Origin of the sequence: Streptomyces sp. NPDC127106, from assembly GCF_042677605.1 — a bacterium.
GTDB lineage: Bacteria > Actinomycetota > Actinomycetes > Streptomycetales > Streptomycetaceae > Streptomyces.
Window position 1 is genome coordinate 91,740 of the sequence record NZ_JBHXTC010000001.1, and the last position, 49,112, is coordinate 140,851.

At 74.2% G+C, this 49,112-nt stretch carries 37 protein-coding genes (1 of these 37 only partly in view); 24 read left to right on the top strand and 13 right to left on the bottom strand.

The window, feature by feature from the left end; genetic code table 11:
* The 7 genes from ACFVGY_RS00405 to ACFVGY_RS00435 form a co-directional block, all read left to right on the top strand.
* Positions 1-520: the 3' portion of a WecB/TagA/CpsF family glycosyltransferase gene (locus tag ACFVGY_RS00405; RefSeq protein WP_385668579.1), read on the top strand. The gene continues 254 nt to the left of window position 1, outside the view; only the last 520 of its 774 coding nucleotides appear in the window; the start codon falls outside the window, past its left edge; its stop codon occupies positions 518-520.
* Entirely contained in the window at positions 520-1,776 is a 1,257-nt protein-coding gene (locus ACFVGY_RS00410) for a nucleotide sugar dehydrogenase (protein ID WP_385668582.1), read from the top strand. The genes ACFVGY_RS00405 and ACFVGY_RS00410 overlap by 1 nt, the downstream gene beginning before the upstream one ends.
* Before the next feature lie 4 nt (positions 1,777-1,780).
* A complete protein-coding gene (gene wecB, locus ACFVGY_RS00415; protein WP_385668585.1) occupies positions 1,781-2,917 on the top strand; it encodes a non-hydrolyzing UDP-N-acetylglucosamine 2-epimerase in 1,137 nt (378 codons plus the stop codon).
* Between the two features lie 99 nt (positions 2,918-3,016).
* On the top strand, positions 3,017-3,769 hold the full coding sequence (locus ACFVGY_RS00420; protein ID WP_385668588.1) for a chain length determinant protein: 753 nt from the start codon (positions 3,017-3,019) through the stop codon (positions 3,767-3,769).
* On the top strand, positions 3,766-5,247 hold the full coding sequence (locus tag ACFVGY_RS00425) for an oligosaccharide flippase family protein (protein WP_385668591.1): 1,482 nt from the start codon (positions 3,766-3,768) through the stop codon (positions 5,245-5,247). Before ACFVGY_RS00420 ends, ACFVGY_RS00425 begins: the two co-directional genes overlap by 4 nt.
* Positions 5,248-5,252: 5 nt before the next feature.
* On the top strand, positions 5,253-6,359 hold the full coding sequence (locus ACFVGY_RS00430) for a hypothetical protein (protein ID WP_385668594.1): 1,107 nt from the start codon (positions 5,253-5,255) through the stop codon (positions 6,357-6,359).
* A gap of 13 nt (positions 6,360-6,372) precedes the next feature.
* Positions 6,373-7,182: a glycosyltransferase family 2 protein gene (locus tag ACFVGY_RS00435; protein WP_385668597.1), complete on the top strand. Its 810-nt coding sequence runs from the start codon at positions 6,373-6,375 to the stop codon at positions 7,180-7,182.
* 10 nt (positions 7,183-7,192) lie between these two features.
* On the opposite strand, the gene ACFVGY_RS00440 is transcribed toward ACFVGY_RS00435, so the two are convergent.
* Together ACFVGY_RS00440 and ACFVGY_RS00445 are read right to left on the bottom strand one after the other, a co-directional pair.
* Positions 7,193-8,146, bottom strand: coding sequence for a glycosyltransferase family 2 protein (locus ACFVGY_RS00440; protein WP_385668600.1), 954 nt, complete (start codon positions 8,144-8,146; stop codon positions 7,193-7,195).
* Complete coding sequence (locus tag ACFVGY_RS00445) at positions 8,107-10,176, bottom strand: O-antigen ligase family protein (RefSeq protein ID WP_385668603.1); 2,070 nt, start codon at positions 10,174-10,176, stop codon at positions 8,107-8,109. Before ACFVGY_RS00445 ends, ACFVGY_RS00440 begins: the two co-directional genes overlap by 40 nt.
* 80 nt (positions 10,177-10,256) lie before the next feature.
* On the opposite strand from ACFVGY_RS00445, the gene ACFVGY_RS00450 reads away from it, so the two are divergent.
* Complete coding sequence (locus tag ACFVGY_RS00450; RefSeq protein WP_385668606.1) at positions 10,257-11,012, top strand: hypothetical protein; 756 nt, start codon at positions 10,257-10,259, stop codon at positions 11,010-11,012.
* A 110-nt stretch (positions 11,013-11,122) separates the two neighbouring features.
* Here the strand turns inward: ACFVGY_RS00450 and ACFVGY_RS00455 are convergent, their stop codons facing one another.
* The 7 genes from ACFVGY_RS00455 to ACFVGY_RS00485 form a co-directional block, all read right to left on the bottom strand.
* A complete protein-coding gene (locus ACFVGY_RS00455; RefSeq protein ID WP_385668609.1) occupies positions 11,123-12,169 on the bottom strand; it encodes a glycosyltransferase family 2 protein in 1,047 nt (348 codons plus the stop codon).
* Positions 12,166-15,462: a DUF4082 domain-containing protein gene (locus tag ACFVGY_RS00460; protein ID WP_385668612.1), complete on the bottom strand. Its 3,297-nt coding sequence runs from the start codon at positions 15,460-15,462 to the stop codon at positions 12,166-12,168. The genes ACFVGY_RS00455 and ACFVGY_RS00460 overlap by 4 nt, the downstream gene beginning before the upstream one ends.
* Positions 15,463-15,481: 19 nt before the next feature.
* Positions 15,482-16,597 (bottom strand): DegT/DnrJ/EryC1/StrS family aminotransferase, encoded by a 1,116-nt coding sequence (locus tag ACFVGY_RS00465; protein WP_385668615.1) that lies wholly within the window; start codon positions 16,595-16,597, stop codon positions 15,482-15,484.
* Positions 16,594-17,391, bottom strand: coding sequence for an acetyltransferase (locus ACFVGY_RS00470; protein WP_385668618.1), 798 nt, complete (start codon positions 17,389-17,391; stop codon positions 16,594-16,596). The genes ACFVGY_RS00465 and ACFVGY_RS00470 overlap by 4 nt, the downstream gene beginning before the upstream one ends.
* Positions 17,388-18,539, bottom strand: a complete 1,152-nt coding sequence (locus ACFVGY_RS00475; RefSeq protein ID WP_385668621.1) for a DegT/DnrJ/EryC1/StrS family aminotransferase — start codon at positions 18,537-18,539, stop codon at positions 17,388-17,390. Before ACFVGY_RS00475 ends, ACFVGY_RS00470 begins: the two co-directional genes overlap by 4 nt.
* Complete coding sequence (locus ACFVGY_RS00480) at positions 18,536-19,534, bottom strand: NAD-dependent epimerase/dehydratase family protein (protein ID WP_385668623.1); 999 nt, start codon at positions 19,532-19,534, stop codon at positions 18,536-18,538. The genes ACFVGY_RS00475 and ACFVGY_RS00480 overlap by 4 nt, the downstream gene beginning before the upstream one ends.
* A 94-nt stretch (positions 19,535-19,628) precedes the next feature.
* The gene (locus tag ACFVGY_RS00485) at positions 19,629-20,729 is read right to left on the bottom strand and encodes a Gfo/Idh/MocA family protein (RefSeq protein WP_385668626.1); all 1,101 of its coding nucleotides are present in this window, start codon (positions 20,727-20,729) and stop codon (positions 19,629-19,631) included.
* Between the two features lie 413 nt (positions 20,730-21,142).
* Between ACFVGY_RS00485 and ACFVGY_RS00490 the strand changes: the two genes are divergently transcribed.
* From ACFVGY_RS00490 to ACFVGY_RS00500, 3 genes are all read left to right on the top strand, one after another.
* Entirely contained in the window at positions 21,143-22,081 is a 939-nt protein-coding gene (locus tag ACFVGY_RS00490) for a glycosyltransferase (RefSeq protein WP_385668629.1), read from the top strand.
* A gap of 155 nt (positions 22,082-22,236) precedes the next feature.
* A complete protein-coding gene (locus ACFVGY_RS00495) occupies positions 22,237-23,619 on the top strand; it encodes an MFS transporter (protein WP_385668632.1) in 1,383 nt (460 codons plus the stop codon).
* 8 nt (positions 23,620-23,627) lie between these two features.
* Positions 23,628-24,641 (top strand): TolB family protein, encoded by a 1,014-nt coding sequence (locus tag ACFVGY_RS00500; protein WP_385668635.1) that lies wholly within the window; start codon positions 23,628-23,630, stop codon positions 24,639-24,641.
* A 64-nt stretch (positions 24,642-24,705) separates the two neighbouring features.
* On the opposite strand, the gene ACFVGY_RS00505 is transcribed toward ACFVGY_RS00500, so the two are convergent.
* From ACFVGY_RS00505 to ACFVGY_RS00515, 3 genes are all read right to left on the bottom strand, one after another.
* Positions 24,706-29,649 (bottom strand): DNA-binding protein, encoded by a 4,944-nt coding sequence (locus ACFVGY_RS00505; protein ID WP_385668637.1) that lies wholly within the window; start codon positions 29,647-29,649, stop codon positions 24,706-24,708.
* A 350-nt stretch (positions 29,650-29,999) separates the two neighbouring features.
* Positions 30,000-31,454 carry a hypothetical protein gene (locus ACFVGY_RS00510; protein WP_385668640.1) on the bottom strand — a complete coding sequence of 485 codons (1,455 nt, stop codon included), beginning with the start codon at positions 31,452-31,454 and terminating at the stop codon, positions 30,000-30,002.
* Between the two features lie 566 nt (positions 31,455-32,020).
* Positions 32,021-32,173, bottom strand: coding sequence for a hypothetical protein (locus ACFVGY_RS00515; RefSeq protein WP_385668643.1), 153 nt, complete (start codon positions 32,171-32,173; stop codon positions 32,021-32,023).
* A 67-nt stretch (positions 32,174-32,240) separates the two neighbouring features.
* Between ACFVGY_RS00515 and ACFVGY_RS00520 the strand changes: the two genes are divergently transcribed.
* The 12 genes from ACFVGY_RS00520 to ACFVGY_RS00575 all read left to right on the top strand — a co-directional run bounded on the left by ACFVGY_RS00520 (position 32,241) and on the right by ACFVGY_RS00575 (position 46,623).
* Positions 32,241-32,834: a GNAT family N-acetyltransferase gene (locus ACFVGY_RS00520; RefSeq protein WP_385668646.1), complete on the top strand. Its 594-nt coding sequence runs from the start codon at positions 32,241-32,243 to the stop codon at positions 32,832-32,834.
* 189 nt (positions 32,835-33,023) lie between these two features.
* Positions 33,024-33,383, top strand: coding sequence for an antibiotic biosynthesis monooxygenase family protein (locus ACFVGY_RS00525; protein WP_385668649.1), 360 nt, complete (start codon positions 33,024-33,026; stop codon positions 33,381-33,383).
* An 82-nt stretch (positions 33,384-33,465) separates the two neighbouring features.
* The gene (locus tag ACFVGY_RS00530) at positions 33,466-34,173 is read left to right on the top strand and encodes a spermidine synthase (protein ID WP_385668652.1); all 708 of its coding nucleotides are present in this window, start codon (positions 33,466-33,468) and stop codon (positions 34,171-34,173) included.
* Positions 34,170-34,349, top strand: coding sequence for a hypothetical protein (locus tag ACFVGY_RS00535; RefSeq protein ID WP_385668655.1), 180 nt, complete (start codon positions 34,170-34,172; stop codon positions 34,347-34,349). Before ACFVGY_RS00530 ends, ACFVGY_RS00535 begins: the two co-directional genes overlap by 4 nt.
* Positions 34,350-34,470: 121 nt before the next feature.
* Complete coding sequence (locus ACFVGY_RS00540) at positions 34,471-35,052, top strand: putative glycolipid-binding domain-containing protein (protein WP_385668658.1); 582 nt, start codon at positions 34,471-34,473, stop codon at positions 35,050-35,052.
* A 190-nt stretch (positions 35,053-35,242) separates the two neighbouring features.
* The gene (locus ACFVGY_RS00545) at positions 35,243-37,816 is read left to right on the top strand and encodes a PEP/pyruvate-binding domain-containing protein (protein ID WP_385668661.1); all 2,574 of its coding nucleotides are present in this window, start codon (positions 35,243-35,245) and stop codon (positions 37,814-37,816) included.
* 186 nt (positions 37,817-38,002) lie between these two features.
* Complete coding sequence (locus tag ACFVGY_RS00550) at positions 38,003-38,533, top strand: DoxX family membrane protein (RefSeq protein ID WP_385668664.1); 531 nt, start codon at positions 38,003-38,005, stop codon at positions 38,531-38,533.
* A gap of 426 nt (positions 38,534-38,959) precedes the next feature.
* Positions 38,960-40,264: a phenylacetate--CoA ligase family protein gene (locus tag ACFVGY_RS00555; protein ID WP_385668667.1), complete on the top strand. Its 1,305-nt coding sequence runs from the start codon at positions 38,960-38,962 to the stop codon at positions 40,262-40,264.
* The gene (locus ACFVGY_RS00560; RefSeq protein ID WP_385668670.1) at positions 40,261-41,688 is read left to right on the top strand and encodes an MFS transporter; all 1,428 of its coding nucleotides are present in this window, start codon (positions 40,261-40,263) and stop codon (positions 41,686-41,688) included. Before ACFVGY_RS00555 ends, ACFVGY_RS00560 begins: the two co-directional genes overlap by 4 nt.
* Entirely contained in the window at positions 41,685-42,842 is a 1,158-nt protein-coding gene (locus ACFVGY_RS00565; protein WP_385668673.1) for a GNAT family N-acetyltransferase, read from the top strand. The genes ACFVGY_RS00560 and ACFVGY_RS00565 overlap by 4 nt, the downstream gene beginning before the upstream one ends.
* The gene (locus tag ACFVGY_RS00570) at positions 42,839-44,005 is read left to right on the top strand and encodes an acyl-protein synthase (RefSeq protein WP_385668675.1); all 1,167 of its coding nucleotides are present in this window, start codon (positions 42,839-42,841) and stop codon (positions 44,003-44,005) included. The genes ACFVGY_RS00565 and ACFVGY_RS00570 overlap by 4 nt, the downstream gene beginning before the upstream one ends.
* Positions 44,002-46,623: an acyl-CoA reductase gene (locus tag ACFVGY_RS00575; protein WP_385668678.1), complete on the top strand. Its 2,622-nt coding sequence runs from the start codon at positions 44,002-44,004 to the stop codon at positions 46,621-46,623. Before ACFVGY_RS00570 ends, ACFVGY_RS00575 begins: the two co-directional genes overlap by 4 nt.
* 69 nt (positions 46,624-46,692) lie before the next feature.
* On the opposite strand, the gene ACFVGY_RS00580 is transcribed toward ACFVGY_RS00575, so the two are convergent.
* Entirely contained in the window at positions 46,693-47,370 is a 678-nt protein-coding gene (locus ACFVGY_RS00580) for a MerR family transcriptional regulator (RefSeq protein WP_385668681.1), read from the bottom strand.
* Positions 47,371-47,499: 129 nt separating this feature from the next.
* Between ACFVGY_RS00580 and ACFVGY_RS00585 the strand changes: the two genes are divergently transcribed.
* On the top strand, positions 47,500-48,957 hold the full coding sequence (locus tag ACFVGY_RS00585) for a DUF3533 domain-containing protein (protein WP_385668684.1): 1,458 nt from the start codon (positions 47,500-47,502) through the stop codon (positions 48,955-48,957).
* The last annotated feature ends 155 nt before the right edge of the window (positions 48,958-49,112 follow it).

Genomic DNA, 49,112 nt, shown 5'->3' on the forward strand with positions numbered 1-49,112 from the left:
CGCGGGAATCGACCTGTTCATGCGGCTGCTGGCCGCCGCCGAAACCGCGGGGATCCCGGTCTACCTGCTCGGCGCCCGGCAGGACGTGCTGGAGATGATGCGCGACCGGGTCGCCGAGCGGTTCCCGAAGCTCCGCGTGGCCGGCAGCCGCAACGGCTACTTCGACGACTCGGAGCAGCCCGACGTCGCCGACGCCGTCGCGGACAGCGGTGCGCAGCTGCTGTTCCTCGGCATGACCTCGCCCAAGAAGGAGATGTTCACCGCCGGCTACGGCAAGCGCACCGGCGCCCACGTGGTGCACGGCGTCGGCGGCTCCTTCGACATCCTGGCCGGCATCACCAAGCGGGCGCCGCTGGTCTGGCAGCGCATGGGCCTCGAATGGTTCTACCGCACCCTCCAGGAACCGCGGCGCCTGGGCAAGCGCTACCTCACCACCAATGCCGCCTTCCTGGCCATGACGGCCAGGGAGCTCATCCGCCGCACACCGTCTGCTGCCGGTTCCGCGAACAGGAGTTGCTGATGCGCGTAGTCGTCGTGGGACAGGGATACGTGGGCCTTCCGCTGGCCATCAGGGCCGCCGAGGTCGGGCACCAGGTGATCGGGTACGACGTGGACACGCGGCGGGTCAAGAGCCTCGCCGCCGGCGAGTCCTTCGTGGAGGACGTCGCCTCCGAGCGGATCGTCCGGGCGTTGGAGCGGGGCACCTACCGGCCGAGCGACCTGGCGCGCGACTGCGGCGGCTTCGACGTCGCCGTCGTCACCGTCCCGACCCCGTTGCACGAAGGCGCCCCCGACCTGAGCTACATCGAGGAGTCGGCGCACACCCTGGCCCGCTTCCTGCGGCCCGGCGCGACCGTCGTCCTGGAGTCCACCACCTACCCGGGCACCACCGAGGAGCTGTTCGGCCCCATCCTGGAGAACGGCTCGGGCCTCACCGCCAGCGCCGACTTCCACCTGGGCTACAGCCCGGAGCGCATCGACCCCGGCAACGCCGTCTGGGGCTTCCAGCAGACCCCCAAGGTCGTCTCCGGCGTGGACGCCGCCTCCCTCAAGGCGGTGGAGGCGTTCTACGCAAGCCTGGTCGACAAGACGGTGCCGGTGCGCTCCCCCAAGGAGGCCGAGCTGGCGAAGCTGCTGGAGAACACCTTCCGGCACGTGAACATCGCCCTCGTCAACGAGATAGCCATGTTCGCCCGCCACCTCGACATCGACGTGTGGCAGGCCATCGAGGCGGCGTCCAGCAAGCCGTTCGGCTTCATGAAGTTCACCCCCGGCCCCGGGGTCGGCGGTCACTGCCTGCCCATCGACCCGTCGTACCTGTCCTGGCGGGTGCAGCGCGAGCTGGGCCAGAGCTTCCGCTTCGTGGAACTGGCCAACGACATCAACAACCACATGCCCGAGTACGTCACGCGCCGCGTGATCGACGCCCTCAACGCCCGGCGCCGCTCGGTCAACGGCTCCCGGATCCTGCTCCTGGGACTCGCGTACAAGAAGAACACCGGCGACGCCCGGGAGTCGCCGGCCGTGCGCATCTCCCAGCTGCTCCTGGACATGGGGGCCAGGGTCCGCGCGGCCGACCCGCACGTGGTGGAGAGCATCAAGGTCGACGCCCGGCTCGTCCGGGTGGAGCCGACCCGCCGGGAGCTGGCCGCCGCCGACGTGGTCGTCCTGCTCACCGACCACGACTCCTTCGACTACGCGATGGTCACCGAGCACGCCTCCTTCGTCCTCGACTGCCGCAACCGGCTGTCCGGACCCACGGTGGAGGTGCTCTGACGCCATGGCCGTGACCAGGATCGTCTGCGTGGCCGGAGCCCGGCCCAACTACATGAAGATCAAACCGGTGATGGACGCGCTGGAACACCGCGGCGCGGAGGTGGTCCTCGTCCACACCGGCCAGCACTACGACGAGTCCATGAACGACGTCTTCTTCCGCGACCTCGGCATCCGTCCCCCCGACCGGTACCTCGGCGCCGGATCCGGGACGCACGCCCAGCAGACCGGCCGGGTGATGGCGGCCTTCGAGCCGCTGATCGAGGAGCTGTCCCCGGACGCCGTCGTGGTCGTCGGCGACATCAACTCCACCCTGGCCTGCGCCCTGGTCACCGCGAAGGCGGGCCCGCTGCTCGCCCACGTGGAGGCGGGCCTGCGCAGCCGGGACTGGAGCATGCCGGAGGAGGTCAACCGGGTCGCCACCGACCGGGTCAGCGACTACCTGCTGGCCCCCTCGCCCGACGCGGCCGCGAACCTGCGGTCGGAGGGGTACCGCGAGGACCAGATCCACGTCGTCGGCAACGTCATGATCGACACCCTCCTCGCCAACCTGGAACGGGCCCGGGCCTCGGACGTGCTCGACCGGTACGGGCTCACCCGCGGCGGCTACGGCCTGGTCACCCTGCACCGGCCCGCCAACGTGGACGACCCCGATGCCCTGCGCGGCCTGCTGAAGGCCCTCGGCGAGGTCGCCGGCCGCTGCCCGCTGCTGCTGCCCGTGCACCCGCGGGCGGCGGAACGGCTGGCCGCGATCGGCGTCCCGGGCGGCATCCGGCTGGTTCCGGCCGCCGGATACCTGGACTTCATCGCGCTCCAGGACGGCGCCCGGGTCGTGCTCACGGACTCCGGGGGCGTCCAGGAGGAGACCACCGCCCTGGGCGTGCCCTGTGTGACCCTCCGGGAGAACACCGAGCGGCCCGTCACGGTCGCGGAGGGCACGAACGTCCTGGCGGGCACCGACCCGGAGCGGATCACGGCCACCGTGCACCGGGTGCTCGACGACCCGCCCGCTCCCCGCTGCCCCGCGCTGTGGGACGGGCGGGCGAGCGAGCGCATCGCCCGGGTCCTGCTGGAGGGCGGGCCCGCGCGGACCCGGCTGCGGCCCACCGACCTCGCCCGGGGCGGGGCGGCCGGGGCGGTGTGACACCAGGCACCACGGCACGACTACAAGAAGCAAGAACCGTACACATCGCAATGACAGGCGGCGGCGCGTCGGACACGGCGCCGCCGCGAGGGGGAAGGCATGGATCTCGCGGAGATCTGGCGGGTCATGCGCAGGCGCTGGTACGTCCTGCTGCCCGGACTGCTGATCACGGCCGCGCTCACGACGGGCGTCTACCTGCTGGTCCCGGTGGAGTACCGGTCCCAGAGCACGGTGACCCTGCTGAACTCCAAGAAGGCCACGGTGGCCTTCGACGGCAACCCCTTCCTGAGCACCCAGGCCTCGCTCACCGGGATGGCCGACGGCCTGGCCCGCAACCTCAACTCCGACGACTCCAAGGCCGACCTCACGGCACAGGGACTCACCGGCGAGTACGAGGCGAAGATCGCCGACAACGCGCAGGGGCCGTTCATGTGGCTGATCGTCACCGGGACGAACCCGGCGGCGGTCCTGAAGTCGGACCAGATCCTGACCGCCTACGCCGAGAAGCGGCTCCAGGAGTTCCAGGCCCAGCAGCAGGTGACCCCGGAAGCCATGATCCGCATGGCGACGATCGTCCCGCCGCAGAAGCCGGAGCCGCAGACCAAGACCCGGCTCCAGTACCTCGTGATGGCGGGGGCGCTGGGCTTCGTGCTCAGCCTGGTGGCGACCTTCTTCGTGGAGGCCCGCCGCCGCAAGCCCGCCCGGCCGGGCCGGCACCGGCCGGCCGCACCCGAGCCCGGGGCCGAAGCCGGAACCGGGGCCGAAGCCGGGGCCGAAGCCGGGGTCGGAACCGAAGCCGAAGCCGGAGCCGGCACCCCCGAGGCCGTGTCCAGCAGTGCGGGGCCGACGTGACCGGGCCCGCGACCGGGACCCAGGCCCCGCCCGAAGCGCCCTCGCTGGGCCGCAAGGTGGGCTCCGCCGCCCGGTGGAGCCTGGTCAACACGGTCGTCATGCGGCTCGGCAACTTCGCCACCGGCATCATCCTGGCCCGGTTCTTCCTCGGACCCGAGGCCTGGGGCGTCTACGGGATCGCCCAGACGGTCCTGCTCGTGCTGCTCTCCGCGAACGAGCTCGGCGTCTCGCTGGCCATCGTGCGCTGGGAGGGCGACCCGCGCCGGTTCGCCCCGACCGTGCTCACCCTGAGCGCCGTGTCCAGCTGCCTGCTGTACGCCGCCCTGTTCGCGGCGGCTCCGGTGGTGGCCCGGGTACTCGGCTCGCCCGAGGCGTCCGGGGTGCTGCGGGTGATGTGCGTGTGCGTCGTCCTCGACGGGCTGTCGCAGGTGCCCGCCGGCTTCCTCACCCGGGAGTTCGCGCAGGGCCGGCGGATGGCCGTCGACTCCGTCAACTTCGTCCTCAGCACCGCCGTGACGCTGCTGCTGGCCGTCGAGGGCTGGGGCGCGATGAGCTTCGCCTGGGGCTCCGTCGCCGGAAACGCGGCCGCCCTCGTCGGCTGCTGCCTCGCCGCCCCCGGCACCCTGCGGTTCGGCTGGGACGCCGCCCAGGCCCGTGCCCTGCTGGGCTTCGGACTCCCGCTCGCCGGGGCCAGCATGCTCGCCCTCGGCGTCGTCAACGTCGACACCATGGTGGTCGGCTCCTCCCTCGACCAGCTGGCCCTGGGCTTCTACGTGCTCGCCTTCAACATCTCCGGCTGGCCCGTGCGGATCATCTCCGAGGCGGCCCGCCGGGTGTCCTTCGCCGGCTTCTCCCGGCTGGCCGACACCCCGGACGCACTGGCCGGCGGATTCGGCCGGGCCCTCGGCGTCGTGATGACCGGCACCGTCCCGCTGTGCGTGCTGCTCGCCGCACTGGCCGCGCCGATCGTCGAACTCGTCTACGGCGCGCGGTGGCTGCCCGCGGCCGCCGCGCTGCCCTGGCTGATGGCGCTGGGCCTGGTCCGGATCGCCTGCGAACTGGCCTACGACTGCCTCGTCGCCGTCGGACGGCGCCGCTCCCTCATCGGGGTCCAGGCCCTGTGGCTGGTCGTCCTCGTCCCGGTCCTGGTGGTCGGCGCCCGCTCCGGCGGGATCGTGGGCGTGGCCCAGGGCCACGTCCTGGTCGCCGGCGCCGTCGTCGTGCCGGTCTTCCTCGTCACCCTGCACCGCGCCGGGATCCGCCTGGGCACCGTGGCACGGGCCTGCGCCTGGCCCTTCCTCGGGGGCGCCGTCATGGCGGCCGTGGTCGTGGGCCTGGAGCGGCTCCTCGGCGACGGCGTCCCGGCCCTGCTCGCGACGGGGGCCGCCGGCACCCTGGGCTACGTGCTGTGCGTGCTGCCCAGCCTGGGCTTCCTGCGCGGCACCACACCCGCCGCCACGGCGGCGGCGAAGGGATAGCGACCGTGGCACACGACAGGAAGCGCTTCACGGCCTGGCTGCTGGCCGGGCTCGTACTCGTCACCGTCATCACCCTGTACCAGGCGCAGCGGACCGGGATGGGCGAGCCCGCGGCCGGCCCGTGCCCGGAGAGCGCCCTCGACTGCCCGGGCCCCGGCACCGGCACCAGTCCCCCGCCGACGACCGCGCCGTCCCCGGGGCCGAGCACCGGCGAGACCGCGAGCTCGACCCCGGCCCCGCCCTCCGCCACTCCCCCGCCCGGCAGCAGCGGACCGCCGACCCCGGCCCCGGGCTGCTCCTCCCCCGGTGCCTGCGGTTTCCCCGACGCGTCCACCACCGGGCCGCGGATCGAGCTGGAGCGGCACGACACGGGCAACATGTCGGTGAAGACCGACGGGACGGTCATCCGGGGCTGGGACATCCGCGGCTCCCTCGACGTCTACGCCAACGACGTCACCATCATCGACAGCAAGATCACCTCGACCAACTGGTGGGGGATCAACCTGCGTCCCGGCTTCAGCGGCCTGAAGGTCCTGTACACCACCATCACCGCGATCCCGGGCAAGGGACCCGACAACGGGGGCGTCAACTACGCGGTGTCGAACATGGGCGGCAGCTCGATCGAGGTCGGCTGGTGCGACATCTCGGTGTTCGGCAACGCCCTGTCCATGGGCCAGGGCGACCTGCACGACAACTACGTGCACGACATCGTCGCCTTCCGCAACAAGACCGGCGAGTGGCAGCACACCGACGCCGTCATCAGCGGCGGCGGCAACAAGGGCCGCCTCACCGTCCGCCACAACACCCTGCTGAACCCGGTCCGGGTGGACCAGGGGGCCACCGCCGCCGTGGGCCTGTTCGCCGACACCGGTGTCGTCTCCTCCGTGGTCGTCGAGCGCAACTGGCTGGCGGGCGGGGCCTACACCCTCTACGGCGGCGGACCCGGAGCCACCGGCATCAAGGTCACCGACAACGTGTTCTCCACCGAGTACCACCCCGCGGCCGGGGCCTACGGCACGGCCACCGCATGGAACGCGGGCGGCGCCGGGAACGTGTGGAGCGGCAACCGCATGGCCGACGGGAAACCCGTCCCGCCCCCGGCCTCCCCCTGACGACCGAGAGGACATGATGCGGCGCATCGCCCGGGCCCCCTGGGAACTGCTGAAGCGGGCCTTCGGCTGGCTGGTGCTGTTCGAGGCCAGGAACAAGGTCCTGCTGGCCCCGTCCGCCGTGCGGCTGCGCCGCTTCGAGGACGCCGAGACCCGCCGGCTCGCCGCCCTGCTGGGCCGGCCCCCGACCGCCCGGGTCGCCACCGTGATCGCCACCCACCGGCGTCCGGAGGCACTGCGCGCGGCGGTCCGCTCGGCCCTCGGGCAGACGGTGGCCGACCAGGTGGTGATCGTCGTCGACGACGGCGCCGGCCTGCCCGAACTCCCTCCCGATCCAAGGCTGTTCGCGGTGTCCCTGACCCGCAACACGGGCACGGCGGGGGTGGTGCGCAACGTGGGGATCCGGCTGACCCGCTCGCGGTACGTGGCCTTCCTGGACGACGACAACCTGTGGGAGCCCGACCACCTGGAGCAGGCGCTGGCGGTGCTGGAGCCGCCCGGCGGGCCGGACGCCGTGTACACCGCCCTGCGCCGGGTGCTCCCCGACGGCTCCGAACGGGACGTCCTGTCGGTGCCCTTCGACCGGCACCGGGCCGCCCGCGAGGCCTTCCTCGACACCAACGCGTTCGTGGCCCGCCGCACCCGGTCGCTGTACTTCAGCCGGCTGCGGCGCACGCCCGAGGTCCTGCCGCGGGAGGACTGGGAGCTCGTACGCCGCTACGGGCGCCGGCACCAGGTCCGGCACCTGCCCCGCCCCACCGTCCGCTACCTGGTGAACCCGGGGAGCTTCTACACCGCCTGGGACGGGCAGGCGTCCCCCGGGTGACCCGGCCGGGTCACGGCCCGGGCGTGGCCCGCAGCGCGGACGGGCTGGCCAGGGCCCGGGCCGCGGCGAGGCTCGCGGGGCGGCCGAGGGCCGCCCGCGAGGTCTCCCGCAGCAGGACGGCCGCGCGGAACGCGGCGGTCGCGGCCGGGCCGTGGCGGCGTCGGTAGAGCCGTACGCGGTTGAGGGTCAGCAGCGTCCACAGGCGCGGCGAGACCTGGGAGTCCCCGCCGAGGTGGACGGCGGAGGCGGCGGGCTCCAGGCGGGTGGCGAAACCGTGGTCGCGGGCCCGCAGGCAGTACTCGGTCTCCTCCGAGTACAGGAAGAAGGACTCGTCCCAGGGCCCGCAGGCGTCGAGGCAGGGGCGGGACAGGGCCATCAGCGCACCGGTCGCCCAGTCGGCGACGGTGGCCCGCCGGTACGCGGCCGGGTCGGTGACCAGTTCGCTGAGCAGCGGGAACCGGCCGGCGCGGCGGTTGCCGATCACGGCCTCGCCCAGGGCGCGGGTCACCCGCGACTCCCGGCGCAGCGAGTGGTGGAGGGTGCCGTCCTCCTCGTACAGCAGCGGGACGCTGATCCCGACCCGGCGCCCGCCGGACAGGGGCGCGTCGAGGGCGTCGACGAGGCGGGCCGCGCAGCCGGTCCCCATCCGGACGTCCGGGTTGCACACGAGGGCGGCGCGGAAGCCGCCGTCCCATCCTGCCGCGGCCTCCAGGGCGGCGTTCACCCCGGCCGCGTAGCCGGCGTTGCGGCCGGTCCGGACGACGGTGGCGTCCGGGGCGAGGGAGCGGACGAGGTCCGCGGTGCCGTCGGCGGAGTCGTTGTCGGCGACGACGAGGCGCCAGTCGAGGCCGGTCATGCCCTCGGGCAGGGAGGCGAGGAACGCGGGCAGCACCCGGGCGCTGTTCCAGGTGACGACGAGGACGGCTACGGGACCGGTACCCGGGCCGGGGTGACGGGAGGACATGGGGACTCCGCGGTTCGGGGCTTCGGCGCGGCGCGCCGGATGAAGCCGAGGTAACTGCCTCCGGCGGCGATCGTCAGGAAGAACATCCCGGCGAACATCGGGAAGCTGAGGCTGTCGAAGGTGGCGCTGATGACGAGGGAGACCACGGCCGAGGCGAAGAACGCCTGCCCGAGCTCCCGGTCGGATTCGGTACGGGCCAGGCGACGGATGGCGCCGCCCTGGTGGATGCCGGTGAAGAACAGCACCAGCAGGACGGCGAGTCCCACCAGGCCCATTTCCGCGAGGGTGAGCATGTACTGGTTGTCGGTGAAGAAGTACAGGTTCGGGGTGAACGTGCCGAAGCCCCGGCCGAACAGCGGGCGCTGCTCCAGGTAGGGGACGATGGCGCCGTACTTGACGGTGCGGGCCTGGGTGCTGCTGTCGCCGTTGGAGAGGAACGAGGCGAACAGGGCCGTGATGGTGCCGATCAGGCCGGGAATGATCACCTTGAACGCGGCGACCGCCCCGCACAGCAGCCCGATCGCCGCCCACCGGCGCTCCGGCTTCCAGCGGGGCAGCATGACCAGCACCACCAGCAGGGCCCCGATGATGGAGGTCCGCGACACGGTGAGCGGCAGTGCGCCGCCCATCAGCACCACGGGCGCCCAGCGCCGCCAGCGGGCCAGGTTCCTGCGGACCGGGTCGAAGGCCTGCTGGACGGCGAAGGGCAGCAGGATGGCGAGCATCCCGCCGAACTCCAGCGGCTGGGCGGTGGTGGAGCGGGGCCGGGTGAACGAGCCGCGGTCCAGGGTGGCGATCTGCGGGACGCTGGACTGCAGGCCCGGGATGCTGATCTTGTCGGCGATGTTCGTGGCGGTGAAGAAGTCGTAGAAGCCGATCGCGGCCACCACCGCCCCCATCACCACCATCCGGCGCAGCAGCACGTCCAACCGGGAGCGGTCGTGGATGCCGGCGGTCACCAGCACCACGAGGGACACCCACACCAGGAGCCCGATCAGGCCCCGGTCGGCGCCGAGGACCTCCTTGTGCGAGCTGCCGCGGGTCGCGTTGGCGAGGTACGAACCCAGCACGGCGAGCGCGAGGACGAGCATCGCGGTCCGGGGCAGCCGGGTCCCGGGGACCGGGCGGATCCGGCCGGTCAGCCAGGTCGCCAGGTACCAGAGCAGGCAGAGCAGGGCGTAGGCGTTGGCCGGGGTGCCCACCCCGCCGAGGCCGGGCAGGGTCAGGTTCGACGGGATGAAGAAGGCCAGCGCCAGGTAGCCGGTGAGCAGGGCGGTGGCGTCCAGGTTGCGCCCGCGGCGACGCCCGGGGAGCCGGTCGCTGGCGGCGCGCAGGGCGGCCCGCCGGGACCTTCGGGGGGCGGGGGTGTCCGCTGCCCCGGCTGCCGCACGGGCGGCGGCCTCGGCGGCGGCGCGCCTGCGGAGCCGGGCCGCGAGTGCGCCGTCGGTGACGAAGGAGAGCGTGAACCCGGCCGTGGTGCCGAGGATCACCACGCCCAGCACCTGCTGGTAGCGGCTCTTGAGCAGCGGCACCGGGGTCTGCGGCAGCACGACGGGGGCGGTCTGGACGAAGTAGGCGGGCTGGACACCGGCCGCGGTCTGCAGGGCGCCCAGCTGCTCTCCGGCGAAGGAGGTCAACATGTTGGTCTCCTGGAGCACCTTCGTCCGGTCGGTGCCGGTGACCGACAGGGTGAGCATCGGCCCGGAGGTGTTGGCGGCGAACCCGACCGCGTACGGGTCGGTGACGCCGAGGCCGTGGAGGGCCCGGGCGGCGTCCGCCCCGGAGAGGGTGCGGATCAGCACGTCCGCGGTGACCACCAGCGAACCGCCGGCGTTCGAGATCGGGTTGCCGAAGGTCGGGGCGAGTTCGGCGACGGCGGTGGAGTCCAGCAGGGCCACCGAGCTCTCCGACTGGTACTCCACCGGCACCGAGCGGTACAGGTGCAGCCCGGCGAGCAGGCCGAGCAGGGTCAGGGAGACCATCACGTACCAACGGCGGCGCAGGACGGCCCCCAGGTCGCGGATGCTCATGCGCGCCCCCGCGAGCTGCCGGATTCGATGGCGGGCCGCGGGATGTCCTGCAAGGATCGTGCAGGACGGAAGGAATCCCCGTGTCGCCTGGTGAGTTGGTCCGTGCGCTGCGTCGGCGCTGGTACGTCCTGGTGGTGGCGACGGTGCTCGCCGCGGCCGGAGCGGTGCAGGTGCTCCGCCCCACTCCGGTCCATGTGAGTGCGGCGATCGTCGTGCTCAAACCCCCGGTCACCGGGCGGCATCCGAACCAGCTGACCAACCTCCAGCCGCCGCTGGCCGCCGTCTCGTACGCCGTGGTGCAGCAGTTGGAGTCGGCCGAGGGCCGGGACGAGCTGCGCGCGAAGGGGGTGACGGCCGACTACCGGCTGCTGCCGCGGAACAGCGGCACGAGTGTCACCCCGCGCTATCTGATCCCCTCGCTCCAGGTGCAGGCCGAACACACCGACCCGGAGGCCGCGAACGCCGCGGTCCGCGCGGTGGTCGAGGCGTACACCCGGCGCGTGACCGCGCTGCAGGACGCGGAGGGCATCCCGGCCGCGTCGCGGATGAGCGTGGACCAGCTCGTGCCTCCGGCCGCGGTAGCGCAGCAGGGCACCAGGAGCCGGGCGCTGGCCGGCATCGCCATGCTGGTCGCGGTCGCCGGGGTGCCGGTGGCCCTGTGGACCGACCGGCTGCTGGTACGCCGGAACCGGCGCCGGCGCGAGGGCGCCGACGCCGGAACCGGGAGCGGTGCGGGGGCCCCCGCCGGGGCCGGGGCCGGGGCCGGGGCCGGTGCCGGGGCCGGAGGCCGGTGCCCGGGCGGGGAGCGGGTGCCGGGCGCCGTGGCGGCCGGCTGAGCCTTCGGGGTACCGCGGGCGGGGCCGCCGCGCGAGGCGGCGGTCCCGGTCGTGCGGAGGGAGCGGATGGTGCGGGTGGTACGGGTGGTACGGGGCGTGCCGGTGGTCCATCAGATCCCTCGCCGCTTCCACGACTGCCACCACAGCCACTCGCGCCCCCGGTCGGCGACCGCCGAGAGCACCAGCGGCTGGAGGTACGGCATGGTCCGCGCCCCGATTTGGCGCCGCCGGACCAGCGCCCGGTACTCGGCCAGTGCCGTGTACCGGGGCACGCATTCCGCGGCGAAGGCCTCCAGCTCCTCCACCGGGACCACCCCGGTCCGGCCCCGGTCGTACGCCCGGTAGGCGCGCCGCAGCGCGTACCGGGCGAGCCGGGTCCGGGCGGCCCGGGACAGCCGGACCTTGTCGGGCAGCAGGTCCCCGCACTTGTCGAGCACCGAGTCGAAGGCGACGAGGCGCTGGCGGAGGTCGTCGAGCTGGCCGCCGAAGTCGGTGGTGGACATGTTGTTGCCGTGGACCCGGTAGAAGGCCTGGTCGGCGCCGCGGACGTAGCCCACGTCGGCGTGCGCCGCGAGCCGCATCCACATTTCGATGTCGCCGGCGTGCGGCAGCTTCGGGTCGTAGCCGCCGACCTTGCGCTGGAGACTGGTGCGGACGACCACCTCGGGCGAGGTGATGCATCCGGTGCCCTCCCGGAAGCGGCGCTCCAGCCACCAGCGGCCGGGGTAGACCACGGACCCGGTGGACCGCGTCCGGGCCTGCGGGAGCGGGCCGCCGTGCCGGAAGCGCAGCGGCCGCCCGTACGCGAACCCGGCCTCGGGGTGTTCGTCGAGCAGGGCCGCCGCCCGTACGAGGGCGCCGGGGACGAGCCGGTCGTCCGCCGAGAGCAGCGCGACGTAGTCCCCGTCGGCCCACTCCAGCAGGCCCTCGTTGTAGGTGGCGATGTGGCCGCGGTTCTGTTCGTGCACGCGGACCTCGATCCGCGGGTCGCCGGCCGCGAGGGCCCGGGCGACCTCCCCGGACCCGTCGGGCGAGGCGTCGTCGATGATCAGTACCCGGACGTCGACCCCCTGCTGCTCGTCCAGGACGCTGCGGACGCAGTCGGCCAGGAAGTGGCCGTAGTTGTAGCAGGGGATCACGACGCTGACCGTGCTCACTGGCCGCTCACCTCCGAGGACAGCCCGGCCTGCGCGGCGGGCGGCGGGGTCGTGGTGAAGACCGGGCCGACCCAGTAGTTCACCGATCCGAAGGTGTTCGTCGGGAAGACGGTGGAGGCGCCGTACTTGTAGAGCCCGTTGGCGCCGCCGGTCCCGTCGGCCGGGGCGACCAGCGGGTACGAGCGGTGGGCGGCGGCGAAGTAGCCGCCGTCGACCGAGTAGTTGCCGTTCGGTGCGTGGTAGGAGACCACGTACGTGGTGCCGGCCGTGGTGGGTACCGGGGTGGCGAAGTTCAGCTGCTGCCAGCCGGACAGGGTCTCGCTGCCGAAGGTGCCGGTGGCGAGCAGCTGGCCGGAGGCGGACCACAGGCTGCCGGTGTGGGTGCCCGTGTTCCTCGGCCCCTTGTAGAAGGTGACGCCGGTGACGTAGCCGTCCACGGCTGACTGGAACCTGGTGCCCAGTTCCACGGAGTTGGTGTCGCCGACCACGTTGGCGGTGCTCGGGGTGGTGGTGCTGTTCCACAGGGTGCAGGGGCAGTTGACCTGCGGCGGGTTGGGGCTGGTCGTGAAGGTCCAGGTGACCGGATCGGGCATGGTGTTGCCCCACAGGTCGGAGGCCTTCACGGAGGCCGTGTAGGTGGTGTTGAGGGCCAGTTCGCCGGCCGGGGTGAAGGTGACGCTGTTGGAGGCGCCGAAGACCTTGCTGCCCGGTACGGCCGCCCCGCCCGCGTCCTTGACGGTGAACTGGAGTCCCTCGGAGTCCACGGCCGTGCTGAAGGTGGCGGTGACCCCGGCGGTGATCGCCGTGCCGGTGGCCGCGGACTGCGGGGAGGTGGTGCTGACCGTGGGCGGGGTGGTGCTGGCCGTGGAGGTGTCCAGGACGGCGTCCACCCAGTAGTTGCTGCCGTTGGCGGCGGTGGACGGGAAGCCGCCGGTCGCGCTGTAGCGGTAGACGCCGTTGCCGCCGTCGGTTCCGCTGCGCAGTGCGGTCAGCGGGGCCAGGCCGGCTTCGGCGCCGGCGAAGGTGTTGTCGAAGGAGTACCCGCCCTTCGGGGCGAAGTAGGAGGCGACGTAGGTGGTGTTGGGTTTGACGGGGACCGGGGTGGCGAAGTTCAGCTGCTGCCAGCCGGAGGCCGTCTCGTTGGTGAAGGTGCCGGTGGCCAGGCGCTGCCCGGAGGCGGACCACAGGCTGCCGGTGTGGGTGCCGGTGTTGGCCGTGGACTTGTAGAACCGGACGCCGGTGATGGAGCCCGGAACGGAGGAGCGGATCTTCACACCGAGCTCGACGGCGCTGCCGTCGCCGGCGTTGACCGTGCCCGGCACGGCCGCGGCCGGCCAGACGGTGCAGGGGCACTGCTGGGGCCCGATGGTCAGCGGCACGGTGGTGGTGGCGCCGATGTTGACGCTGTCGTCCACCGCGCGGACCTTGACCTGCAACGGTCCGGGGGCGGTCGGGGTCCAGGTGTAGTTCCAGGACCCGACGCCGTTGGTCGCCTTCCAGGTGGTTCCGCCGTCGGTGGAGACCTCCACGCGGGCCACCACACCGCCGCTGTCGGCGGCGGTGCCGGTGACGGTCACGGGGCGCAGTGCGGGCACGGTGGCGCCCGCCGCGGGGCTGGTCACCGTGACGGTCGGCCCGGTGGTGTCCGTGGACGCGGCGGCCGCGACCAGGTCGGACTGGAGGCTCTTGGGTTGGACGCCCATGTCGGCGAACACGTTCACCGTCGCCTGCTGCATCCGCTTGTCCTCGGTGACCACGACGGCGTCGGGATTGGACGTCGGCATGTTGGTCAGGCCCCAGGACCACTGGACGGTGCCCGCGCCGAAGACGAGCGCGCGGGAGGTCGGGTCGCGGAAGGCGACGAGGCTGTGCGTGGCGGTTCCGTTGCCGTAGGTGTTGCCGTAGTCGAGGCGGAGCTTGCCGTCCTCGATGTCGACGGTGGTGGAGGACAGCTGGATCTGGCCGGGCGGACGGGCCGCGTCCTCCACGTCGCTGTCCCACTCGTAGCCGAGGGTGCCGGCCGGGAACGTGGCGGTCTGGGAGGGGGTCAGGTTCGCGACGGTGGTGTTGCGCCACAGGCGCATCTTCGCGAACCGGCCGGGCACGGTGATCGCGTCGCTGCGGTAGCCGTTGACGCTGAACAGCGAGCCGGTCAGCTGGTTCTGCGGCTGGTAGGGCCGTCCGTTGGTGGCGCTGGCCGGGTCCATGAAGGTGCCCGTCCAGATCCCGCTCGGGTCCGGGACGCCGTTCGGCTGCGGGAAGGAGAGCTTGGTCTCCTTGTAGCAGACCAGGGTCCGGTCGGCGGTGTTGGTGCCGTCGATGCTGGGGGCGAGCCGGGTCTTCCAGAAGATCTCGTTGCCGCTGAAGTACGTCTGGTGCTGGCCGGCCTTGCGGGCGGCCAGCGCGTTGGTGAACTGGTCCTGGGTCCAGTACTCGTCGTGTCCGGAGGACATGAAGACCTTGTGGTTGCGGAGCAGGGTCGCGCCGCGCTTCGACATGTCGATGCCGGACATGTAGCTGACGTCGTAGCCGTTGCGCTCCAGCCACGAGATCATCTGGTACTCGGATCCGTAGATCCCGTTCTCCCCGCCGATGTCCATGGGCCGGTTGTAGCTGACCTCGTAGGCGCGGCCGTCCGGCGCGGGGCCCGCACCGTCGTACAGGTCCTGGCCGCCGTAGTTGTTGTACGCCTGCCAGGTCTGGTCGCTGGTCTGGACGATGATGTCGGAGTGGCTGGCGTCGTTGCGGACGACGAACGGGTAGGGCATGACGCCGTTGCCGTCCGCCTGGTCGAAGTTGGCGATGTACACGCCGGAGACCGCGTCCGCGGGCACCGACCACGTGACCGTGGTGGGCCAGTTCCCGCAGTCGACCAGGCCGGTCGAGGCCTTGGTGGTGCAACTCGCGGGCTGGCCGCCCGGGGCGACGTTCGCCGGGTGGGTCTGGGCCGCCTGCGCCGCGGTGGACATCAGGCGGGCCCCGTCGCCCCCGTAGTGGCCCAGCCGGTAGACCGAGACCCGGTACGGGGTCGGCGACTGGACCTTGAACTGCACGGTGTCACCCGCCTGGACGCTCATCTGGGCGCTGAATCCCTTGATGTCGCCGTAGGCGCTGGGCGAGAACCAGTCGGACATCGGTGTGCCCGGCTTGGAGTTCTCGCACACGATGGCGTTCGTGCCGGGACCGCAGGGGTCCACCGCCCCCGCCGACGCGGACGGAGGCAATACCGTGGCCATCAGGGCCGCGACCACGGTGAAGAGGCCGTACCTGGCCCACCGTGTCCGTCTTTTCATGTGTACCTCTTCGTTTGCGTCAGCGCAGGGCGTTCGTGAACGCGTCCACGACCCGCTGCTGCTGGGCGGCGGTGATCTGCGGGAACAGCGGGAGCGAGAGCATCAGGTCCGCGGCCTGTTCGGCGTGCGGGAAGTCTCCGCGGCCGTGGCCGAGGTGGGCGAAGGCCGGGGTGAGGTGGACGGGGGCCGGGTAGTGCACGCCGGCGCCGATGCCCTCGGCGTTGAGCTTGCCGACGACCTCGTCCCGGTCGGCTCCGCTGATGCGGACGACGTACAGGTGCCAGACGTGGACGTTGCCCTCCGCCGTGGCGGGGAGGGTCACGCGGCCGGCGGCGGCCAGGTCGCCCAGCAGCTCGTCGTAGCGGGCGGCGGCGGCGCGGCGGGCGGCGTTCCCGTCGGCCAGCCGGGCCAGCTTGGCCCGCAGCACGACGGCCTGGAGCCCGTCGAGGCGGCTGTTGAACCCAGCGACGTCGTGCCGGTACTTGGCGGTGCCACCGTGGTTGGCCAGTGCCCGGACCAGGCCGGCCGCCTCCTCGTCGTCGGTGACGACCGCGCCCGCGTCCCCGTACGCACCGAGGTTCTTGCCCGGGTAGAAGCTGGTCGCGGCGATCGCTCCGCTGCCGGGCGGGCGGCCGCCGCGGGTGGCGCCCTGGCTCTGCGCGGCGTCCTCGACGATGCGGGCCTGCGCGGGCAGCCGTTCGGCCAGCTCCGCGGCGGGGGCGCACTGTCCGTACAGGTGGACGGGTACCACGGCGCGGGTTCTCGGGCCGACGGCGTCGAGTGCGGCCTGCGGGTCGATCAGCAGGGTGTCGGGGAGGCAGTCCACGAGGACGGGGCGGGCGCCGATCCGGTGCACCGCTCCGGCGGTGGCGATGAACGTGTTGGCGGGCAGCACCACCTCGTCGCCGACGCCCACGCCCACGGCCCGCAGGGCGAGTTCGAGGGCGTCGGTGCCGTTGGCGACGCCGACGCAGTGTGCGACCCCGGCGAAGTCGGCGTACTCGCGCTCGAAGGCGCGGACCTCCTCGCCGCCGATGAAGGCGGTGCCGGTGAGCACGCGGTCGAACCCGGCACGTAACTCCTCCGCGATCTCGGCGTGCGCTGCCTTGAGGTCGACGAGCGGTATCTGGTTCATCCGGCGGTGCTCCCCATCCGTGTCTCCGGCCGGTGGCCGGTCTCCTTGCCTTCGGCCCGCGTCCGTTCGGCCCGTGCCCCGTCGGCCCGCAGTTCGTCGAGGGCCGGGGCGCCCGCCTCGCGCAGCCGGCGGGCCGGGCTGCCGGCCCAGACCTCGCCGGGCGGCACGTCGACGAGGACCGTGCTCCCCATGCCGGTCAGCGACCAGGCGCCGACCGTGGTGTGCTCGCGGACCAGGGCGCCCGCGCCGACGTAGGCCCCCCGTCCCAGCCACACGCCGCCGCCGAGGCGGACCCCGGAGGCGAGCGTGGCGAAGTCCCCGACGGTGTCGTCGTGGGTGAGGACCACGTGCGGCATGACCGCCACGTGTGCGCCCACGCGTACGGCGGCGGTCAGCACGCAGTGTGCGAGCAGCACCGTGCCGGGGCCCAGCTCCGAGGACGCCGAGACCGCGGCCGTGGGGTGGACCACGGTCGCGTAGCGGCTCTCGGGCAGGGCCAGGCGGCGTACCAGGCGGGCCCGTACCCCGTAGTCGCGGGGGCTGCCCGCGCAGACCACGACCCGGGCGGTGGCCGGCAGCCGGTGCGCCAGGTCGCAGTCCCCCAGCACGGGCACGCCGTCGACGTCCCGGCCGTGCAGGGCCGGGTCGTCGTCGAGGTGCCCGGCCAGCCGCCAGCGCGGGGCGCGGCCGCACGCCAGGTCGGCGGCGGCTGCGTCCCGTACCGCCTGGGCGGTCTCGCGGGCGAAGCCGCCCGCGCCGACGATCAGCAGGTCCTCGGTGGCCTGCCCGGTCATCCGCCGGCCTGCCCGCGCAGCACGGCCACGACCCGGTCCTGCTGCTCGTGCGTCATCGTGTGGAACAGCGGCAGGATGAGCGAGTCCCGGGTGATCCGCTCGGTCACCGGTAGCGGCGCCGCGGCGTGTCCGGCGTACGCGGGCTCCAGGTGGGCGGCCATGATCCCGCGCCGGGCCGAGATCCCGGACTCGGCGAGCACGGCGAGCAGGTGGTCCCGGCCGACGGGGAAGTCCTCGCCGAGCAGGACCCAGTACGACTGGAAGTTGCCCTCGCCGTACGCGGGGTCGCGGACCGGGCGCAGGCCGGGGATGCCGGCGAGGAGTTCCGCGTACCGGGCGGCGAGGGCCCGCCGGCGGGCCACGATCGCGTCGAGCCTGCCCAGTTGCACCAGGCCGACCGCGGCCTGGATGTCGGTCATCCGGTAGTTGTAGCCGACCTCGAGGTAGCTCTCGGCGATCGGTGTCCTGCTGGCGTGCCGCTGGGCGGCGGACACGTTCATGCCGTGCTCGCGCAGCCGCCGCAGCCGCTCGGCCCATTCGGCGTCGTCCGTGGTGACCATGCCGCCCTCACCGGTGGTGATCACCTTGCGGGGGTGGAAGGACCAGGCGGCGATCAGGGCGCCGTGGCCGACGGACTTGCCGCCGACGGTCGCGCCGATGCCGCAGGCGGCGTCCTCCAGGAGGGCGACGCCCCAGTCGGCGCAGGCGGCGCGCAGGGCGTGCACGTCGGCGGGTACGCCGCCCTGGTGGACGGCGAGGACGGCCCGGGTCCGCGGGGTGCGGACGGCGTCGACGGTGGCCGGGGTGAGGTTGCCGGTGGCCTCGTCGACGTCGGCGAACACCGGGTGGGCTCCGGTGTAGCGGACGGCGTTGGCGGTGGCGATGAACGACAGCGAGGGGACGACGACCTCGTCGCCGGGGCCGAGGTCGAGCGCGATCAGGGCGAGGTGGAGGGCGGTGGTGCACGAGCTGACGGCGATGCCGTGCTCGGCGCCGACCCGTTCGGCGAAGGCCCGCTCGAACTCGGCGACGCGGGGACCCTGGGCGACCCAGCCGGACAGCACCGCGTCGGCGGCGGCCCGGGCCTCCTCCTCGCCGAGCCACGGGACCATGACGGGGATGCGGGCGGGGGTTCCGGGGGCGCTCATCGGGCTGCCTCCTGACCTGCGGCGGGGTCGGCGGCGCGCTCGGCCCGCCACCAGTCGACGAGGTCCCGCAGCCCGCTGGGCAGGTCGATGCGGGCGGTGAAGCCGAGGCGTTCGGCGGCCTGCACGGTGTCGGCGAGCCGGCGGGTGACGCCGTTGACGGCGCGGGCGGGCCCGTGTTCGGGCTCCAGTCCGTCGGCGTCCATGGCTGCGAGCAGGCCGAGGGCCAGCTCGCGCAGACTGGTCTCGGTGCCGCTCGCGACGTTGAAGACCTCGTCGGTCAGGTCCGATGCGGCGGCGAGCAGGTTGGCCCGGGCGATGTCCCGGACGTGGACGAAGTCCATGGTCTGTGTGCCGTCGCCGAGGATCAGGGGCGGTTCGCCCGCGGCGATCCGCTCCATCCACCGGATCAGGACCTCGGTGTACAGGCCGTGGATGTCCATGCGGGGCCCGTACACGTTGAAGTACCGCAGGGCCACGTAGTCCAGGCCGTACATGGCGTGGAAGCTGCGCAGCATGCCCTCGTTGAAGGCCTTCGCGGCCCCGTAGAAGGTGTCGTTGTTGTACGGGTGGTGGCGTTCGGTGGTGGGGAAGGACTCGGCCAGCCCGTACACCGAGGCCGAGGAGGAGGCGATCACCTTGCCCACTCCGGCGGCCACCGCCGCCTCCAGCACGTTGAACGTGCCGTCGACCATGACCTCGTTGGCCAGCCGCGGTTCCTCCGCGCACTGGGTGATGCGGATGGCGGCCAGGTGGAACACCAGGTCGGCGCCCTCGGTCGCCTTGCGTACCGCGGCCGTGTCGCGGATGTCCCCTTCGACGACGTCCACCACGCCGCTCGACAGGGCGCGGGCCAGGTTGGCCCGGCGTCCCCGTACGAAGTTGTCGAGGACGACGACCTCGCGGGCCCCGCCCTCCACCAGCAGGTCGACGACGTGCGAGCCGATGGTGCCCGCTCCGCCGGTGACCAGGATCTTCTTGTCTCGAACCGTGCTCAACGCCTTGCCCCCACTGAGTCTGTCGTGTTGCTGCGTGCCGGGCCCGCCGCGCTGTGCGGCGCGGCGGGCCGTGGCGTGGTGTGCGGTGGAACGGTCAGCGTCCGGTGCGCAGTCCGACGACCGCGCCGCGGAATTCCAGGCTCCGGGAGGCTGCCTCCAGGATGTCGAGCACCTGGAGGCCGGCCCAGCCGTCGGTGAGCGGCCGGCGGCCCGTTCGGATGGCGGCGGCGAACTCCTCGACCATGCTGCGCAGGGCCTCCTTCTCGCCGATCGCGGGCGCGACCATGTCGCCGCTGCGGTAGGAGACGAGCATGTCGCGGCGCTCGGCCTCGCCGATCTCCTGCGGGGCGGTCAGCTCCACTCCGCGGTCGTAGACGGCGATGCGCTGGGCGGGGTTGAGGTCGTCCCAGACCAGGGTGCGCTTGGAGCCGCCGACCATGGTGGTGCGGACCTTCACCGGGGACAGCCAGTTGACGTGCACGTGGGCTATGGCGCCGGTGTTGAGCTGGAGGGTCAGGTAGGACACGCAGGACTGGCCGGCGCCGATCGGGTCGGCGCCGTGCGCGGCGACGGCGACGGGCCGGACCTTGTCGGGGAGGATGAAGTCGAGGACGGAGAGGTCATGCGGGGCCAGGTCCCACAGGACGTCCACGTCCTTCTGGACGAGTCCCAGGTTGATCCTGACCGAGTCGAAGAACTGGATCTCGCCGAGTTCGCCGGATCGGACCATCTCGCGGATGCGGACCGCCGCCGGGGTGTAGCAGTAGGTGTGGTCGCACATGAGGGTGAGGTCGCGCTTCTCGGCCTCGGTCACCAGCCGCAGCCCGTCCTCGTAGGTGGCGGCGAGGGGCTTCTCCACGAGGACGTGCTTCCCGGCGCGCAGGGCGGCGAGGGCGACGTCGAGGTGGGTGCCCGCGGGGGTGGCCACGGCGACCGCGTCGACAGCCGGGTCGGCAAGGACCGCCCGGAGGTCCGAGGTGGCCTGGACCGTGGAGTACCCGCCGAGGACCCGGCGGGCCCGGTCGACGTTCAGGTCGCACAGCCAGCGGAGCCGGAACTCCGGGCTGGCCTGGAAGTTGCGGACGAGATTGGGGCCCCAGTAGCCCGCGCCGACGACGGCGACACCTAACGGCTTCACCCGCCCCGCACCTGCCGCTGCGGTGTCCTGCCCCGCGTCCTTCGCGGTGTCTTTCACAGTGTTCCCCTTCTCCGTTCCGCGCACGCCCGCGGGCGTGACGACAACCCATGGCGGGGACGCGTGCGAAGGAAGGGGGTGCCGTCGGCGGCGGGCCGGGCGCCTGCGCGACCCGTGCATGACCCGCCCCACGGTGATGGCCCCCCACGACCGATGCCCTACGTGTTCCACGTACTTCCGCCCCCCGGCCGACCCCGGCGCCCCACGCGCCGTTCCGGCCACGGATGCGCGGCCAGTTCCCCCCGGCCGCCGCACCCGTCTCTTCCCCAACTTCCCTGCTCCGGCGGGACGTCAACGCTGCCGAAGCACGCCGAATCCGGCCGGCTCCGTTCAATCTAGACCACCAGCCCTACGGCCGGGGCGAGTTGGGGGAAACAGCCGGAACGCAGGTTCAGGGCGTGCATACTTCCCGGGTGACCAGCATCGTGATACCGGCCCACAACGAGGGCCGGGTCATCGGCCGCCTGCTCGACGCGCTCCTGGCTGAGGGACCGGAACCGGGCCGTCCGGAGCCGGACATCGTCGTGGTGTGCAACGGCTGTACGGACGACACCGCCGCGGTGGCGGGCGCGCGGGGCGACCGCGTCCGCGTGGTGGAGATCCCGACCCCCTCCAAACACACGGCACTTCGGGTCGGCGACGAGCACGCGCGGGGCTTCCCCCGGCTGTACGTGGACGCCGACGTCGTCCTCGGCGCGGCCGGCGTCCGGGCGCTGGCCGGCGCCTTCGCCGCCGGTCCCGAGCTGCTGGCCGCGGCCCCCGGCCGGGACATCCCGCTGTCCGGCTGCGCCTGGCCAGTCCGCGCGTACTACCGGGTCTGGCAGCGGCTGCCGGCCGTCCGCGAGGGGCTGTTCGGGCGCGGGGTGATCGCGGTGTCGGAGCAGGGGCACGCCCGGCTCGCGGCCCTGCCTCCGCTGATGGCCGACGACCTGGCCGCCTCGCTCGCCTTCGGGCCCGGGGAGCGGCGGGTGGTCGAGGAGGTGCGGGTCGTGGTGCGCCCGCCGCGGACCTGGGCCGACCTGATCCGGCGCAAGGTGCGGGCCTCGACCTCGTCGGCCGAACTGGAGCGGTTCCAGGCAGAGTCGGGCGCGGGGGCGGGAGCGGGAGCGAGGCCCCAGTCGCGGCCGGGGACGGCGACGGGCGCGTCGCCGGCGCCGGGCGCGTCGCCGGCGCCGTCCGCCCGAACGGGCGGCGGCGACCTGCGGGCCCTGGCGCTGGCTCAACCGCGACTGCTCCCCGCGATCGCGGTCTTCGTCGTGGCGGCCCTCGCCGCCCGCCGGGGCTCCCGCAAGGCCATCCGGACCGGGGACTTCTCCACCTGGCTGCGCGACGAGAGCAGCCGGCAGGACTGACGCCCGCCGGGCGGATCACGGCCGATTCCCGTCGTACGCCGCCCGGTTGGCCCGTACACCCACTAGGGTTCCCCTCGCGTGTACGAACGTACGTACCCGCGTCGCACGGCCGCGTCCACGCGGCCCGGACCGTCGGCTTCGGGAGCTGCAAGCGCATGTACCTGGCGGACCGCACCGCGCCCGGCGGCACCGAGGGCGTACCGGGTGACGGGCCCGCCGTCCGGTCCCGCGCCGTCGCCCCGGCGGTCCTCGCCCTGGGCACGGTCAGCCTGATCACCGACGTCTCCTCCGAGATGGTCAGCGCCGTCCTGCCGCTGTACCTGGTCGCCGGGCTCGGCCTGAGCCCGCTCGGCTTCGGCGCGCTGGACGGTCTGTACAACGGGGTCAGCGCACTGGTGCAGTTGGCGGGCGGCCACCTCGCCGACCGGGTCCGCAACCACAAGCTGATCGCCGGCATCGGCTACGGCCTGTCCGCCCTGTGCAAACCGCTGCTGCTGCTCGCCCACACCCTCGGCCCGGTGAGCGTCGTCCTCGCCCTGGAACGCACGGGGAAGGGACTGCGCACCGCTCCGCGGGACGCGCTGATCTCCCTGTCCACCCCGCCCGAGTTACAGGGCCGGGCCTTCGGCGTGCACCGCGCCATGGACACCACCGGGGCCCTGCTCGGCCCCCTCGCCGCCTTCCTCATCCTGGGCGCGGCGGTCGACGGGTACGACGCCGTGTTCGGGGTCAGCGGCTGCGTGGCCGTGCTCGGGGTGGTGGTGCTCGTCCTGTTCGTCCCGTCCGGCGGCGGCCGCCCCGGTACGGGCACCGGCACCGGACGGACACGATCCGGCTCCGGATCCGGAGCCGGAGCCGGATCGAACGCGCCCGCCGCCGACACGTCCGCCACGTCCCCCGACGCGGCCGCGGAGCGGGCCGCGGTCAGCCTGCGCGAGGCGCTGTCCCTGCTGCGCCTGCCCCGACTGCGCGCCCTGGCGGTCTGCGCCGCCCTGCTGGGACTGACCACCGTCAGCGACGCCTTCCTGTACCTGCTGCTGCAGGACCGCACCGGGATCGGCGAGCGGTGGTTCCCGCTGCTCCCCCTCGGCACCGCCGCGGTGTTCCTGCTGCTGGCCGTCCCGGCCGGCGTCCTCGCCGACCGGATCGGACGCCGCGCGGTGTTCCTCAGCGGGCACGCCCTCCTGCTGGTCGGGTACGGGCTCCTGCTGTGGGCGCCGGACCAGCCGGCCCTGCCGTTCGTGGTGCTCGCGCTGCACGGCATGTTCTACGCCGCCACCGACGGGGTGCTGCCGGCCGCCGTGGGCGCGGCCGTCCCCGCGAGGCTGCGGGGCACCGGGCTCGCCGTCGTCGGCACCGGCCAGGCGCTGGCCCGCTTCGGCTGCTCGCTCGCGTTCGGCGGCGCGTGGACGTGGTGGGGGCCCGGCCCCGCGCTCGCCGCCGCGGCGGCCGGCCTGTGCTGCTGCGCGGCCGTCGCCGGCTTCGTACTCCGCCCGACGGGACCGGACGGCGCTCCCGCCCCGGCCCGACGCTCCTGAGGAACCCGATGACGCGCTCCCGCCGCCTGCTCGTACTCGCCCTGGCCGTGCTGCTCCTCGGGGGGCTCGCCGTCGTGCTGGTGGTGCGCGCCGCCGCCCGCACGGAGCAGACCCGGGAGGGCGACCCCACGGTGGCCGAGGGCCGGGTCGCCCTGGACCGGGCGGACGGGCTGGCCTTCCTCAACGGCGCGCAGGGTCCGCACCGCGGGGCCCTCGTCTCGGTCGCGGCGCGGGAACCCCGGGGCGAGCGCACCGCCTCGGGCCTGCACTGCAAGCGCTTCCACGCGGCCGCCGGCACCGGGGTGTGCCTGGTCTCCACGCCGGGGGCGCTCGCCCAGGACAACCGGGCCGTGATCGTCGACTCGCAGCTGCGCCCGGTGCGCAGCTTCCCGCTCGCGGGCACGCCTTCCCGGGCGCGGGTGTCGCCGAGCGGCAGGTTCGCCGCGTGGACCGTCTTCGTGTCCGGGGAGTCGTACGGCTCCGCGTTCTTCTCCACCCGGACCGCGATCGCGGACACCCGGAGCGGGGCTCTGGAAGCGGACCTGGAGAAGTTCTCCGTCGTGCTGGACGGCAAGCCCTACAGCGCGGCGGACGTGAACTTCTGGGGCGTCACCTTCGCCGAGGACGACGACACCTTCTACGCCACGCTCGCCACGGCCGGCCAGACCTACCTGGTGAAGGGCTCGATCGGGCAGCGCAGCGTCACCACGCTGGCCCGGAACGTCGAGTGCCCGTCGCTGTCCCCCGACGAGACGCGGATCGTGTACAAGAAGCGGGTGCAGGGCGGCGCGCAACTGTGGCGCGAGCACGTCATGGACCTGCGGACGCTGCGCGAACACCCGCTCGCGGAGAAGCACAGCGTGGACGACCAGGCCCTGTGGCTCGACGACCGCACCGTGGCGTACGCCCTGCCCGCCGACGGCGCGGCGGACACCTCGGACCTGTGGACGGTCCCGGCGGACGGCACGGGCACCCCCCGCCTCCTGGCCCCGGCCGCCTCCTCACCCACCCGCCTCGGCTGACGGCCTGCCCGCCGCCTGGGCCGTCGCCCCGCGCGTGGCGTCCGGCCGGCGGGCCCGTCGGGGCTCAGCGGCGGCGGCCGCGCCGCACCTTGAGCTCCGCGAACCGGGGTGCGTCGTCTTCACGGACCCGCTGCCATGCGCGCCGGTAGAGCGCGGCGGCGGGTTCGGCCGGCACCAGCACGCCGATCAGCGGCGCCCGCCCGGAGAGCAGGTCGTACATCGGCGCCTTCCACTCCTCCAGCGGCAGCCAGGGCGAGACCGGCTCCACCCAGCCGCCGGGGAGGAACAGGGTGCGCCCGGCCCGGGTGCGGGCGGCCGTGACCACCAGGTCGGTGGCGGCCAGTTCGGCGCGGGCCGCCTTCAGGCGGGCCGGCTTCCAGCCCGTCCACCGGGCCGTGTTCCGGTCGGTGGGGTCGGGCATCGCCAGCAGCATCAGGTACAGCACCGCGGCGTCCGCGCCCAGGCCGTGCGCCGCCCGTACCTCGGCCACCAGCTCGGGAACCGACCGGCCCGGGTCCTGCGGCCACCACGTCCCGTCCTCGTCCGGCGTGCCCGCGGCCGGGGCACCCGGGTCGGCGAGGAGCGCCGCGAACCGCGGGTCGTGGGCGCAGCGTAGGGCGGTCTCCACGGGGTACGGTTGCTGGTCGCCCCGGCGCAGCAGCGGCAGGTACGGGTCGCCGCCGGTGGAGTCGAGCAGGGTCGGGCGCACCGCCGGCAGCCCGGTGCGGGGCAGGACCACCGCCCCGTACTCCTCCAGGCCCTCGGCCGTACGGGTCGGAGCGCCGGCGGCGGCGCGGAACTCGGCCGCGTTCAGGCACGCGCCGAGCTCCAGCAGCAGCTCCGGGGCGGCGAGCCGCTGCCGTACCGCGGTGAGTGCCGACGGCAGGAGGGCGCGGAGCGGGTCGCCGGCCGGGAGCCGGTGGGCCAGCCAGGCGGCCATGCCGACCGCGCCGATCAGCACGTCCGGGCAGAACACCTCGCCGTCCGCGGCCCGGTGCACCGCCCGGCCGTCCTTGAACTCCCAGGGCGTGTCGGTGCTCAACTGCGGGGCGGCGGACGGGTCGAGGACGGCGGGCAGGGAGCGCACGGCGGGCCAGCGGGTGGCGACGCCCCGGTGGGCCTCGGTGGTCAGCCACTCCGGGACCGGGACGCGGCGGCCGATCCGCCGGTTCCACAGAGCGGCGGCCGCGGCCACGTCGGGGCCGTCGGTCCACAGGCGGGCGGGGTCGGCGGGCAGGAGTGCCGCGACCAGGGAGCGGCGCAGGTCGGCGCTCAGGCGCTTGAGGTCGTCCCGGGCCACGGCGGCGTCGCCCGCCTTGACACCGATCGTCTCCCGCAGCCCGGCGGACAGGGGGCTGCGCTCGTGGTGGTCCACGGCGGGCAGGCCGGCGACCACCAGCCGGGCCAGGGTTGCGGACACGCCGGTGAGCCGGGCGAACTCCTCGGCGGCCGCGGGCAGCCAGGGGGCGGGGCCACGCTCCGCGGCCCCGTGGAGGAAGCGGGTCAGCCAGCCGGGCTCGCGCGCGGGGTCGCCGAGGGGGCGGTGGCCGCGCAGGAGGTAGGGCGCGGGCACGGTGAACCGGCCCGCGGGGTCGTACTGGACGACCTGGAACTCGAAGCCGTCGCCCTTCGTTTCGCAGTGTCGGCCGGTGGCGAGGAAGGCGCCGCCTCCGAGGGGCAGGACGCTGCTGCGGTACGGGTGTCTCGCGGTGACCGGCTTGGTCAGGAGTTCCCGCTGGGGGAGGTGGATCCTGGCCAGGCGCCACGGACCGCCGACGGCGGAGGCCAGGCCCATGGCGTCGGTCTGCCGGAGCAGGGCGAGCAGGGTCTGCCGCTGTGCGTCGGTGGAGGCCGCGGCGACCGCACGGTAGGCGAGAGCGGCCGGCTGCTCCAGCAGCGGGGCCCAGTCGAGGGCGGTGGAGGCCAGGGCGGGCATCTCGGTGTGGAGCCGGTCGGGTACGGCGGCCTCCTCGGTGTCCCGCGCGGCCTCGGCGAGGGCGGACAGGACACGGAACACGCCGTCGTGCCCGCCGCCCCAGCCGTGCTGGTGCTGGACGACTCCGGTCAGGCCGGACAGCGCGGCGTCCAGGTCGTGGTCCGGGGGGCCCGGCGGGGTCTCGCCGTCCGTCTCTGCCGGCGCGCCGGAGGTGAGGCGGGCGGTGACGGCTTCCAGAGTGGCCTGCCGCCCGAGGGCGAAGCGGACCCAGTCGGCGACGCCCTGGACGAGCACCGGGTCGGTGACCTTCGGCAGTGCCTCCCGTACCAGGGCGGGGAGGCCCTCGGCCTCCTCGGCGCCAGCCGCTCCCCGGGCCGAGGCGGCCGAGGCGAGCAGCGCGGCCGCGGCGTCCCGGTCGACGGCGCGCAGCGCCGCAGAGCCCTCCGGGTCGCGTGCGCGCAGGCAGAACCAGTGCTCGGCGGGCGGCAGGCCCTTCAAGGCGGTGCCGGTGGGGGTGTACGCGGTGCCGAAGCGCGAGTCGGCGGTGACTGCCCCGTCCGGGTCGGTGAGCCGGAAGTCCCCGTGGTGCGCGGACAGCGCGCGCGGGCGGTCGTCGCCGGGGAAGGTGACCGCCGCGAGCGGGATCGCGCCCTCGGTGAGGGTGACGGTCCGTCCGGCGGTGTCGCAGGCTCGATGGCCCTCGCCGGGCACGTCCACGACGCGCCAGCCGAGGACGCCGTCCACGGGAGCCCCGAGCACCGAGCCCTCCACGGCGGGCGCCGGCCGCAGCCAGCTGCTGCCCGCGCACAGGGCGCTGCCCGCCGGGAGGCCCTCCAGGGGGGCGGCGAGGAAGCCGGGCACGGACCGCCGGCCGACGGTGTTCCCGGCCGGGTCGTACGCAGCCCAGCCCGCGGGCTCGTCCTCGCCGTCCCAGACCCAGTGCGCGCGTCCGTCGGACAGGGTGGGGCGCTCGTCCGGCAGCGCGGTGTCGCCCCGGTGCAGAACGCCCGCGCCGGTGGTCCGACCGCCGTCGGCCAGCGGCAGGGCCGGGTACCGGAGGCTCAGCCGCCAGGGGTCTTCGCCGGTGTCCAGCGTGAAGATCCGGTCGGGGGCGGTGTGCCAGTAGCCCTGCGTCTCCTTGCCGCCGTACCAGGGACGCCAGCAGACCAGGAGCGCGCCGTCGACGTAGTGGAAGCCGAGGGAGCGCCGGGCGGTGCCGGGGGTGCGCAGATCGTGCACGAGGAGGGTCGAGTGGGCATCGATGACCCGGACCTGCCGGTCGTTGGCCACGATCAGGCAGGGCCAGGCGGTGACCACGGTCAGGTCCCGGTCGATGCGGTGGGGCGCCAGCTCGGTGACCGCTTCCTCCCAGGCGGGCCAGGTCAGCTCCTCGAACAGGCCGCCGTTCAGGGTGCGGGCCAGCAGCGCCTCGATGTCCAGGGCGCCGGCTGCGGCCACCTCCTCCTCGGCGAGGGCCAGTGCCTCGGCGGGCAGCCAGGTGAGGCGGTCGACCGCCTCCGGTAGGCCGGGCAAGCCGGTGTCAGTACAGGCCCGGGCCACCTCGCGCACCCATTCGGCGAGCATCGGGCGGCCGCCGGGCGATGCGGCCAGGCGCCGGACGACGTCCCGGGTGGTCCTGTTGTCGGCGCAGGAGTACAGGGAGCGCCTGCAGACGTTCCGGAACCGTTCGTCGGCGGCGATCCCCAGGAGCCCGCAGCGTTCCTCCGCGGCCGCCCAGCCGGCCAGGTCGAAGCGGTCCTGGTCCCCCGGGGCAGCGACGGGGATGCCCAAGGAGAGCAGCCGGTCGAGGAGGGCGAGGTCCTGGACCCCGATCCTCAGGGCGGCCTCCCCGCGGCCCGGCGCCGCGAGTTCGGTACGCAGCCGGTCGGCGGACCGTTCCACCAGGTCGAGCAGGAGCGGCAGCGCGGGCAGGCTGCCCCAGCCGGAGTGGCGGGCGGTGTGGAACCGTTCGAGCCAGCCGGCGGTGCCGTCGGCGCAGTGCTCCTCGGCGGTGGGCGGCCCGGAGGCCAGTGCGGCGGTGGCGCCCGACTCCTCCAGGATCTCCAGCCACAGGGCGGACAGTTCGCCGAGCGTGTCGTCGTTGCAGGCCGGCATGAGGGACAGCAGGGTGCCGCGCAGGGCGGGCTCCCGGCGGCCGAGGGCGATCAGCGCGCGCTTGTGGGTCTTCCACCAGGCTGCGCTCGCGCGCGGGACGGCGGGCAGCGGCAGCAGTTCGGCGAGGTACTCCTGCTCCGCCCGGGCCGGGTCGAGACCGGCCGCGCGGGCCAGTCGGCGCAGGGTGGCCGCCGCCTGGGCGGAGGGCGTCATGCCGCCGACGGTGCGGCGTACGCACAGGCGGCGGAAGCGCTCGTAAGCCTCCGGGGCCGGCAGGCGCGCCTCCAGGTCCTTGCCGTGGCCGGTGAGCACCCGTACCGGGAGGGCCCCGGCGAGCGCGAACTCGAGGAGGACGGCGTCCAGGCGGTCCTCGTCGACGGCGAGGCCGTGGCTGGTCTCGCTCTTGCGGGCGCGGGCGAAGAGCTGCGCCGCGAAGGCGGGATTGTCCGCCGAGAGGAAGAGGCGCGCGGTCTCCTCGCAGACCAGGGGCAGGAAGTGCGGCAGGGAGGCGGCCAGCCGGTCGGCCAGTTCGTGGCAGGCTGCCAGCGCGGCCTTGGGCTTGGTCCTGGCCCGGTGGGCGATCCGTTCCATCTCGGGTACGAGGGCCAGGGCGTGGTGGCCGTCCTGCGGGTGGTGGACGAGCAGCCACTCCGGGAATCCGAGGGGCCGGCGGCGGCCGAGGCCGACCGCGGCCGGCTCGCCGTGGGGCTCCAGGCCGAGGAAGCCGACGGCGAGGTCCTCGGCCGCGCCCTGTTCGGCGGCGGCGAGCCGGACCACGACACGGCCGTCGTCAGCCAGGCCCGGGTGGCGGTAGGCGCGGGCGGTGAGCTCCACCGCCTCGGGCCCGGCGTCCTCGGTGCCGTACGGGAGGACCGCGCCGGCCTCGATCAACAGTTCGGCCTCGCTCGCGCGGTAGGACCTGCCCGCCGTGGTGCTGATGGTGGTGCCGGTGGTCATGTGGTCCCGCCCCCTTCGGTCGTCGTGGCCGAAGTACGGTGCGGCGGCCCCCGCGTCCCGAGCATCACCCCCTGAGCTGCGGTACGAAGGGGACCTTAGCGGCCGCCGCTGACAACGGAGCCACCGGTCGGAACGGAGCCGCCGAGCGGATACGGGCACCGGCCCGCAACGCCCGTACGGGCGACCGGCGTTGCTCTCGGCGGTCTCGGGACGGCGGGCGGCGGTCGGTACGGGACAGTCGGGCCGTCGGGCAGTCGGGCAATCGGACCGGTCAACGGGTGAGGGGCGGTACGGGCGGCGGGGTGTGCCGTCCGTACCGCCCCTCTCAGGGACCGCCGGGTGAGCTCGGGTCAGCTTGCGGTGCGGCCCGAAACCAGCGGCCACTCGCGGTTGAGGGATCCCAGCGGGATCTTGCGCTCGAACAGCGGGGTGCCGAACAGGGACAGCTGGAGCTGGAGGTTGCCGCTCAGGTCGAATCCGCCGTACAGGGCCCACGCGCCGCTGACGGAGGTCTTGCCGTCGGTCGAGGCGGACGCCTTGGCCTCGGCCTCGCCGCGCAGGTACGGGGCGAAGTCCGCGGAGACGCCCACGGCCCCGTACAGGCCGATGGCGGCCTCGGCGCCGAGGGCGGCCTTGACCTTGCCGGAGGCGGTGACCTCGGCCTTCACCGGGGTGCTCTTGACGGCCGAGGTGCTGACCGGGGTCCAGCCCTTGCCGGTGGCGTAGCTGCCACCGACACGGAAGTCGCCCTTGACGTCCTGGCTGACTTCGAGCGTGACGCGGCCGTCGGCCTCCACCTGGACGTAGCAGGTCAGGTCGAGGTTGACGACGACGGGGACCGGGCCCACCTGGATGACGGGCGCGGCGTGCAGCTTCGCGAACGGGATCCGCTTGGGCGATCCGGTGCTCGCGGCGGCGTGCCCCTTGAGGCTCCACTGCGAGGACCAGTCACCGCTCATGCCGAGGAAGGCGGTGCGCGGGCCGACGCCGCCCGAGCCGTCGTAGGCGAACTCGATCGTCGGGGCGAGCTGGACGAATCCGGAGACCGAGGCGCCGGCCGAGACGGGGCTGCCCGGGGCGGTCTCGATCGGGGCGTTCACGTCGAGCCGCAGGTTGCCGAGGGGCAGCTTGGCGCCCTCGGGGCCGAACTTCAGGCCACCGGTCTTGGCCCAGGAGAAGTCGACGCCCTTCATCAGGGGCTCGACCGTGACCGAGGACGGGTCGACGGGGACCTTGCCGTCGGCCTTGTCGTCGTTCAGGACCGAGGCCAGCGTCGTGGGGGCCGTCTTGACCTCGGTGCCGCGGTCGGTCTTCCCGACGACCTCGGTGACCTTCGCGAGAAGGCCGTTGGGGGCGCCCGGAGCGGGGGCGCTGGCGATGACGTCGCCCACGGCGACGGGCTTGGCGGCCGCCGGGGCCTGGCTCTGGCCCTGGTTCGGCGAGGCCGACGAACCGGGCGCGTTCTGCGGGCCCTTGGAGCTCGGCGGGTTCTTCGAGGGGGCCGGGCCCTTCGGGGCCGCGGCTATGACGGCCCGGCCGGTCTTCTGGTCGTAGGAGGCGACCTTCAGCGCGGACTTCTCCGGGGTGCCCTTGCCTGCGCCGACCCGGGCTATCTCGACCGGGGCGGGCGCGCCCTGCGGGGCCGCGGCCACCTCGAGCTGCTGCGTTCCGTCGGCCACGGGGGTGGGGTTGGCCGGGTCGGTGGGGGCTGCGGCGCCGGTGTGCGTGGCCGTGGAGCAGCCTGTGACGGTGAGCGCCAGGGTGGTGATTCCGGGCAGCAGGAAGCGTCTGGCGAGCATGCGCACGTACGTAAGACCTTCTGGTTGGGGGGAAGTTACGCTACCGACAAGTAACGTGAGAAGCGATCATGCCAGGCATGTCCACCACAACCCACCACAACAGCGATATCCGGCCACTCCGCCCGGAGCGTCACGATCGACAGCCTGTGCGCCGGGGCGTCGCCGTACGTAACGGATCACCCTGTTCCGGCCGGAGGCCGGGCGGGAACCCCTGCTACGCACCCCCGGACCGGCACCCCCCGCCGCATCGGAAATCGGCGAAATCCGCTGCGTGTTGCTGCTCGCGCCGCCGCTGCCGTCCACCGGCACCACTGGCTGTACGGCCGCGGGCGTGCGCCACCCCAACCCGGCGTCCAGAGCCGCCGCGAGCGCCTCATGGGGACGTGAACACGTGGCCGTGGAAGCCGAGTTCACGTGCGACCCGGCCGCTCTCTGCGCGGTCGTCAACGAAACAGGATCTCTTCTGCGCGCAGCCCGAGTTCGTGCGCCGGCCGTGCGCTCCAGTGCGGTCGCACCCGTCACCGCGCCGAGCGGCGGCGGACAGGCGACGCCGCCGCTCGTCGAGGCGGCGATCACGTACGCCCCGGCCGCCGCCACCCCCGGCACGCCCGGGTCAGCCAGGGCGGGCAGGTCGGGAAGACCGGCGCGATCGCGGGGCGGCCGACGCCGACGTACGCGTACGGGGCGAGCACCGGGAAGGTGGCCAGCAGGAGGAATCCGGCCATGCGGCGCAGCAGACGGCCAGGATCGACAACCGAGGGCCAGGGGAGGGAGCCCTGGCATGATGCAGAGATGATCGTTTCCATACCCGACGTCGTGCCCCCGGGCCGCCTGGCCGGGGCCGGGCATCCGGTCTTCTCCCTGCCCTGCGGCCTCCAACTGCGCCCGTGGAGCAGCGACGACGCCCCGGTCCTCGCGGAGTCGTGCCACGATCCGGACGTCCAGCACTGGAACCGGCCCGGAATCCTGTCCCTGGACGCGGCACGCGACAGGATCGCCCGGTGGGAAGAGCGCCGGCAGGCCGAGCAGGCGGTGATCTGGGCGATCGCCGCGCCGGACGGCGGCCGCCCCGTCGGCCTCGTCGGCCTGGCCGACGTCGACCTCCGCGGCGGCAGCGCGGAGTTCCTGTACTGGCTGCTTCCCGCGGGCCGCGGCCGCGGGGCGATGGCCGATGCCGTGGCGGGGGTCAGCCGCTGGGCGCTGGAGGACCTGGGCCTGCACCGGCTCCGCATCACCCACTCCGTCGCCAACGCCGCCTCCTGCGCGGTGGCGACGCGTGCGGGCTTCACCCTCGAAGGGACGCTGCGCAGCGCCCTGCTGCACGCGGACGGCTGGCACGACGAACACCTGCACGCCCGCGTCCAGGGGGATCCCGCGCCCCGGTAGCCCGCGGAGCGGGCCGGGCGGCGGGGGAATTGACCGGCATACGGGGACCCTCATTGCACCCTGCCGGGAGCCACCCCGCCTCCTAGGGTGCGGTGTGGGAGCAAACCCGACCCATCGGGATTCGGCTCACCTGACGGCCGTAGGGCGGGGCCCCACGGCCCGGCGCCCCGACACGAGAGGATGCGGGACATGTTCGCCGTGATCTACCGGTGGCGCCTCCACGAGGGGATGGAGCAGCAGTTCGCCGACGGATGGCACCGGGTGACGGCCGCGATCCACGCCACGTGCGGGAGCTACGGGTCGAGGCTGCACCGGGCCCACGACGGGACGTGGGTGGCATATGCGCGCTGGCCCGACGAGGAGACGCGTGCGCGGTGCGGGGAGCCCGACCCGGACGGCCTGGCGATGATGCGGGAGGCCGTCGCCGAGGGCTTCCCGGAGACGCGGTTGCTCCTCGTGGACGACATGCTCGCGGAACCGGACGCCCCCGGCACGCTGCGCCCGCCGGAACAGGCACAGGCACAGGCACAGGCACAGGCACAGGTGTAGGCGCAGGTGTAGGCGCAGGGGCAGGGGCAGGGGCAGACGCGCCGGCCGGAACACCCGTCCCCGGCGCCTCGTTGAACCCCGCATGAAGGCATCTGTCACACCGGAGACCCCCGAGGTCCTGGACCGCCGGGAAGGCCCGTTCGGCGAGGTCGTGCTGCGGCGCCGGGGCGCCACGTACGAGATCATCGCGAACGGCTGCTTCCTGATGGACACCTCCGACGGCCGTTCGGAGCGGCTGCTCGTCGACGCCGCGTACCTCGCCCTCGACCCGCCGCCGGGCGCCCCCGCGCCGTCCCTGCTGATCGGCGGGCTCGGCGTCGGTTTCTCCCTCGCCCACGCCGCCGCGCGGAAGCACTGGGGCCGGATCGCCGTCGTGGAGCGGGAAGCGGCGATCATCGAATGGCACCGGACGGGCCCGCTCGGCACGGTGTCCTCCGCAGCCCTCGCCGACCCGCGGACCAGGATCTTGCAAACCGACCTGGTGGCCTACCTGGCGGATTCCGCCGACCGGTACGACGCCCTGTGCCTGGACATCGACAACGGCCCCGACTGGACGGTGGACGAGGACAACCGGGGCCTGTACTCCCCGGCCGGACTCGCCTCGTGCCTGGACCGGCTCCACCCGGGCGGGGTCCTCGCCGTCTGGTCGGCTCAGCCCTCCCCCGCGTTCGAACAGGCCCTGCGCGACGCCGGGTTCGACGCCGTGCGGACGCAGGAGGTCCCGGTGGCCCGCGGCGTGCCCGACGTGGTCCACCTGGCGCGGAAGTCAGCGGCGCCGGAACGTCCGTGACGAACCGTCCGCTCGCCGACGGCGCAGCGCCACCGGTCGCAGCACCACTCCAGGTCCGCCGAGGTGTTCTCCGTACTGGACGGCACCGCCTCCTGGAGGTGCAGGAGCTGCACGACAACCACTTCGGCACCAGCAAGGCAGGGGAGGAAGCCCTGGCCCGCGGCGGTCGGTCCTGACCCCTCCGCACGGCGCCGACACGGGCGGCACCTGCGACGTGGCCGAGTGGAACGACACCGGGCACCGGCCGACGAGGACCGCACCCCCCGGGTCGGGTCCGCGTCGGGGATGATCGTGACCATGAACGATCCCGTACGTTTCACCCGCACCTGGCACGTCTCGGCCTCCCGGGGATACGACACCGCGTGGGGCGGGTTCACCGAGGACGCGATGCACGCGCGGGGCCGGGCCATGGCGCTGGAGGGCGGGCCCTACTGGGTTTCGTACGAGCTCCGGACCGGGCCCGGCCACGTCACCCGTTCGCTGCGCGTGCGCGTGGACGGTCCCGGCCACGGGGTACGCGAAACGGAGCTGCTCCGGGACGCGGCCGGCCGGTGGACCGTGGACGGGCGGGAGCGGCCCGACCTCGACGGCGCGGCCGACTGCGACCTCGGGCTCTGCCCGCTGACCAACACCATGCCCGTACGGCGCCACGGGCTGCACCTGGCCGGTGCGGCCGGTCCCGGGCGACGGTTCCTCATGGCCTGGGTGTCCGTGCCCGACCTGGCCGTGGTCCCCTCCGAGCAGACCTACACGCCGCTCGGCGGGGGCCGGGTCCGCTACTCCTCCGGCAGCTTCAGCAGCGACGTGGTCTTCGACGGCGACGGGCTCGTCCTCGACTATCCGGGGCTGGCGACGGGACTCGCGGACACCGGCACCTGACGCGCAGGCGACCCGCCGTCGACCCGGTGACGGGCTCGGCCCACTCGGCTGCCCGAGGCGCCAGGAGGGGGGCGGTGGCGCCGGCCCCCGGCGCGCGCACGCCGGCTCCGTAGGCTTGATCAGATCTTCCGTACCAGGACCGACTACGTGATCATGGTCTTCCTTTCAGGCCGAGTCGGGGGACGGGACCGTGGATTTCGTACTGCAGTTGGACAGTGCCGAGGCAACGCTGGACAGTGCCGGGGGCAAGGGCGCGGCGCTGGCCGAGCTCGCTCGGGCCGGTCTGCCGGTGCCCGGCGGATTCCACGTGACGACGGCCGCCTACCGGGAGTTCGTCACCGCGGCGGGCATCGCCGAACACCTCGGCGCGGATCTCGCAGCCCCGGACGCGGGGGCCCGGATCCGGGCCCGGTTCGCGCAGTCCCCGCTGCCGGACGCGGTGCGGCAGGCGGTCGGGAAGGCGTACGCACAGCTCGGCGACGGCCTGCGGACGGTGGCCGTGCGCTCCTCCGCCACGGCGGAGGACCTGCCCGACCTGTCCTTCGCCGGCCAGCAGGACACGTACTTGAACATCCGCGGCGAGGAGGCCCTGCTGGGGGCGGTCCGCAACTGCTGGGCCTCGCTGTGGACCGACCGTGCCGTCGCCTACCGCGAGCGGGCCGGCATCGCCCACGAGGACGTCTCCCTCGCCGTCGTCGTGCAGGAGCTGGTCGCCGCCGACGCCGCCGGGGTGATGTTCACCGTCGACCCGCTCGGCGGTGGAGCCGACCGGATCGTCGTCAACGCGGCCTGGGGCCTGGGCGAGGCGGTCGTCAGCGGGCTGGTGACCCCCGACACCGTGGCCGTCGATCGGACGAGCCTGACCGTCGTCGAGGAGCGGATCGCCGCCAAGGAGGTCATGACCGTCCCCACCGCGGACGGGACGCGGGAGGAGCCCGTCGCCGCCGACCGGCGTGAGGCCCCGGTGCTCAGCGCCGCGGAGGCCACCGCCCTCGCCCGGCTCGGCCTGCGGATCGAGCAGTTGTACGGCGACCCGCGCGATGTCGAGTGGGCCCGCGAGGACGGGGAGTTCCGCATCCTCCAGGCCCGCCCGATCACCACCGGGACGGCCGTGCGGCCGGACGTGTGGAACGACAGCCTCGGCACCGACTCCCTGTGGACGAGCGCCAACCTGGGCGAGGCCGTACCCGATGTGATGACCCCCGCCGCCTGGTCGTTCATCAAGGCCTTCATGGGCGACGTCATGGTCGGGGCCACACTGGAGGGCCGGCCCCTGTACGGCAACATCGGCGGCCGCTTCTACATGAACCTCAGTGTCACGGCCACCCTCGCCGCCGCCTTCGGACAGGGTGCCAAGTTCGCGCGCGCCAACGAGCTGGTCTTCGGCCGCCTGCCGGAAGGCGTACGGATCCCGCTGCTGCCCGCCTCCAAGGTGCGGGTGTGGCGGGACACGATCGGCGAGGCCTTCTCCGTCGTCAGCCGGATCCGCGCCAACGGCAAGCGGCTGCCGGAGTTCCTCGCAGGGGCACCGGCCCGCTGCGAGGAGCTCCGGACCCGCGTCGGGGGTGCCACCGGCGCGCAGGAGCTGCGGGCGCTGTGGGAGTCGGAGGTCTCCGCGTACTTCCGGCTGTGCTGCCACATGCTGCAGGCCGCCACCCGGCAGGACGGCGATTCGCTGGTCAAGGTCCGCGGCACCCTGCGCGACCTGGTGGGCGAGGAGGACGCCGACCTGATGACCACGGGCCTCGGCGACGAGGGCCAACTCGCCAGCATGGGGCCGCTGCTGGGGCTGGAGCGGCTGGCCCGCGGCGAGATCGACCGGGACGGGTACGCGCGCGCGTACGGCCACCGGGGCCCGCACGAGTTCGAGGTGTCCCTCCCCCGGCCGGCCGAGGACCCGGAGTGGATCGACCGGCAGCTCGCCGCCCTCGGCACCGTCGAGGAAGACGCCGGACTGCGCCTGGGCCGGCAGACCGCGGCGCGGGCGGCGGCCTGGGAGCGGTGCGCCGCACACCACCCGCGCCGGGTGGCCGGGCTGCGCCGCGCCGTGGACCGGTGGGCGGCCTCGGCCCGGCTGCGCGAGGCCGCCCGGACCGAGGTGGCCCGCGTGTTCTGGCTGCTGCGCGCGTTCGTGCTGCGGGCGGGCGAGGTGTCCGGCGCCGGGGAGGACCTGTTCTTCCTCTCCCACGAGGAGATCCTCGCCGTGCTCGGCGGGGACCGGGGGCCGCTGGCCGCGGTGCCGGCGCGGCGTGCCGCGTACGAGGGCTACCGGGCGCTGCCCGCCTATCCGACGCTGATCCGGGGCGAGTTCGAGCCGGCCGTGTGGGCCGCCGACCCGGACCGGCGCGCCGACCTGTACGACGCGCACTCCGCGGTGCCGGTCACGGACGAGGTCTCCGGTTCACCGGCGTCCGGCGGTGTGGTGGAGGGCGTCGCCCGGGTCGTGGCCACCGTCGAGGAGGGTGCGGACATCCGGCCGGGCGAGATCCTGGTGACGACGGTGACGAACATCGGGTGGACCCCCCTGTTCACCCGGATCTCGGCCATCGTCACGGATGTCGGCGCGAACCTCTCGCACGCCTCTATCGTGGCCCGGGAGCTGGGCATTCCGGCCGTGGTCGGCTGCGGCAACGCGACGACTCGGATCCGCACCGGGGACCGGATCCGGGTGGACGGCGGCCGCGGCACGGTGTCGGTGGTCCAGCCGTACGGGTCCGGGCCCGACGGGCCGGTGGCGGCCGGGGCCCCGGACGCCGCTGCCTGACCGGCCGGCCCGGTCGGCCGAAGGCGGCGGTCCGCCATTCGGTGGGGCTGCGGCGGCCGCACGGTGTGGGGCCGCGGGGGCCCGGGACAACGGAACGATCCTGCGGGGAGTGCCCCTCGCGTCCTCGCGTCCCGCGTGCCCGCCCTCGCGCCCCGCGGGCCCGCCCTCGTCCGAAAGGCCTCCCCCATGTCGCTGACCCGTCGCAAGGACCTCGGGCTGCTCGCCCTGCGCCTCGGAGCGGGCGGGGTGCTGATCGCGCACGGCACGCAGAAGCTGTTCGGCTGGTTCGGCGGAGGCGGTCTCGACGGCACCGCCAAGGCCATGGAACAGATGGGCTTCGCACCCGGACGCCCGAGCGCGCTCGCGGCCGGGCTCGGCGAGGCCGGCGGCGGCGCCCTCCTCGCCCTGGGGTTCGCGACCCCGGCGGCGGGCGCCGCCGCGGCGGGTGCCATGGCCGGGGCCGTTTCGGTGCACGCGCCCGCGGGGTTCTTCGCGCAGGGCGGCGGCTTCGAGTACCCGGCCTTCCTCGGCTTCGTCGCCGCCTCGCTCGGGGTATCGGGGCCGGGATGCTTCTCCGTCGACCACCTGACGCGGCACAGGCTGGACCGCCCCGCGGTGCTGCTGGCGGCCTTCACGCTCAGCGCGGCCGCTGCCACGGTGGTGGTCAGGCGGCGCATCGCGGCCATGCAGGCAGCGGAGACGTCCGCCGACCGGTAGCCCGGCCGACAGCGCTGGCGCCCCGGGTTGCGGCGGGGCGGCGGCGCGACGATCTGTCGCCCGCATGCTCACGGCCGGCATCGAGATCGCGGGCGGGTGACGAGCGCCGGGTGACCTGTGTGCGGTGACCAGTGACCAGTGACCAGTGACCTGTGACCTGTGACCTGTGACCTGCGGTCAGTGACGGACGGGCGATAAATCTCGCGGGTTCAGGCCGCTGCGGCCGGAAATATTTGGCCAATTTGGCGGTTACCGGAATGATGTTCCATCATCGTGACTGCACGTCAGTTCTCGGCGTGCGTCGAGGAGGCGGGGGCGCGGGGGTTCCCCCGTACCCACCATCGGCCGATGCGCAGGGGGGCTCGTGGTCCCGCCGCGCTCAGTGGTGGCTCCCGCTCCTGTTCCCGTTCACCTAGGCAAAGGCCCATGTCCGCCCAGCAGCTCTCGGACCTCATACGTTTCGCCCGCCACAACTCACCCTTCTACCGGGACCTCTACGCGTCCCTGCCACCGGACGCCGGCCTCCTCACCGACCTGCCGGTCGTGGACCAGCAGGAGTTCTGGGCGGCCAACACCCTGCACGACAACCGGGTTCTGACCGGCCCGCTCAGCGAGGCCACCGTCTACAAGACCGGCGGCACCACCGGCTCCCCCAAGTTCTCGGTCTACACCCGTGACGAATGGCGCACGTTCGTCAGCGCCTTCGGCCAGGGACTCGTGGACACGGGCCTGCGCCCGGGACACCGCGTCGCCGACCTCTTCTACGCCGGGGAGCTGTACGCCAGTTTCCTGTTCGTCCTGGACTCCCTCGCCCACGCGCCCGTGGACAACGTCCGCCTGCCCATCGGCGGCGCCGCACCGTTGGAGTCCACGGTCCCCACGCTCCGCGACCTCGCGGCCCAGGTGCTGGCCGGAACGCCGACCACCCTGTGCCGGCTGGCCGAGCACGTGATCGCCGCCGGTGTCCGGCTCGACTCGGTGGAGCTGCTGCTCTTCGGCGGCGAGGCCCTCTTCGCCGACCAGCGGCGGCTGCTGGCCACCGCGTTCCCGCGCGCCGAGGCCCGCTCCGTCGGATACGCGAGCGTGGACGCCGGGCTGCTCGGCCGCCCGGTGCCCGGCCCCGACGCCCGCGTGCACAGGGCCTTCACCCCGCACTCGGTCGTCGAGATCCTCGACGACACCACCGGTGAGCCCATCACCGAACCGGGACGCCCCGGCCGGGTCGTCGTCACCAGCCTGTTCCGGCGCCTGATGCCGGTCATCCGCTATCCGGCGGGCGACCGGGCCGAGTGGACGGGCACCGGGGAGGGCCACTTCCGGATCCTCGGGCGCGCCGAGGAGGGCGTCCGGGTCGGCCCGGTCTCCCTCTACACGCAGGACGCCCAGCAGGCGGTGGCCGCGGCGGACACCGCCGGGCGGGTCGTCGGCATGCAGCTCGTGGTACGCCGCTGGGAGGGCCGGGACGGGCTCGTGCTGCGGCTGGCGACCGCGCCCGGGGACGCCGGCCGCGGTGACGGCGGGCCGGGTGGGTCGGGCGGGCCGGGCGGGCTGGAGGCGCTGGCCGAGGCGGTCGTCACGGAGCTGGAAACCGTGCGGCCGCTGTACCCGGACAGCGTGCGCGCCGGGTTCGTGCACCCGCTGTCCGTGGAGTGGGCCCGTCACCGGGACCTCGCCGTCAACCCGCGCTCGGGCAAGCTCGTCCGGGTCCTGGACGAAAGGCCCACCGCATGACCGCCGCCCCCGTGACCGACGCGGAGGCCGTGACCGGGGAGGCCCGGGCCGGCGACCGGCGTCTGCCGCTCGTCCTGCGCAACCGCGCCTTCGGGGCCGTCTGGCTGGGCCAGGTCCTGACCCAGGGGGCCGTGCGCATGTTCCAGGTCGGCGTGTCCTGGTGGCTCGTCGCCTACGCCGTCCAGGACGCCGGCGGGCTGGCCTCCGGGCTCTTCATGGCCGTCTGCACCCTGCCCGCCGTGGCCCTGGCGCCCCTCGTGGCCCGCGCCGTCGCCCGGTTCGCGCACCGCTCGGTGCTGCGGACCGCCGCCGCCGGGGCCGGAGCGGCCGCGGCCGCCCTCGCCCTGTGGGCGCAGGGCAGCGGCCTGCCGGTGGCCGCCGTGTACGCCGCCGCCCTCGCCCTGGCCACCTGCCAGGCCTTCTTCGACCCGTGTCTGACCACGTCGGTGCCCGAACTCGTCGACGACGCCGACATCGAGGCCGCCACGGGTTTCGAGCTGTCCACCCAGTCCCTGGCCGGCCTGGGCGGGGCGTTGCTCGGTGCCCTGGCCGTCGACCGGGCCGGCGTGGCCGGGCTGGCCGCCGGCTGCGCCGCCGCCTACCTGAGCGCCGCCCTCCTCGTCGCGACCGCACGGTTCCGCACCGCCGCGGCGGCCCCCGGACCGGCACCCGCCGACGGCGGCGCCGGCACCGACGGGCCGGCCGCGGTGCCCGGGCAGCGCCGTACGCTGCGCGGCATCCTCGCCGCACTGCCCTACGTACGAAGGATCCTGATCTGCTTCACCGCGGCGAACCTCTTCACCGCCGCCGTGTTCGTCATCATCCCCCTCTACACCCGCTCCGTCTTCCAGGGCGGCGGGGGCACCGTCGCCCTGCTGGAGGCCTCCCTCGGCACCGGCGCGCTCATCGGCGCCTTCACCGGCACCCGCGTCCCGGGCCGGCCCGCCGTCGCCGGCGCGTACTGCCTGGGCCTGATGGCGGTCGCGCTGGCCCTGCCCGGCCTCGCCCCGTTCCGTCCGGTCTTCGCGGGCTGCCTGGTCGTCGCCGGCTGGTGCGCCGGGGCCGTCAGCGTGCGCTTCGTCGCCCTCTTCCAGCGGCTGGTACCCGCTGCCGACAAGCCCGGCTTCTTCGCCGTGATGCAGGCCGTGCTCGGCGCCTCCCTGCCGGTGGCCTCGCTGGTGTTCGGCTCGGCCGGAGACCACTTCTCGCCGCAGACGCTGTGCCTGGTGCAGGGCATCGGCCTGCTGCCCGCCGCCTGCGCGCTGGCCCTGCTCGGCCGGCGCCACCCCGAACCCGCCGAGGCGGCCGCGGAGTCGACCGCGGGTGCGGATGCAGATCCGGATGCGGATGCGGATGCGGATGCGGATGCGGATGCGATGGGCGTCGGTGACGCGGCGGCCCGGTCGGCGGGAGGCGCGCGGTGAACCCCGTCATCACCCCGGCCGCCTGCGCGGACATCGCCGAGCTGCGCCAGCTCTACTACGCCGTCTACGGGCCCCACTACCCCGTCGCCCTCGGCACCGACCCCGCCGAGATGGCCCGGCTCATCGGCGACCCGCACTCCCTGTGGCTCGTCGGCCGCTGCCCCGACAGCGGGGCCCTGACCGCCTCCGCCGCGATCCACGGCGAGCCCGGCAGCCGCATCGGCCGCCTGGAGGGCATCGCCGTGCACCCCGGGCACCGCTCGGGCGGCCTGGCCGCGGCCCTGACCGAGGAACTGTGCGCCAGGATGCTGGATTCCGGGCGGCTGGACTCCGTGTACGCCACCGTCCGTACGGTCAGCGCCGGCCCGCAGCGCGTCGTCGCCCGCAACGGCTTCCGCCCGCTGGGCATCCTGCCCAACGCGGTGGATCTCAGCAGCCGCGAGAGCCTCGCTCTCTACGCGCGTCACTCGGCAGGGGTGCTCGACCGGCGGATGCCCGTCACCGAAGTGCCCGCCCCGCTGCTGCCGTTGCTGCGGACCGCCGAGACCGTCCTCGGCATCGGCTACCCGGGGGTCCGGGCCGCCGCGGCCCCGCCCGCCGCGCCGGTCGCCGCGCCACCGGCGTCGGAGGCCGCCACCCGGCTGGAGGTCATCGAGGCGCCGGCCTTCGTCCGCCGCCGGTTCCGCGACCACTTCCCCGGCGCCGAGGGCTGGTTCTACCCGCTGCACACCCCCAACGTGCTGCTCGTCCCCGAGGACGGCCGCTTCGAGGTCTACGCCTACCTCAACCGCGCCGGGGGCTACTGCTCCTTGCTGACCGCCCACCCCGACCCGGCCGCGGCGGCCGCCCACCTCGAACCCGTCACCCGGGCCCTGGCCCGCGCGGGAGCCGGATACGTGGAGGCCCTGGTGCCGCTCGCGCACCGGGACGCCCTCGCCGCCTTCCTGGCCCAGGGGTTCGTCGCCGGAGCCCTCTACCCGGCGATGCGCGCGGACGGCGACGGCTTCCACGACTACGTCGTGCTGTCCCGCTCCACCGAGCGGATCGACTTCCGCGGAGTCGCCGTCGAACCGCCCCTCCAGCCCTATCTGGACTGCTACGTGTCGGCCTGGGCGTCGACGCACCTGCCCACATCACCCGAGGTTGCCCGATGAACCCCCATCTCGCCCCGGTCGGCGTGCCCGACCCCGCCCTCCTGCCGCACGTGCAGCGACTGTGCGACCTGACCGACCCGTACGCGTCCGGGCCCGCCGAGGACGAGCTGTTCGCCGCCGCCATGGCGGAGATCAACGCCTGGCACACCGAACGGTCCCCGTTCTTCGGCTCGTTGTACGCGTCCACGCCCGCGGCGGAGGGCGAGTCGTACCGCACGCCGCTGGTCCACGCGAACTTCTTCAAGCGGCACGAGGTGCTGTCCGTCCCCCGCGAGGACGTCGAACTGCACCTGACCTCCTCCGGTACCACCGGCCAGAAGTCGCAGATGTTCTTCGACCACTGGACGATCCGGTCCGCCCAGCGCATGGTCGCCCGGATCTTCGAGCGCAACGGCTGGATCACCCCCGAGCAGGAGGTCAACTACCTGCTCTACAGCTACGAGCCGGCCCCGTCGCTGAACCTCGGCACCGCCTTCACCGACAACTACCTCTGCGACTTCGCCCCGGCCCGCAGCGTCGAGTACGCCCTGCGCAACACGGGCGGCGGCGCGGGCGGCGACCACGAGTTCGACCCCTTCGGCTGCATCGCCGCACTGCGCCGCTTCGAGCGGGACGACGCACCGGTCCGCATCCTCGGCTTCCCCGCCTTCCTGTGGTTCACCCTGGAGCGGATGCGGGCCATGGGCGTGCCGCCGCTGCGCCTGCCCGAGGGCTCCCTCGTCGTCCTCGGCGGCGGCTGGAAGGGGCACGCCGACCGGCAGATCGGCAAGGAGGAGCTGTACGCCCGGGTCACCGAGCAGCTCGGCGTCCCCGGCGAGCGGATCCGGGACACCTTCGGCTCGGTCGAGCACTGCATCCCGTACATCGAGTGCGAGCGGCACCGGCTGCACGCGCCCGTCTGGTCGCGGGTGACGATCCGCTCCACCCGCACCCTGGAGCCGCTGCCGTACGGGGAGCGGGGCTACCTGCACCTGGTGTCGCCGTACATCACGTCCGTGCCCGCGCAGAGCGTGGTCATGGGCGACCTGGCCTCCCTCCAGCCGGGGGACGCCTGCGGGTGCGGGCTCCAGACCCCCTGGTTCACCGTCCACGGCCGTGCCGGGGTGAGCCGCAACCGGAGCTGCGCGGTGGCCGCCGCGGAACTGATGAAGGGAATGGCGTGACCGTGAACACGACCGCGAGCGTGACCGAAACCGAGACCGTGACCGAGACGGAGACCGTGACCGCGTACGGGAGCGGGGGCGGGCCGACCGCCGACGCACCGCACTTGTGGCAGGGCGCCTTCATCGGCGACGAGGAGGCCGAACGCCGGCTCGCCGAACTCCCGGCCGCGGTCGAGGCCGCGCTGGGCACCGTACTGGAGACCGAGACCGTCCTGGCCGCCTGCGACGCCCTGGCCCCGGCCCTCCTCGACCCGGAGCACCCCGTGCACGCCCGGCTGGCGGCGCACCTGCCCGAGGACGAGGACCCGGCGGCGCTCCTGGCCGAGCTGGCCCACCACCTCGGCCGCCGGGAACTGACCCGCAAGCTGCGCCGGGAGCTGGGCGGCGCCGCGCCCGGCCGGCTGAACCGGCCCGACCCGCGCGAGGCGGTGTACGAGGCGTGGGCGCCGGTCGGCATGGTCGCGCACATCGCCCCGGGGAACGCGGCCACCGTGGCCCCGCTGAGCATCGTGGAGGGCCTGCTCGCCGGCAACGTCAACGTCCTCAAGACCAGCAGCGCCGACTCCCTCTTCCCGCAGGCCCTGATGGCCGAGCTGGCCGCCCTGGACCCGAGCGGGGCGCTGGCCGCGCGGATCGTCGTCCTGCGCTTCGGGTCTTCCCGGCAGGAGTGGCTGCGCCTGATGTGTGCGCCCGCGGACGCCGTCGCCGTCTGGGGCGGGGAGGCCGCCGTCGAGGGGGTGGCCGCCCATGTACCGGCCGGCTGCCGGCTGGTGGAGTGGGGGCACCGGATTTCCTTCGCCTACCTGACCGCCGACGCCTGGTCGGCCCCGGGCGCGCTCGACGCCCTCGCCGAGGACGTGTGCCGCCACGAGCAGCAGGCCTGCGCCAGCCCCCAGGTGGTCTACCTGGACACGGAGGACGAGGCCGAGGTCTTCGCGTTCGCGGAGCGCTTCGCCGGCGTGCTCGCCGCCCGGTCCGCGGCGGCCCCGCCGCCCGGCGGACGGAACGGGGACCCGGCCGAGGACCGGGACCCGGCCGAGGAGGCCGAGCTGACCACCACGGAGCTGGTGGCCCGGCTGGAGGAACACCTCGGCCTGACCCGGGTGTTCGCCGCGGAGGACCGCTCGTGGCGGGTCATGGCCGACACCCGTTCCCCGCTGACGGCGTCCCCGCTGCACCGCAGCGTGTGGGTCAAGCCGCTGCCCCGCCGGCAGATCATCGCGACCCTGCGGCCGATGCGCCGCTACCTGCAGACCGCGGGCATCGCCGGCAGCCGGACCGACGTCGCCGAGCTGTCGCGCACCGTCCTCGCGGCCGGCGTCACCCGTGTCACCCCGGTCGGCGCGATGCTGGAGAGTTACACGGGCGAGCCGCACGACGGGGTGTACGCGCTGCAGCGGTACAGCCGCCGCGTCGCGGTCCAGGCCGACCCGGCCCGGTTCGCCACCACCGCCTGCCTGGACGACCTGGCCCGGCCCGTCGTCCTGCCGGCACCCGCCGGCCCGCTGCTGGGCAAGGAGGAGGTGCAGGCGCGCAACGGCGGGGTGGGCCGCGCCGACGCGGAGCTGTACTTCCACAGCGGCGGCAGTACCGGCGCCCCGGCGCTGTCGCTGTTCAGCTACGACGACTACGACACGCAGATGCACGCCGCCGCCCGCGGCCTGCTCGCCGCCGGCTACGACCCGGTCGGGGACCGTACCGCCAACCTCTTCTACTGCGGCGGCATGTACGGCAGCTTCATCAGCTTCTTCTCCGTCCTGGAGCGGCTCGGCGGGGTACAGCTCCCGCTGGCCGCCGGCCCCGACCACCGCGCGACGGCCCGGGCCCTGATCGACCACGGGGCGACCACCCTCTTCGGCATGCCGTCCTACCTGTGGCAGCTGCTGCACGCGGAGGCGGACGCGCTGCGCGCCTACGGGGGCCTGCGCAAGGTGTTCTACGGCGGCGAGCACTTCACGCCCGAGCAGCAGCGCACGCTGAAGGACGAGTTCGGCATCGAGGTGGTCCGCTCCATCACCTACGGCAGCACCGACCTGGGCCCGCTGGGCTACCAGTGCACCGAGAGCTCGGGCGGCGTCCACCACCTCCACGCCGACCTGCACACGATGGAGATCCTCGACCCGGAGGGGGAGCGGCCGGTCGCGCCGGGCGAGACGGGCCGGCTGGTGTTCACCACGCACGCCCGGCGCGGTCAGCAGCTGGGCCGGTACGTCATCGGGGACCTGGGTCGGGCCGTGCCCGGCCGCTGCCCGTGCGGCAGCCACGCCCCGCGCTTCGAGTTGCAGGGCCGCACCGGCGACGTGATGCGGGTGGCGACGTACTTCCTCAACCACCGCCGCTTGGTGGCCCTGGCGGAGGAGCAGGGCGGCCACCGCGGCGAGCTGCAGGTCCTGCTCGGCAGCGAGGGGGCGCGCGAGCGGCTGACGGTGCGGGTGGAGCGGTCCGCGGGTACGGACCCGGAGCGGTTGCGCGAGGTCTTCCTGGCCGGCTATCCCGAGCTCCGCTCGGCGGTCTCGGAGCGGCTGCTGGACCTGGTGGTCGAGGCGGTCGACGGCGCGGCGCTGGACCGCAGCCCCACCAGCGGCAAGCTCCGCTCCGTGGTGGACGCCCGACGCTAGATCGTCGGGCGGTGTCCGGACCGTGTCCGGACCGTGTCCGGCCGGTCCGGTGACGGACCGGCCGCGCGGCTACCCGGCGTCGGGGGTCCCGGCTGGGGGGCCTTCGGCCGTGATGCGGCGGCGGACCTGGTCCTCCTGGGCCAGGCGCCGCAGCAGTTCGAGCACCGGGGCGGAGAGGGCGAAGACGACGACCGCCTGCTCCGCCAGCGCCGCCGAGTCCCGGAAGGCGGCGGCGCGGTGGAGGTCGAGGCGGGCGATGGAGTCGGCCAGCTCGGCGTAGCCGAGGAGGCCGTCCGGCCGGTACCCGGCGTCGAGCCGCCTGAGCTGCTTGAGCGCCGTGGTGAGCCCCCGGACGTGCGGGGAGGTGTCGGGGACCTGCCAGTCCATGGCCGCGATCAGCTGGGCGACGTCCGCTTCGGCGGCCGTCTCGGCCTCTTCCTCCTGGTCGCAGTCCCCGGCCGGGGCCTCGGCCACCGGTACGGGCAGGGCGTAGCTGATCGCGCCGAGGGCGGCGTCGGTGGTGTCGGCGCGGTCGACCGCGGCCAGCACCTCGCGGGTGGCGGCGATGGACAGGCCGCCCAGGGTGGTCAGCGCCTTGATCAGCCGGAGCCGCTGGACGTGCTCGTCCCCGTACTCGGCCAGGGTGGCGGCCGTGGCCCGGCCGGCGGGCAACAGCCCCTCCCGGCGGAAGTACTTGATGCTGGCGACCGGCACGCCGGTGCTGCGGCTGAGCTCCGAGATCCTCATGGGCTACCTCGCTGTGGTGCGGCCGGGCTTCCGCCGCCGTCGATTGGACACCCTAAGAAGATACTGCCACTATCTAGTACTGGATACCTTGAATATCCAACTACTCCATGTAATCACCCTGGAGCTGCCATGCCTTCGCCCCAGCCGTCCGCCCCGTCACCCACAGCAGCCTCGAAGCCCTCCTCCGTCCTGCGCAGCCCACGGCTGTGGATCGGCACGGGGGCGATCCTCGCGGTGGTCTCGACGCTGTTCGCACTGCTGTACGTCGGCGGCAACGTCAACCCCAAGGGCAATCTGCGCGACCTGCCCGTCGCGCTGGTCAACAGCGACCGGGGCGCCGACTCGGGCGGCAAGCACGTCAACTTCGGCGAGCAGGTCGTCACGGGGATCCAGAAGTCCTCGGCGGGCAACAAGAGCATCGCGTGGCAGGTGCTCAGCCGCGAGGAGGCCGACGAGCGGCTCGGCCAGGGCAAGCTCTACGGCGCGCTCGTCGTGCCGGGGGACTTCACCGCGTCGGTGTCGGCCCTGACCGCGCCGCCCGCCCTGGCGCAGGGGCAGGCCCCGGGGCAGGCGCAGGCCAAGCCCCAGGCGCAGAGCCAGGCCCAGGGCCAGGGCCAGGCGCAGGCCCAGCCGCAGGGCCAGGGCCAGGCGGCGCCGCAGCCGGTCCGCCCGAAGCTGATGGTGCTGACCAACCAGTCGGCCGGCAGCTTCGGCTCTTCCATGGCCTCCCAGGCGGCGCAGCAGGCCGCCCACGCCGCCTCCGCGCAGCTCGGCAAGGAACTCCTCGCCCGCGTGTCCGGCCAGGGTGCGGCCGCGGCCCAGCTCCCCCCGGCCGCCAAGCTGACGCTGGCCGACCCCGCTGCCGTGGAGGTCGCCGACGGCCATCCGGTCGGCGCGCGCAGCGCGATGGGACTGAGCGCGTTCTACTACGCCCTGGTCCTGCTGGTGTGCGGCATGCTCGCCGCCAACGTGATCAACTCCCAGGTCGACAACGCGCTCGGCTACCTGCACACCGACTACGGCCCCTTCCGCAAGCGGACCCCCGTCCGGCACACGAGCCGGGTGCGCACCCTGGCCATCAGCACCGTCCTCATGCTGGGCTTCTCGATCGTCATGGGTTCGCTGGTCGAGGCCACCACCGTCGGCCTCCTCGACATGGACGCCACCCACCTGGGCCTGCTGTGGCTGTACTCGGTGGCCACCATCGCGGTGGTCGGCATCAGCGGCCTCGCCCTGCTGGCCGCCTTCGGCACGCCGGGCATGCTGGTCTCCACCATCGTCTTCATCGCGATGGCCGTCCCCTCCTCCGGCGCGACCGTGCCGCTGGAGGCGTTGCCCGGGTTCTTCCGTACGCTCGCCGACTTCGAGCCGCTCCGGCAGCTCACCGGCGGCCTGCGTTCCCTCCTCTACTACGACGCGCAGGCCGACGCCGGCCTCACCCGGGCCTGGGCCGCGATGGGGATCGCGCTCGCCGTGTCCCTGGCCTTCGGCTTCGGCGTCACCCGCCTCTACGACCGCAGGGGCCTCCACCGCATCCCCCAGCCCGCGGAGTCCTCTGTCGCCGCCCCGGCTCCGGCGGCGGGCTGACCGGACACACCGGAGGACCTGGCCGCACCGCCGGCTCCCGTCGGGGGGGGGCCCGGCCCCCCGGGCCGCCCCCCCCCCCGGCGCGGCCCGGGGGGGGGGGGCCCGGGCCCCGGCCGGGGGGGGGCCCGGCCGCCCCGCCGCCCCCCCCCCCCCCG

Excerpts from the sequence above, each read along its gene's own strand:
- ACFVGY_RS00470 (WP_385668618.1), bottom strand. The coding sequence starts at position 17,391 with ATGACCGGGCAGGCCACCGAGGACCTGCTGATCGTCGGCGCGGGCGGC.
- ACFVGY_RS00520 (WP_385668646.1), top strand. The coding sequence starts at position 32,241 with ATGATCGTTTCCATACCCGACGTCGTGCCCCCGGGCCGCCTGGCCGGG.
- ACFVGY_RS00410 (WP_385668582.1), top strand. The coding sequence starts at position 520 with ATGCGCGTAGTCGTCGTGGGACAGGGATACGTGGGCCTTCCGCTGGCC.
- ACFVGY_RS00500 (WP_385668635.1), top strand. The coding sequence starts at position 23,628 with ATGACGCGCTCCCGCCGCCTGCTCGTACTCGCCCTGGCCGTGCTGCTC.
- ACFVGY_RS00555 (WP_385668667.1), top strand. The coding sequence starts at position 38,960 with ATGTCCGCCCAGCAGCTCTCGGACCTCATACGTTTCGCCCGCCACAAC.
- ACFVGY_RS00465 (WP_385668615.1), bottom strand. The coding sequence starts at position 16,597 with ATGAACCAGATACCGCTCGTCGACCTCAAGGCAGCGCACGCCGAGATC.
- ACFVGY_RS00420 (WP_385668588.1), top strand. The coding sequence starts at position 3,017 with ATGGATCTCGCGGAGATCTGGCGGGTCATGCGCAGGCGCTGGTACGTC.
- ACFVGY_RS00580 (WP_385668681.1), bottom strand. The coding sequence starts at position 47,370 with ATGAGGATCTCGGAGCTCAGCCGCAGCACCGGCGTGCCGGTCGCCAGC.
- ACFVGY_RS00525 (WP_385668649.1), top strand. The coding sequence starts at position 33,024 with ATGTTCGCCGTGATCTACCGGTGGCGCCTCCACGAGGGGATGGAGCAG.
- ACFVGY_RS00550 (WP_385668664.1), top strand. The coding sequence starts at position 38,003 with ATGTCGCTGACCCGTCGCAAGGACCTCGGGCTGCTCGCCCTGCGCCTC.
- ACFVGY_RS00540 (WP_385668658.1), top strand. The coding sequence starts at position 34,471 with ATGAACGATCCCGTACGTTTCACCCGCACCTGGCACGTCTCGGCCTCC.
- ACFVGY_RS00475 (WP_385668621.1), bottom strand. The coding sequence starts at position 18,539 with ATGAGCGCCCCCGGAACCCCCGCCCGCATCCCCGTCATGGTCCCGTGG.
- ACFVGY_RS00460 (WP_385668612.1), bottom strand. The coding sequence starts at position 15,462 with ATGAAAAGACGGACACGGTGGGCCAGGTACGGCCTCTTCACCGTGGTC.
- ACFVGY_RS00505 (WP_385668637.1), bottom strand. The coding sequence starts at position 29,649 with ATGACCACCGGCACCACCATCAGCACCACGGCGGGCAGGTCCTACCGC.
- ACFVGY_RS00570 (WP_385668675.1), top strand. The coding sequence starts at position 42,839 with ATGAACCCCCATCTCGCCCCGGTCGGCGTGCCCGACCCCGCCCTCCTG.
- ACFVGY_RS00585 (WP_385668684.1), top strand. The coding sequence starts at position 47,500 with ATGCCTTCGCCCCAGCCGTCCGCCCCGTCACCCACAGCAGCCTCGAAG.
- ACFVGY_RS00435 (WP_385668597.1), top strand. The coding sequence starts at position 6,373 with ATGATGCGGCGCATCGCCCGGGCCCCCTGGGAACTGCTGAAGCGGGCC.
- ACFVGY_RS00495 (WP_385668632.1), top strand. The coding sequence starts at position 22,237 with ATGTACCTGGCGGACCGCACCGCGCCCGGCGGCACCGAGGGCGTACCG.
- ACFVGY_RS00445 (WP_385668603.1), bottom strand. The coding sequence starts at position 10,176 with ATGAGCATCCGCGACCTGGGGGCCGTCCTGCGCCGCCGTTGGTACGTG.
- ACFVGY_RS00515 (WP_385668643.1), bottom strand. The coding sequence starts at position 32,173 with ATGGCCGGATTCCTCCTGCTGGCCACCTTCCCGGTGCTCGCCCCGTAC.
- ACFVGY_RS00560 (WP_385668670.1), top strand. The coding sequence starts at position 40,261 with ATGACCGCCGCCCCCGTGACCGACGCGGAGGCCGTGACCGGGGAGGCC.
- ACFVGY_RS00440 (WP_385668600.1), bottom strand. The coding sequence starts at position 8,146 with ATGTCCTCCCGTCACCCCGGCCCGGGTACCGGTCCCGTAGCCGTCCTC.
- wecB (WP_385668585.1), top strand. The coding sequence starts at position 1,781 with ATGGCCGTGACCAGGATCGTCTGCGTGGCCGGAGCCCGGCCCAACTAC.
- ACFVGY_RS00530 (WP_385668652.1), top strand. The coding sequence starts at position 33,466 with ATGAAGGCATCTGTCACACCGGAGACCCCCGAGGTCCTGGACCGCCGG.